This window comes from Gemmobacter caeruleus, from assembly GCF_008271655.1.
Classification (GTDB): Bacteria; Pseudomonadota; Alphaproteobacteria; order Rhodobacterales; family Rhodobacteraceae; genus Gemmobacter; species Gemmobacter caeruleus.
This window is the reverse complement of record NZ_VKKX01000022.1, coordinates 1-54,498: the sequence shown is the minus strand read 5'-3', so window position 1 is coordinate 54,498 and position 54,498 is coordinate 1. Positions and strand designations below refer to the sequence as shown.

General features: G+C 68.1%; 54 protein-coding genes, 1 tRNA gene and 1 pseudogene (1 of these 56 only partly in view). 38 read left to right on the top strand and 18 right to left on the bottom strand.

All coding sequences use genetic code 11. From position 1 onward, the window contains the following. The 6 genes in view from FOA17_RS07210 to FOA17_RS07185 are tightly spaced (at most 51 nt apart) and all read left to right on the top strand, a layout consistent with a single transcriptional unit that may run on beyond the window. Positions 1-76 carry the end of a DUF4169 family protein gene (locus tag FOA17_RS07210; protein WP_149140803.1) on the top strand. The gene continues 131 nt to the left of window position 1, outside the view, so only the last 76 of its 207 coding nucleotides appear in the window; the start codon falls outside the window, past its left edge; it ends in the stop codon at positions 74-76. Beyond that, positions 73-306 (top strand): ribbon-helix-helix domain-containing protein, encoded by a 234-nt coding sequence (locus FOA17_RS07205; RefSeq protein ID WP_149140802.1) that lies wholly within the window; start codon positions 73-75, stop codon positions 304-306. Before FOA17_RS07210 ends, FOA17_RS07205 begins: the two co-directional genes overlap by 4 nt. Positions 307-357: 51 nt before the next feature. Beyond that, positions 358-1,806 (top strand): cryptochrome/photolyase family protein, encoded by a 1,449-nt coding sequence (locus tag FOA17_RS07200; RefSeq protein ID WP_149140801.1) that lies wholly within the window; start codon positions 358-360, stop codon positions 1,804-1,806. Between the two features lie 47 nt (positions 1,807-1,853). Further along, positions 1,854-3,053: an SAM-dependent methyltransferase gene (locus tag FOA17_RS07195; RefSeq protein ID WP_149140800.1), complete on the top strand. Its 1,200-nt coding sequence runs from the start codon at positions 1,854-1,856 to the stop codon at positions 3,051-3,053. A 28-nt stretch (positions 3,054-3,081) separates the two neighbouring features. Further along, on the top strand, positions 3,082-3,522 hold the full coding sequence (locus FOA17_RS07190) for a TrgA family protein (protein ID WP_149140799.1): 441 nt from the start codon (positions 3,082-3,084) through the stop codon (positions 3,520-3,522). After that, complete coding sequence (locus FOA17_RS07185) at positions 3,519-4,622, top strand: NUDIX domain-containing protein (protein WP_149140798.1); 1,104 nt, start codon at positions 3,519-3,521, stop codon at positions 4,620-4,622. Before FOA17_RS07190 ends, FOA17_RS07185 begins: the two co-directional genes overlap by 4 nt. Here the strand turns inward: FOA17_RS07185 and FOA17_RS07180 are convergent. Then, positions 4,619-5,575: a LysR family transcriptional regulator gene (locus tag FOA17_RS07180; RefSeq protein ID WP_149140797.1), complete on the bottom strand. Its 957-nt coding sequence runs from the start codon at positions 5,573-5,575 to the stop codon at positions 4,619-4,621. The two genes, FOA17_RS07185 and FOA17_RS07180, sit on opposite strands and share 4 nt — an antisense overlap. 97 nt (positions 5,576-5,672) lie before the next feature. On the opposite strand from FOA17_RS07180, the gene FOA17_RS07175 reads away from it, so the two are divergent. The 9 genes from FOA17_RS07175 to FOA17_RS07135 all read left to right on the top strand — a co-directional run bounded on the left by FOA17_RS07175 (position 5,673) and on the right by FOA17_RS07135 (position 13,965). Next, on the top strand, positions 5,673-7,004 hold the full coding sequence (locus FOA17_RS07175; RefSeq protein WP_149140796.1) for an aminotransferase family protein: 1,332 nt from the start codon (positions 5,673-5,675) through the stop codon (positions 7,002-7,004). A gap of 12 nt (positions 7,005-7,016) precedes the next feature. Further along, positions 7,017-7,931, top strand: coding sequence for a 3,5-dioxohexanoate:acetyl-CoA acetone transferase (gene kce, locus FOA17_RS07170; protein WP_149140795.1), 915 nt, complete (start codon positions 7,017-7,019; stop codon positions 7,929-7,931). After that, a complete protein-coding gene (locus FOA17_RS07165; protein WP_149140794.1) occupies positions 7,931-8,392 on the top strand; it encodes a GNAT family N-acetyltransferase in 462 nt (153 codons plus the stop codon). Before kce ends, FOA17_RS07165 begins: the two co-directional genes overlap by 1 nt. Then, on the top strand, positions 8,389-9,402 hold the full coding sequence (locus FOA17_RS07160; protein WP_149140793.1) for a histone deacetylase family protein: 1,014 nt from the start codon (positions 8,389-8,391) through the stop codon (positions 9,400-9,402). The genes FOA17_RS07165 and FOA17_RS07160 overlap by 4 nt, the downstream gene beginning before the upstream one ends. A gap of 273 nt (positions 9,403-9,675) precedes the next feature. Further along, positions 9,676-10,572: an RNA polymerase sigma factor RpoH gene (gene rpoH / locus FOA17_RS07155; protein WP_149140792.1), complete on the top strand. Its 897-nt coding sequence runs from the start codon at positions 9,676-9,678 to the stop codon at positions 10,570-10,572. 261 nt (positions 10,573-10,833) lie between these two features. Next, positions 10,834-11,550 carry a phosphatidylserine decarboxylase gene (locus tag FOA17_RS07150; protein WP_149140791.1) on the top strand — a complete coding sequence of 239 codons (717 nt, stop codon included), beginning with the start codon at positions 10,834-10,836 and terminating at the stop codon, positions 11,548-11,550. 3 nt (positions 11,551-11,553) lie between these two features. Continuing rightward, on the top strand, positions 11,554-12,306 hold the full coding sequence (locus FOA17_RS07145) for a CDP-alcohol phosphatidyltransferase family protein (protein WP_149140790.1): 753 nt from the start codon (positions 11,554-11,556) through the stop codon (positions 12,304-12,306). Continuing rightward, positions 12,296-12,913 carry a class I SAM-dependent methyltransferase gene (locus FOA17_RS07140; RefSeq protein WP_149140789.1) on the top strand — a complete coding sequence of 206 codons (618 nt, stop codon included), beginning with the start codon at positions 12,296-12,298 and terminating at the stop codon, positions 12,911-12,913. Before FOA17_RS07145 ends, FOA17_RS07140 begins: the two co-directional genes overlap by 11 nt. A 71-nt stretch (positions 12,914-12,984) precedes the next feature. Next, the gene (locus FOA17_RS07135) at positions 12,985-13,965 is read left to right on the top strand and encodes a Gfo/Idh/MocA family protein (RefSeq protein WP_149140788.1); all 981 of its coding nucleotides are present in this window, start codon (positions 12,985-12,987) and stop codon (positions 13,963-13,965) included. Between the two features lie 200 nt (positions 13,966-14,165). Here FOA17_RS07135 and FOA17_RS07130 read toward each other — a convergent pair whose 3' ends face one another. Continuing rightward, the gene (locus FOA17_RS07130; protein ID WP_149140787.1) at positions 14,166-15,128 is read right to left on the bottom strand and encodes an NADPH:quinone oxidoreductase family protein; all 963 of its coding nucleotides are present in this window, start codon (positions 15,126-15,128) and stop codon (positions 14,166-14,168) included. Positions 15,129-15,438: 310 nt separating this feature from the next. Here FOA17_RS07130 and FOA17_RS07125 point away from each other — a divergent pair, with 310 nt between their 5' ends. From FOA17_RS07125 to FOA17_RS07110, 4 genes are all read left to right on the top strand, one after another. Continuing rightward, positions 15,439-15,801, top strand: a complete 363-nt coding sequence (locus tag FOA17_RS07125) for a helix-turn-helix domain-containing protein (RefSeq protein WP_149140786.1) — start codon at positions 15,439-15,441, stop codon at positions 15,799-15,801. A 101-nt stretch (positions 15,802-15,902) separates the two neighbouring features. Continuing rightward, entirely contained in the window at positions 15,903-16,703 is an 801-nt protein-coding gene (gene hisN, locus FOA17_RS07120) for a histidinol-phosphatase (RefSeq protein WP_149140785.1), read from the top strand. Positions 16,704-16,861: 158 nt separating this feature from the next. After that, positions 16,862-18,214, top strand: a complete 1,353-nt coding sequence (locus FOA17_RS07115) for an 8-oxoguanine deaminase (RefSeq protein ID WP_149140784.1) — start codon at positions 16,862-16,864, stop codon at positions 18,212-18,214. Between the two features lie 65 nt (positions 18,215-18,279). Then, positions 18,280-18,597 (top strand): hypothetical protein, encoded by a 318-nt coding sequence (locus FOA17_RS07110; RefSeq protein WP_149140783.1) that lies wholly within the window; start codon positions 18,280-18,282, stop codon positions 18,595-18,597. A 100-nt stretch (positions 18,598-18,697) separates the two neighbouring features. Here the strand turns inward: FOA17_RS07110 and FOA17_RS07105 are convergent, their stop codons facing one another. Genes FOA17_RS07105 through FOA17_RS07095 form a run of 3 tightly spaced genes read right to left on the bottom strand, consistent with a single transcriptional unit; the run spans position 18,698 to position 21,848 of the window. After that, entirely contained in the window at positions 18,698-19,948 is a 1,251-nt protein-coding gene (locus tag FOA17_RS07105; RefSeq protein ID WP_149140782.1) for an NAD(P)/FAD-dependent oxidoreductase, read from the bottom strand. A gap of 26 nt (positions 19,949-19,974) precedes the next feature. Then, positions 19,975-20,898: a 4-hydroxyproline epimerase gene (locus FOA17_RS07100; protein ID WP_149140781.1), complete on the bottom strand. Its 924-nt coding sequence runs from the start codon at positions 20,896-20,898 to the stop codon at positions 19,975-19,977. Next, positions 20,889-21,848: a dihydrodipicolinate synthase family protein gene (locus FOA17_RS07095; protein WP_149140780.1), complete on the bottom strand. Its 960-nt coding sequence runs from the start codon at positions 21,846-21,848 to the stop codon at positions 20,889-20,891. The genes FOA17_RS07100 and FOA17_RS07095 overlap by 10 nt, the downstream gene beginning before the upstream one ends. A gap of 166 nt (positions 21,849-22,014) precedes the next feature. On the opposite strand from FOA17_RS07095, the gene FOA17_RS07090 reads away from it, so the two are divergent. Next, positions 22,015-22,662 carry a helix-turn-helix domain-containing protein gene (locus FOA17_RS07090; protein ID WP_238991759.1) on the top strand — a complete coding sequence of 216 codons (648 nt, stop codon included), beginning with the start codon at positions 22,015-22,017 and terminating at the stop codon, positions 22,660-22,662. 27 nt (positions 22,663-22,689) lie between these two features. Then, positions 22,690-23,727: an Ldh family oxidoreductase gene (locus FOA17_RS07085; protein ID WP_149140778.1), complete on the top strand. Its 1,038-nt coding sequence runs from the start codon at positions 22,690-22,692 to the stop codon at positions 23,725-23,727. A gap of 4 nt (positions 23,728-23,731) precedes the next feature. Here the strand turns inward: FOA17_RS07085 and FOA17_RS07080 are convergent, their stop codons facing one another. Together FOA17_RS07080 and FOA17_RS07075 are read right to left on the bottom strand one after the other, a co-directional pair. Then, positions 23,732-24,652, bottom strand: coding sequence for a MurR/RpiR family transcriptional regulator (locus tag FOA17_RS07080; protein WP_149140777.1), 921 nt, complete (start codon positions 24,650-24,652; stop codon positions 23,732-23,734). Next, positions 24,609-25,628: a C45 family autoproteolytic acyltransferase/hydrolase gene (locus FOA17_RS07075; protein WP_149140776.1), complete on the bottom strand. Its 1,020-nt coding sequence runs from the start codon at positions 25,626-25,628 to the stop codon at positions 24,609-24,611. The genes FOA17_RS07080 and FOA17_RS07075 overlap by 44 nt, the downstream gene beginning before the upstream one ends. Positions 25,629-25,748: 120 nt before the next feature. Between FOA17_RS07075 and FOA17_RS07070 the strand changes: the two genes are divergently transcribed. Continuing rightward, positions 25,749-27,077: an aspartate aminotransferase family protein gene (locus FOA17_RS07070; protein WP_149140775.1), complete on the top strand. Its 1,329-nt coding sequence runs from the start codon at positions 25,749-25,751 to the stop codon at positions 27,075-27,077. Next, on the top strand, positions 27,074-27,883 hold the full coding sequence (locus FOA17_RS07065; RefSeq protein ID WP_420841688.1) for a beta-keto acid cleavage family enzyme: 810 nt from the start codon (positions 27,074-27,076) through the stop codon (positions 27,881-27,883). Before FOA17_RS07070 ends, FOA17_RS07065 begins: the two co-directional genes overlap by 4 nt. 74 nt (positions 27,884-27,957) lie before the next feature. Here the strand turns inward: FOA17_RS07065 and guaD are convergent, their stop codons facing one another. After that, positions 27,958-29,235, bottom strand: coding sequence for a guanine deaminase (guaD, locus tag FOA17_RS07060; RefSeq protein WP_149140774.1), 1,278 nt, complete (start codon positions 29,233-29,235; stop codon positions 27,958-27,960). A 122-nt stretch (positions 29,236-29,357) separates the two neighbouring features. Here guaD and mgtE point away from each other — a divergent pair, with 122 nt between their 5' ends. Both mgtE and FOA17_RS07050 read left to right on the top strand, forming a co-directional pair. Beyond that, positions 29,358-30,734 carry a magnesium transporter gene (gene mgtE / locus FOA17_RS07055; RefSeq protein ID WP_149140773.1) on the top strand — a complete coding sequence of 459 codons (1,377 nt, stop codon included), beginning with the start codon at positions 29,358-29,360 and terminating at the stop codon, positions 30,732-30,734. After that, positions 30,734-31,285 (top strand): 5-formyltetrahydrofolate cyclo-ligase, encoded by a 552-nt coding sequence (locus tag FOA17_RS07050; RefSeq protein ID WP_149140772.1) that lies wholly within the window; start codon positions 30,734-30,736, stop codon positions 31,283-31,285. The genes mgtE and FOA17_RS07050 overlap by 1 nt, the downstream gene beginning before the upstream one ends. Positions 31,286-31,388: 103 nt before the next feature. On the opposite strand, the gene FOA17_RS07045 is transcribed toward FOA17_RS07050, so the two are convergent. From FOA17_RS07045 to cobS, 3 genes are all read right to left on the bottom strand, one after another. Continuing rightward, entirely contained in the window at positions 31,389-33,185 is a 1,797-nt protein-coding gene (locus tag FOA17_RS07045) for an aminopeptidase P family protein (protein WP_149140771.1), read from the bottom strand. Positions 33,186-33,263: 78 nt separating this feature from the next. Continuing rightward, on the bottom strand, positions 33,264-35,135 hold the full coding sequence (cobT, locus tag FOA17_RS07040; protein ID WP_149140770.1) for a cobaltochelatase subunit CobT: 1,872 nt from the start codon (positions 35,133-35,135) through the stop codon (positions 33,264-33,266). A gap of 191 nt (positions 35,136-35,326) precedes the next feature. After that, positions 35,327-36,313 (bottom strand): cobaltochelatase subunit CobS, encoded by a 987-nt coding sequence (gene cobS, locus FOA17_RS07035; protein WP_149140769.1) that lies wholly within the window; start codon positions 36,311-36,313, stop codon positions 35,327-35,329. Positions 36,314-36,487: 174 nt separating this feature from the next. On the opposite strand from cobS, the gene FOA17_RS07030 reads away from it, so the two are divergent. From FOA17_RS07030 to FOA17_RS07020, 3 genes are all read left to right on the top strand, one after another. After that, the gene (locus FOA17_RS07030) at positions 36,488-36,910 is read left to right on the top strand and encodes a hypothetical protein (RefSeq protein ID WP_149140768.1); all 423 of its coding nucleotides are present in this window, start codon (positions 36,488-36,490) and stop codon (positions 36,908-36,910) included. An 88-nt stretch (positions 36,911-36,998) separates the two neighbouring features. Continuing rightward, on the top strand, positions 36,999-37,802 hold the full coding sequence (locus tag FOA17_RS07025; RefSeq protein ID WP_149140767.1) for a hypothetical protein: 804 nt from the start codon (positions 36,999-37,001) through the stop codon (positions 37,800-37,802). Beyond that, the gene (locus tag FOA17_RS07020) at positions 37,799-39,472 is read left to right on the top strand and encodes a glycosyltransferase family 4 protein (protein WP_162528192.1); all 1,674 of its coding nucleotides are present in this window, start codon (positions 37,799-37,801) and stop codon (positions 39,470-39,472) included. Before FOA17_RS07025 ends, FOA17_RS07020 begins: the two co-directional genes overlap by 4 nt. A gap of 19 nt (positions 39,473-39,491) precedes the next feature. Here FOA17_RS07020 and FOA17_RS07015 read toward each other — a convergent pair whose 3' ends face one another. Further along, positions 39,492-40,121, bottom strand: coding sequence for a J domain-containing protein (locus FOA17_RS07015; protein WP_149140765.1), 630 nt, complete (start codon positions 40,119-40,121; stop codon positions 39,492-39,494). Positions 40,122-40,192: 71 nt separating this feature from the next. Between FOA17_RS07015 and FOA17_RS07010 the strand changes: the two genes are divergently transcribed. After that, positions 40,193-40,444 (top strand): BolA family protein, encoded by a 252-nt coding sequence (locus FOA17_RS07010; RefSeq protein WP_149140764.1) that lies wholly within the window; start codon positions 40,193-40,195, stop codon positions 40,442-40,444. A 112-nt stretch (positions 40,445-40,556) separates the two neighbouring features. Here the strand turns inward: FOA17_RS07010 and FOA17_RS07005 are convergent, their stop codons facing one another. After that, positions 40,557-42,713, bottom strand: coding sequence for a malate synthase G (locus FOA17_RS07005; RefSeq protein WP_149140763.1), 2,157 nt, complete (start codon positions 42,711-42,713; stop codon positions 40,557-40,559). A 181-nt stretch (positions 42,714-42,894) separates the two neighbouring features. Between FOA17_RS07005 and FOA17_RS07000 the strand changes: the two genes are divergently transcribed. Genes FOA17_RS07000 through FOA17_RS06990 form a run of 3 tightly spaced genes read left to right on the top strand, consistent with a single transcriptional unit; the run spans position 42,895 to position 44,181 of the window. Beyond that, the gene (locus FOA17_RS07000; RefSeq protein WP_149140762.1) at positions 42,895-43,254 is read left to right on the top strand and encodes an ArsR/SmtB family transcription factor; all 360 of its coding nucleotides are present in this window, start codon (positions 42,895-42,897) and stop codon (positions 43,252-43,254) included. Further along, a complete protein-coding gene (locus FOA17_RS06995) occupies positions 43,226-43,708 on the top strand; it encodes an SRPBCC family protein (protein ID WP_149140761.1) in 483 nt (160 codons plus the stop codon). Before FOA17_RS07000 ends, FOA17_RS06995 begins: the two co-directional genes overlap by 29 nt. Next, the gene (locus FOA17_RS06990) at positions 43,705-44,181 is read left to right on the top strand and encodes an SRPBCC domain-containing protein (RefSeq protein WP_149140760.1); all 477 of its coding nucleotides are present in this window, start codon (positions 43,705-43,707) and stop codon (positions 44,179-44,181) included. The genes FOA17_RS06995 and FOA17_RS06990 overlap by 4 nt, the downstream gene beginning before the upstream one ends. Here the strand turns inward: FOA17_RS06990 and FOA17_RS06985 are convergent. After that, positions 44,160-45,512 (bottom strand): FAD-binding domain-containing protein, encoded by a 1,353-nt coding sequence (locus FOA17_RS06985; RefSeq protein WP_149140759.1) that lies wholly within the window; start codon positions 45,510-45,512, stop codon positions 44,160-44,162. The two genes, FOA17_RS06990 and FOA17_RS06985, sit on opposite strands and share 22 nt — an antisense overlap. Positions 45,513-45,670: 158 nt before the next feature. On the opposite strand from FOA17_RS06985, the gene hflK reads away from it, so the two are divergent. Together hflK and hflC are read left to right on the top strand one after the other, a co-directional pair. Then, positions 45,671-46,840, top strand: a complete 1,170-nt coding sequence (gene hflK, locus FOA17_RS06980) for an FtsH protease activity modulator HflK (RefSeq protein WP_149140758.1) — start codon at positions 45,671-45,673, stop codon at positions 46,838-46,840. A gap of 1 nt (position 46,841) precedes the next feature. Continuing rightward, entirely contained in the window at positions 46,842-47,720 is an 879-nt protein-coding gene (gene hflC / locus FOA17_RS06975; RefSeq protein WP_149140757.1) for a protease modulator HflC, read from the top strand. 74 nt (positions 47,721-47,794) lie between these two features. On the opposite strand, the gene clpX is transcribed toward hflC, so the two are convergent. After that, entirely contained in the window at positions 47,795-49,060 is a 1,266-nt protein-coding gene (gene clpX, locus FOA17_RS06970; RefSeq protein WP_149141415.1) for an ATP-dependent Clp protease ATP-binding subunit ClpX, read from the bottom strand. A gap of 115 nt (positions 49,061-49,175) precedes the next feature. Further along, entirely contained in the window at positions 49,176-49,811 is a 636-nt protein-coding gene (locus FOA17_RS06965) for an ATP-dependent Clp protease proteolytic subunit (protein WP_149140756.1), read from the bottom strand. A 195-nt stretch (positions 49,812-50,006) separates the two neighbouring features. On the opposite strand from FOA17_RS06965, the gene FOA17_RS06960 reads away from it, so the two are divergent. Further along, the gene (locus FOA17_RS06960) at positions 50,007-50,594 is read left to right on the top strand and encodes a CAP domain-containing protein (RefSeq protein ID WP_162528191.1); all 588 of its coding nucleotides are present in this window, start codon (positions 50,007-50,009) and stop codon (positions 50,592-50,594) included. A 14-nt stretch (positions 50,595-50,608) separates the two neighbouring features. Here FOA17_RS06960 and FOA17_RS06955 read toward each other — a convergent pair whose 3' ends face one another. After that, positions 50,609-51,907, bottom strand: coding sequence for an ATP-binding protein (locus FOA17_RS06955; protein WP_149140754.1), 1,299 nt, complete (start codon positions 51,905-51,907; stop codon positions 50,609-50,611). A 46-nt stretch (positions 51,908-51,953) separates the two neighbouring features. Between FOA17_RS06955 and FOA17_RS06950 the strand changes: the two genes are divergently transcribed. The 3 genes from FOA17_RS06950 to FOA17_RS06940 all read left to right on the top strand — a co-directional run bounded on the left by FOA17_RS06950 (position 51,954) and on the right by FOA17_RS06940 (position 54,317). After that, positions 51,954-52,856, top strand: coding sequence for an MBL fold metallo-hydrolase (locus tag FOA17_RS06950; protein WP_238991758.1), 903 nt, complete (start codon positions 51,954-51,956; stop codon positions 52,854-52,856). A 64-nt stretch (positions 52,857-52,920) separates the two neighbouring features. Next, positions 52,921-52,995: transfer RNA gene (locus FOA17_RS06945), tRNA-Asn, on the top strand. A 242-nt stretch (positions 52,996-53,237) separates the two neighbouring features. Further along, positions 53,238-54,317: an HNH endonuclease gene (locus tag FOA17_RS06940; RefSeq protein WP_149140753.1), complete on the top strand. Its 1,080-nt coding sequence runs from the start codon at positions 53,238-53,240 to the stop codon at positions 54,315-54,317. 10 nt (positions 54,318-54,327) lie between these two features. Here FOA17_RS06940 and FOA17_RS06935 read toward each other — a convergent pair. Beyond that, positions 54,328-54,498: pseudogene (locus tag FOA17_RS06935) on the bottom strand (IS3 family transposase); the annotation flags it as partial.

Genomic DNA, 54,498 nt, shown 5'->3' with positions numbered 1-54,498 from the left:
CGACAAGGCGGCCCGCGACCATGCCGGCCATCTTCGTTCCGGCGGCCCCGCCGAGGACGAGGATGACGGCGCATGAGCGGCCGGCCGGTCAAACGCTCGCTCACCCTCAGCGGGCACCGCACCTCGGTCTCGCTGGAGGATGAATTCTGGCAGGCCTTCCGCGACATGGCGCAGGCGCGCGGGCTGGGCCTGAACGAACTGGCAGTGGAAATCGACGCTGCGCGCGGGGCTGATTGCGGCCTGGCGACGGCGATCCGGCTGGCGGTTCTGCGGCACTATCAGGCGGCCCTTGCGGCAAGGGATTGATCCGGCTGGCGTTTCGGCGCGTAGTAGGGGAATGACCTGACCGGAGCCACCATGCCGCCCCCTTCTGCCGATGCCCCACTGATCCTGTGGTTCCGCCGCGACCTGCGCCTGTCGGATCATCCGATGCTGACGGCGGCGGTGGCGACGGGGCGGCCGCTGATCCCGGTCTTTCTGCTCGATCCTGAAACCGAAGCCATTGGCGCGGCGGCGAAATGGCGGCTTGGGCTGTCACTGGCCGATCTTTCGGCGCGGCTGGCGGCGCGGGGGGCGCGGCTGATCCTGCGGCGCGGCCCGGCGCTGGCGGTGCTGGAGGCGCTGATCGCCGAAACCGGCGCGGCGGGGGTGATGTGGTCGCGCGGCTATGACGGCGCGGGCCGCGCCCGCGACAGCGCGGTCAAGGCGGCGCTGCGGGCGCGGGGCCTGATCGCCGACAGCCATCCGGGGTTTCTGTTGCACGAGCCCTGGACGGTGCAGACCGGGCAGGGCGGCTATTACCGCGTCTATACCCCCTATTGGAACGCGGTGAAGGATCGCCCCGTGGCCGCCGCGCTGCCCGCCCCCCATGCCTGGCCCGCACCGGCAGAATGGCCCGGCTCGGACCGGCTGGAGGACTGGCACCTGGGGGCCGCGATGCGGCGTGGCGCGGCGGTCTGCCTGACCTGGCAGCGCGTGGGCGAGGCGGCGGCGCAAGACCGGCTGGCGGCATTCCTCGCCGACAAGATAGGGCCCTATCGCGAGGCCCGCGACTTTCCCGCCCGTGACGCGACCTCGGGCCTGTCGGAGAACCTGACCTATGGCGAGATCTCGCCCCGCCAGATCTGGCATGCGGGCTTTCGCGCCATGCAGGAAGGGGCGGGCGGCGCGCAACATTTCCTCAAGGAACTGGTCTGGCGCGAATTTGCCTGGCATCTGATGTTCCATGTGCCAAACCTCGCGCGCGACAACTGGCGCCCCGAATGGGACGGCTTTCCCTGGCGCGGCGACAACGAGGATGCCGAGGCCTGGCGGCGTGGCCAGACGGGCGAACCCCTTGTCGATGCCGCGCTGCGCGAGATGTATGTGACCGGCACCATGCACAACCGCGCCCGGATGGTGGCGGCCAGCTACCTGACCAAGCATCTGCTGACCGACTGGCGGGTCGGGCTGGCCTGGTTCGCCGATTGCCTGACCGACTGGGATCCGGCCGCCAATGCGATGGGGTGGCAATGGGTGGCGGGGTCCGGGCCGGATGCGGCGCCCTATTTCCGCATCTTCAACCCGGCCGGTCAGGCCGAAAAGTTCGACCCCGGCGCGCAGTATCGCCGCCGCTTCGTGGCCGAACTCTCGGCCGCGCCGGGCGAGACGGCGCAATCCTGGTTCCGGGCGGTGCCGCGGGCCTGGGGGCTTGATCCCCGGGCGCCCTATCCGGCGCCGCGGATCGGGCTGGCGGCGGGGCGGGCGCGGGCACTGGATGCCTATGCCGGGCTGAAGGCCGACACCCCGCGCGAAGGGCTTGAGTGAAACCGGCCGATCGGCAAACATGGGCCACGCCGAAGGAAGGGGGGGCCATGAGCCTGGAGGATGCGCCGGACCTGCCCCGCTACCTTGCGCAGGTGCTGAAGGTGGCGGGCGGGCTGCAATCGGGGCGGCTGGAGATCGTGCTGCCCGACGGGCGGCGGTTCCGCGCCCAGGGCGCGGCGCCCGGTCCGGCTGCCGAACTGCATCTGCGCGCCCCCGATGTGCTGGCCCGGCTGATCCGCGAGGGCGAACTGGGCTTTTGCGACGCCTATCTGGACGGCGACTGGGATACGCCCGACCTGCAAGCCCTGATGGATCTGGTGCAGGCGCCCGGCAATGACGCGGTGAATGACGGCTTTCCCGGCATGGGCCTGCTGCGCGCCTATGAACGGCTGCGCCACTGGCTGCGCGGCAATTCCCGCCGGCAGGCGCCGCGCAACATCGCCTATCACTATGATCTGGGCAATGAATTCTACCGCCTGTGGCTGGATGCCACGATGACCTATTCCTCGGCGCTGTTTCACAGCGGACAGGAAAGCCTGGAGGCCGCGCAAGAGGCCAAATATGCCTCGTTGCTGCATCAGATGGGGGCGCGGCCAGGCGATCACCTGCTGGAAATCGGCTGCGGCTGGGGGGGCTTTGCCGAATATGCGGCGCGGCGGGGGATGCGGCTGACCTGCCTGACGCTGTCGCGCGAACAGCGCGCCTTTGCGCAGGCGCGGCTGGCGGCGGCGGGGCTGGCCGACCGGGTGGAACTGCGATTGCAGGATTACCGCGATACGGACGGCCTTTATGACGGCATCGCCTCCATCGAGATGTTCGAGGCCGTGGGCGAGAAATACTGGCCCGCCTATTTCACCGCCCTGCATGATCGGCTCCGGCACGGCCGCAATGCCACGCTGCAAATCATCACCGTGCCCGATCGCCGCTTTGCGCAGTATCGGCGCAATGTGGATTTCATCCAGAAATACATCTTTCCCGGCGGGATGCTGCCCTCGCCCGGGGCGCTGCGGGCGCAGATCGGGCGGGCGGGGCTGGTGCTGCGCGGCTCGGTCGAATTCGGCGAAAGCTACAGCCTGACCCTGCGCCGCTGGCACGAACGCTTCAACGCCCATTGGCCCGAAGTGGCGGCGCTTGGCTTTGATGCGCGGTTCCGGCGCATGTGGAATTTCTATCTGACCTCTTGCGCCGGGGCATTTCACGGCGGAAACTGCGACGTGACGCAGGTAACGGTGACGCGCCCCGGATGAAGGGCCGCGCAGCAGGGGTAGGGACATCATGCCGACAGCCGGAAAACTCGCAGGGGCGATCCTGTTCGCCGTGCTGGCCTATGTTCTGGCGGTGAATTACCGCGCGGAACTGCCGCTCGATTATGTGCCGAACGCCTTTTACATCTGGTGCGTGGTGATCGGGCTGCTGTGCGGCTGGCGGGTGATGGGCACGCGCGCCGGTCTGCCCGCGCGGGAGGCACCCAGTTCGGGCATCCTCACGGTGGTCATCACTGTGCTGGTGGCGGTGCTGTTCTTTTCCACGCAGGAAATGCTGCGCCGCTCGGCCAACAAGCTTTACAAGGGCCCGCTGGAGGCCGTGGTCGGCATCTTCGAGATCGCGGCGCATTACATCGGCATGATGGCGACGCCCGCCTTCTTTGGCACGATGATGCTGGGCGGGGTCGCCTGCGGCATGCTGGCGGGGATGGTAGGGCGGCGCTGGCCGTGACCGACCTGTTCTTTTACGGCACGCTTTGCCATCTGCCGCTTCTGGAAACCGTGCTGGGCCGCGCGGTTCAGGTCGAACCGGCGATCCTGCCCGATCATGAGGTGCGCTGGTCGGCCGATGGCCCCTGGCCGGTGATCCGCCCCGCGGCGGGGCAGGTGGCGACGGGCCTGCGCCTTGCCGGGGCAGGGGCCGAGGACATGGCCCGGCTTGACTATTACGAGGGCGGCTTTGGCTATCGCACGCAGCCTCTGACCGTGGCGGGGCGCCCCGCGCTGGTCTGGCTGCCGCCCGAAGGCGCGGCGGTCGCCGGTCCCTGGCACCTGGCCGACTGGGTGCGCGACTGGGGCGCGATTGCCACTGCGACGGCAGGCGATGTCATGGCGCTGATGGGGCAGCGCCCGCCGGCCGAGGTGGTGCGGCGTTACCCGTTGATGCTGGTGCGCGGCGCGAGCCGCGTGCGCGCCGCCGCCGCGGCGCCGACCACGCTGCGCCATGCCGCCCGGCCCGGCGATGTGGTGATCGACCGGATGGAACAGCCGCATGCCCGGTTCTTTGCCATCGAATCCTACGATCTGTCGCATCGCCGCTTTGACGGCGGGATGAGCCCGCGCATCAACCGCGAGGTCTTTGTCTCCGGCGATGCGGTGACGGTGCTGCCCTATGATCCCGTCCGCGACCGGGTGCTGCTGATCGAACAGTTCCGCGCCGGGCCGATGGGGCGGGGCGATCCGCAGCCCTGGCTGCTGGAGGCGATTGCCGGCCGGGTGGATCCGGACGAGACCCCCGAACAGGCCGCGCGCCGCGAGGCGGTGGAGGAGGCGGGCCTGCATCTGGGCGCGCTGGAGCCGGTGGCCGGCTATTACCCGACCCCGGGGGCAAAAAGCGAATATCTTTATTCCTATGTCGCGCTGTGCGATCTGCCCGATGATTGCGCCGGGGTGTTTGGCGTCGCGGGCGAGGCCGAGGATATTCGCGGCCATCTGATCGGCTTTGACCGGCTGATGGAGCTGGTCGCCAGCGGCGAGGTCGCCAATGCGCCGCTTCTGGTGACAGCGCTGTGGTTGCAGCGCGAACGCGCGCGGCTGCGGGGCGCCGCCTAGGGGCCGTAGACCCGGCTTTCCGCCGGCTCTGCCGCCAGGGCCGCGTCGAGGATCGCCAGAAAGGCCGCCTCGGCCCGGTTCCGCCGCGCGCGCGGATTGCGCAAGAGATGCACGTCGATTGCCGGCGGGTCATCCAGCGGCGGCAGGCGCCACAGCCGCCCGGCGGCCACATCCTCGGCCACGACATGCAGGGGCAGCGGCCCGATGCCCAGCCCCGCGACGATCATCCGGCGCACCTCCTCCAGATGGCTGGACTGCCCGACCGGCCCGACCAGCCCCGCGCGCTGGCGCAAGGCGGTGACGGCGGCCAGCGCATCGCCCATCCGGTCGGTCTGAAAGCTGACGGCGGCCTGCCCGCGCAGATCGGCCAGCCGCAGCCCCTGCCGCCCGAACAGCGGATGCGGCGGGCCGCAGAAGAACCCGAAGAATTCACGATAGAAAACCTGGGCTTGCAGGCCGGGGCTCGCCTCATGCAGCAGGCAGATCGCCAGGCTGGCCCGCCCCTCGGCCAGCCGCGTCAGCGCCGCGCGTGACGGCATGATCTCGATCGCAAGCCGCGCCTTGGGGTGGCTTTGATGAAAACGCCGCAGCGCCTCGTCCAGCAGGGGCGAGACGACATGCGAGGTCAGCGCCAGCGTCACCTCGCCCGCCACCTCGCCTGCGGCTTCGGCCATGGCCTCGGCGGCGCGCAGCACCGCACCCTGCACCCGCTCGGCCTCGGCGCGCAGGGCGATGCCTTCGGGCGTCAGCGCGAAATGCCCGGCGCCCCGGTCGATCAGCCGATGCCCGACCCGATCCTCCAGCCGCTTCAACGCCTGACTGACCGAAGGCTGCTTCAGCCCCAGCCTCTCGCCGGCGCGTGTGACCGACCCGGCCTCGGCCAGCGCGAGAAAGACCCGCAGCAGGTTCCAGTCCAGATCACGGGCGAGTTTTTCGGCGGGGCTGAGGCGCATGGCATTCACTATATCAATGCCATGGATTTGAACAATCCATTTGAAGAATGCAGAACCTTGCCCCATCCTGCCCTCCGACCCCTGCCCGGAGACCGCGATGAGCCATCTTTTCTACCTTTCCACCGCCGCGCGCCCCGTGCTGGACCGCGCCGAGGGGATCTATATGTGGGATCGCTCGGGGCGGCGCTTCATCGACGGGTCGTCGGGCGCGATGGTCAGCAATATCGGCCATTCCAACCCCGCCGTGCTGGCCGCGATGCGGGCGCAGATGGACAAATCGACCTTCGGCTATCGCCTGCATTTCGAAACCGAACCGGGCGAACAACTGGCCGCCAAGGTCGCCGCCCTCAGCCCCGCGGGAATGGAAAAGGTGTTCTTCGTCTCCGGCGGGTCCGAGGCGGTGGAAAGCGCGATGAAGCTCGCGCGGCAATATGCGGTGGTGACGGGGCAGGCAAGCCGCTGGAAGGTGATTTCGCGCTTTCCCTCCTATCACGGCTGCACGCTGGGGGCGCTGTCGGTGACGGGCTATGACCCGCTGGTCGATCCCTTCCGCCCGATGATGGTGGAGATGCCGAAAATCCCCGCGCCGCGCGCCTATCTCGACGGGCTGGACGCTGACGACCCCGCCACCGGCGCGCATTATGCCGCCATGCTGGAGGCGCGCATTCTGGCCGAGGGGCCGGAGACGGTGCTGGCCTTCATCCACGAACCCGTGGGCGGCGCCTCGACCGGCGCGCTGGTGCCACCGGCCGGCTATATGCAGGAGGTGCGCGCGATCTGTGACAAATACGGCGTCCTGCTGATCCATGACGAGGTGATGAGCGGCGGCGGCCGCGTCGGCGCCTTCCTTGGTGGTGATCTTTGGGGCGTGGTGCCGGACATCATTGCGATTTCAAAGGGTTTTGGCGCGGGCTATGTGCCGCTTGGCGCGATGATCGCGCAGGAACATATCGTGCAGGCAGTGCAGGATGCAGGCGGGTTCCTGCATGGCCATACCTATGCCGGCAATCCGCTGGCCTGCACCGCCGGTCTGGCCGTGCTGACCGAGATCGAGCGTCAGGGCATGATGGCCAATGCCCGCCATGTCGGGGCACTGCTGAAGACGCGGCTTTCGGCGCTGATGCAGCGCTATGGCTTCATCGGTGATGTGCGGGGCGAGGGGCTGCTTTTGGCTTTTGAGTTCGTTTCCAATCGCGAAACAATGGCGCCGCTGCCGCGCGAGATGAAGGCTTTCGACGATCTGGTCGAACGCGCCTATGCCGAGGGACTGATCATCTATTCCCGCCGCACCCGGGGCGGCTATGAGGGCGATCATTTCCTTGTCTGCCCGCCGATGATCACCACCGAAGCCCAGGTGGACGAGATCATGGAGAAACTGACACGCGCGCTCGATGGTTTCGCCGATGCCCATGCCCGGGCGCTGGCATAAGGGGGAGCTGGCATGAAGATCGTCATCTCCTGCGCCATCACCGGCTCCATCCACACGCCCAGCATGTCGCCCTACCTGCCGTTCCGGGCCGAGGAAATCGCGACGCAGGCCATCGACGCGGCCAGGGCAGGCGCGGCGATCCTGCACCTGCATGCCCGCGACCCCGAAACCGGGCGCCCCTCTGCCGACCCGGCGCATTGGCGGGGCTTTCTGCCCATGATTTCAAACGCCTGCGATGCCGTTCTCAACATGACCACCGGCGGGTCGGCGGTCATGACCCTGGATCAACGGCTGGAGGCACCGCTGGCTTTCGCGCCAGAAATGTGCAGCCTCAACATGGGCACGATGAACTTTGCGCTTTATCCGATGGCCGCGAAACCCCGCGACTGGCGGTTCGACTGGGAGGAGCCCTTCCTGCGCAATTCCGACGATCTGGTGTTCAAGAACACCCCGCGCGACATCGAGGGCGTGCTGCAACGCATGGGCCGCGACCGCGGCGCGCGGTTCGAGTTCGAATGCTATGACGTGAGCCACCTCACCATGCTGCGCCATTTCGTCGATCGCGGGCTGGTCACCGGCCCGATCTTCCTGCAATTCGTCATGGGTGTGCTGGGCGGCATCCCGGCAGAGCCGGAGCATCTGATCCACCTGCACCAGACCGCGCAGCGATTGTTTCCGAAATTCGAATGGTCGGTTCTGGCGGCGGGGCGGCGGCAGATGGAATTCGCCGCCATCGCGGCGGCCATGGGCGGCCATGTCCGCGTCGGGCTGGAAGATAACCTCTACCTCGCGAAAGGCGTTCTGGCGAAATCCAACGCCGAACAGGTGGAAAAGCTGCGCGGCATCGTCGAGGCCCTGGGCCGCACGGTCGCCACCCCGGCGGAGGCGCGCGCGCTTCTCGGCCTCAAGGGCCGGGTGGCGTTCTGATGCGGCTGCGTCTGGCCATCCCGGGTGAGGGGGCGCGCGTCAATGCCGCGCTGGCGGCGTTGTCGGCCGATATGGGCGACCGCCACCGCGCCAGCGATGTGCTGATCGAAACCGCGCTGTTCGGCCCCGATGTGGCCCTGTACGCGCTGCTGGCCGAGGACGGCCCGGCCCTGCACGGCGTCGCGATCTTTTCGCCGCAGGTTTCCACCTATCGCGGCGCGGTCGGGGTCTATGTCTCGGATATCTGGGTGGATGCGGCGGCGCGGGGGCAGGGCCTTGGCGCCCGCCTGCTGGCCGGAGTGCGCGACGAGGCCGCGCGCCGCTGGGGGCCGGGCTTCCTGCGCCTTGCCGTCTATGATGACAACGCGCGCGCCCGGGCCTTTTACGACCGCCTCGGTTTCCACCCCAAACCCGACGAGATCTGGCTGACGCTGGAAGGCGCGGCCCTGGAGGCATTATGAAGGCATTTCTCGACCCCCGTCAGGCCGGGCATGACCCGCAGATGTTCATGGCCAATGGCACCCGCCTGCCGAACCCGGAAAAGCCCGAACGCATCGCGGTGTTGCAGGCCGGGGCCGAGGCCGCGGGCGCAGTCTTTGCCCCCCCGCGCGATTTCGGCATGGGGCCGCTGGCGGCGGTGCATACGGCCGAATACCTTGCCTTCCTGCAAACCATCCACCCGCGCTGGAAACGCATCGAAGGCGCGGCGGATGAGGTGATCCCCAATATCCACCCCGACCGCCGCAGCGCCAATTACCCCAAATCCGCCGTCGGCCAGGCGGGCTGGCATCAGGCCGATACCGCCTGCCCGATCGCCGCCGGCACATGGGAGGCCGCCTATTGGTCGGCCCAGACCGCGCTCACCGCCGCCGAATGCGTGCTGGCCGGCGCGCCGGCCTATGCGCTGTGCCGCCCACCGGGGCATCATGCCTTTGCCGATCTGGCGGGGGGCTTCTGTTTCCTCAACAATGCCGGTATCGCTGCCGAATGGCTGCGGGGGCAGAGGCTGCGCCCGGCGATCCTTGATGTGGATGTGCATCACGGCAATGGCACGCAGGGCATGTTCTACCACCGCCGCGACGTGCTGACCGTCAGCCTCCATGCCGACCCCGACCGCTTCTACCCGTTCTTCTGGGGCGCCGCACAGGAACGCGGCACGGGCGAGGGGCTGGGCTACAACCTCAATCTCCCCCTGCCACGCGGCACCGGCGATGCCGATTATCGCGCCGCCCTCGCCACTGCACTGGCCCGCGTCCGGGCCTTCGGGGCCGATGTCATCGTGATCGCCCTCGGCCTCGACGCGCATGAGGACGACCCGTTTCAGGGCCTGAAGCTGACCACCCAAGGCTTTACCCGCATCGCCGAAGACATCGCCGCCACCGGCCTGCGGCTGCTGGTGGTGCAGGAGGGCGGCTATCTGCAACCGGAACTGGGCGCAAACCTCACGGCCTTTCTCAACGGGCTGGGCTGACCTTCATCTGTTCCCAAATATCCTCGGGGGGTGCGGGGGGCGAAGCGCCCCCGCGGCGCCTGCGGGCCGGGCGCGCCGGATGTTACCGCGAACACACGCTTGCGTGACCGGACCGTCACAATCCTCGACAGCGCGACGGAGCTACCCCACATCTGCGTGAAACCGGCATGCGCCCGCCTGCGTTGTCTTGCACAAGGGCCGCTGCTGACCTAGATTTTCCAGTCCCGCGGCGGGGGTCACATCCGTCCGGTGCGCGCGAAAGGGAGTGAGTGAATGTCGAGCTATGCCAATCTTCCCGCCCCCAGCCCCGAACAGGGGCTGAACCGCTATATGCAGGAAATCCGCAAGTTTCCCCTGCTGGAGCCGGAAGAGGAATACATGCTGGCCAAGGCCTGGGTCGATCATCAGGATCCCAAGGCCGCGCACCGGCTGGTCACCTCGCATCTGCGGCTGGCGGCCAAGATCGCCATGGGCTATCGCGGCTATGGCCTGCCGCAGGCCGAGGTGATTTCCGAGGCCAATGTCGGGCTGATGCAGGCGGTCAAGCGGTTCGACCCCGAAAAGGGCTTTCGCCTTGCGACCTATGCGATGTGGTGGATCCGCGCCAGCATCCAGGAATATATCCTGCGATCCTGGAGCCTGGTGAAGCTGGGCACCACCTCGGCGCAGAAAAAGCTGTTCTTCAACCTGCGCAAGGCCAAGGCCAAGGTCGGCGCGCTGGAGGAGGGCGACCTGCGCCCTGAAAACGTCGCCCAGATCGCCCGCGACCTGTCGGTCAGCGAGGATGAGGTCATCGCGATGAACCGGCGCCTGTCGGGGTCGGATGCCTCGCTCAATGCCACGGTCGGCGGCGATGGCGAGGGCAGCACCCAATGGCAGGACTGGCTGGAGGACGAAGACAGCGATCAGGCCGGCGCCTATGCCGAGCGCGACGAGCTGGAGGCCCGGCGCGCGCTGCTTGCCCAGGCCATGAGCGTGCTGAACGACCGCGAAAAGGACATCCTGGTGCAGCGCCGCCTCAGCGACGAGCCGGTGACGCTGGAGGATCTGTCGGAAAGCTACGGCGTCAGCCGCGAGCGTATCCGCCAGATCGAGGTTCGCGCCTTTGAAAAGCTTCAGGCGAAGATGACCGAACTCGCGCGTGGCAAGGGCATGTTGGCCGGCGTCTGACCGGCGTAAGGTTGGGGCGTTTTTCAGGGGCGGTCTGCCATGGTTTTGGCGGGCCGCCCCTTTCCCTTGCGGAAAGTCGCCTCTGCGTTGAAGATGTGATTGCGAATCCCTTTACACGGCGTCGCTTATTCCAGACAAAGCGTCGTATTCCGTCCGATTCCGGGCGGGTCCGCATCGGGCGGGGCCGGGCTGTCGCGCAGACGTTGATCCCCGGTGCCATGGGCAGTAGCAAGGGCGCAAACGGATCAAGGACGAATGACAATGACCCAGCCCACCGATGCGCATCTGTCGATGCTCGATACCTTCATCAAGCCGATGCACCCCGAAGGCTACAACTTCGTCGGCATCTTTGCCGCGATCACGCTGGTCCTGTTCTGGATCTGGGCGCCGCTGGGCTGGATCGGCGCCGGCCTCACGGTCTGGTGCTACTATTTCTTCCGCGACCCCAAGCGCGCCGTGCCGCAGGGCGAGGGGCTGATGATCTCGCCGGCCGATGGCACGGTGTCGCTGATCGAACGCGCCGCCCCGCCGCCGGAACTGGGCATGGGGTCCGATCCGCTGCTGCGGGTCTCGGTCTTCATGTCGGTGTTCAACTGCCATGTGAACCGCGCCCCGATCGCCGGGCGGCTGGTCAAGATGGCCTATCGCCCGGGCAAGTTCCTCAATGCCTCGCTCGACAAGGCGTCCGAGGATAACGAGCGCAATTCGCTGTGTCTGGAACTGGCCGACGGGCGGCAGATCGCCGTGGTGCAGATCGCCGGTCTGGTCGCGCGGCGCATCGTGCCCTTCATCTCCGAAGGCGAGACACTCAAGACCGGGCAGCGCTTTGGCCTGATCCGCTTTGGCAGCCGCGTCGATGTCTACCTGCCCGAAGGCGTCGTGCCGCTGGTCACGCTGGGCCAGACCTGCGTCGCCGGCGAGACGGTGATCGCGGAACTGGGGCGCGACCTGCCGCAGCGCTTTGCGAAGATGGTGTAAGCGATGGAAGGCCCGCGTCCGCGCCGCATGTCCATCATCGGGCTTTTGCCCAACATGCTGACGGTCGGCGCACTCTGCGCCGGGGTGACGGCGATCCGTTTCGCGATGGAGGCCCGGTTCGGCGCGGCGCTGCTGCTGATCTTTTTCGCCGCCGTGATGGACGGGCTGGATGGCCGGCTTGCCCGGCTCTTGCGCAGCGAAAGCCAGATCGGCGCCGAACTCGACAGCCTGTGCGATTTCGTCAATTTCGGCGTGGCGCCGGGGCTGATCCTGTGGATGTGGGCGCTGCAAGACATGAAGGCGGCGGGCTGGATCGCGGTGCTGATCTATGTCGTCTCCTGCCTGCTGCGGCTGGCGCGGTTCAATGTCGGCCATCGCGCCATTGACGCGACGGCCGAAAAGGCGGGCTTTCAGGGCGTGCCCTCGCCGGCGGGGGCGATGCTGGCTTTCCTTCCGATGTTCATGGCCTTTGCCTGGGGCACCGGCGCGCTGCATGGTGGCCTGGTCGCGGTCTGGATGGCTGCGGTCGGGGCGCTGATGATCGGCCGCTTCCACACGCCGTCCTTCAAGAAGCTGACCTTCGAGGCGCAATATGTGCGCTTTGTCGTGGTGGGCTTTGCCGCGCTGCTCGCGGCGCTGCTGGCCTATCCCTGGGCCACGCTCGTCGTTCTGGACCTGATCTATGTCGGCATCATCGGGGTAAGTCTGCTCCGCGGTGCCACCAAACCGCGCAAGGAGCCGCCGGATGGAGCTTGAGGCCGTCGCCAAATCCTATGCCCGCTGGGCGCCGGTCTATGACCGGACCTTCGGGGCCGTGACCCATGCCGGGCGACGCCGGGCGGTCGGCTTTGCCAATGCCGTGGGGGGCAGCGCGCTGGAGGTGGGCGTGGGAACCGGCCTCGCACTGCCGTTCTATGCGGCGCATATGCAGGTGACGGGCATCGACTTTTCCGAAGACATGCTGGCCAAGGCGCGCCAGAAGGTTGCCGAACAGGGCCTGTCGCATGTCAGCGCCCTGCGCCAGATGGATGCCCGCGATCTCGACTTTCCCGATGCCAGCTTTGACACGGTCTGTGCCATGCACATCCTGTCGGTGGTGCCCGAACCCGAGCGCGTGATGGCCGAAATGGCCCGCGTCTGCAAACCCGGCGGGCATGTGCTGGTGGTCAACCATTTCGCGGCCGAGGGCAGCGGCATCATGGCCCGGCTTGAACGCGCGGCCGCGCCCCTGTCGGACCTGCTGGGCTGGCACAGCGATTTCGCCCGCGCGACCGTTCTGGGCGATGCGCGGTTGCAACTGGTCGAGGAAGACGGCCTGCCGCCCCTCGGCATGATGACCTATCTGCGCCTGCGTCGCCGTTAGCGCCAACATCCGCCATTGCCCCCGCCGCCCCCCCGGGCTAGCCTGCCGCGCAACGGCAGATGGGGGGCATCATGACACTACGCTGGGGCATTCTGGGGGCCGCGCAATTCGCGCTCAACCACATGGGGCCGGCGATCCATGCCGCGCGCGGGGCGGAACTGGTGGCGCTGGCGACCTCCAGCCCGGAAAAGGCCGCGCCCTTTGCCGCCTTCGCCCCCGGCCTGCGCCTGCATGACAGCTATGAGGCGCTGCTAGCCGATCCGGCGGTCGATGCGGTCTATATTCCGCTGCCGAACACGCTGCATCTCGACTGGTCGCTGAAGGCGATCGCGGCGGGCAAACATGTGCTGACCGAAAAGCCGATGACCATGCAGGCCGCGGAATTCGACGCCCTGATCGCCGCCCGCGATGCCTCGGGCCGGCTGGTGGCCGAGGCCTATATGATCGTGCATCACCCGCAATGGCAAAAGGCCCGCGCCCTGATCGCCGAGGGCGCGATCGGGCGGCTGGAACATGTGGACACCGCCTTCAGCTATGACAATCGCACCCAACCGGGCAATATCCGCAACCGCCCCGAAACCGGCGGCGGGGGAATTCGCGATATCGGCGTCTATACCTATGGATCGGTGCGCTTTGCCGCGCAGGCAGAGCCGGTCACGCTCCAGTCCCGCATCCGGTTTGAAGGGGGCGTCGATACTTTCGCCCAGGTCACGGGCGAGATGGAGGGCCCGCAGGGCCGTTTCACCTATTCCGCCATCACCTCGATGCGGCTGTTTCCGCGGCAAGAGGTGGTGTTCCAGGGCACAAAGGGCCTGATCCGACTGACCGCGCCCTTCAATGCGGGACTGTTCGGCGAGGCGCAGGTCGAACTGCACCGCGGCGGGGGCCAGTCGGAACTGTTCCGCTATCCCGGCGTGAACCAGTATATGCGCCAGGTCGAGGCCTTCGGGCGCAGCGTGGCAGAGGGGCTGGCCTATGACTGCCCGCTGGAATTCTCGCGCGGGACACAGGCGATGATCGACCGCGTCTTTGCCGGCGCGACCGAAATCTGATCGCCGCACGCGGCCCCGGCCGCGCAGGGGGGCTGTCTGCCCCCCACGGCCCTTCGGGCCTCCCCCCGAGGATATTTTTGAACAGATGACGGGGGCAGAAGCGCGTCTTGGCCTTCATCTGTTCAAAAATATCCTCAGGGGGTGAATGGCCGTGAGGCCAGAGGGGGCGCGAGCGCCCCCTTGACCCGCGCGGGGCTGGTTCAGCCCATCGTCACGACGATCTTGCCGGTGGAGCGGCGCGCGCGCAGGGTTTCCAGCGCCTCTTCGACACGGTCGAGCGGGAAACGCGCGCCGATATGGGGGTGCAGGCTGCCTTCGGCGATCCAGCCGGCCAGAGTTTGCAGGCTGGCGGTCAGCACCTCGGGGCGGAAGGTCAGGTAGCCGCCCCAGTAGAGGCCCATCACGCTGAGATTCTTGACCAGCAGCAGGTTCGCGGGCACTTGCGGCACCTCGCCGCCGGCAAAGCCGATGGCGAGCAGCCGGCCCTCGGGGCGGGTGGCGCGCAGGGCTTCCATGAAGGCGGGGCCGCCGACGCTGTCATAGACCACGTCCACCCCGCCAAGCATCTTGAGCTGCCCGCGCAGGTCGGGGTTTTCGCTGTCGATCAGGTGATCCGCGCCGGCGGCCCGCGCGATGGCAAGCTTGTCGGCGCCCCGGGTCGAGGCGATGACCGTCGCCCCCATGCGTTTGCCGATCTCCACCGCGGTCAGCCCGACGCCGCCTGCCGCGCCGGTGACGAACAGGGTCTCGCCCGGTTGCAGCCGCGCCTTGTGGTCCAGCGCCAGATGCGAGGTGCCATAGGCGATCTGGAAAGCGGCGGCGGTGTCGAAGTCCATGGCCGGGGGCAGGGGGAGGCAGCGCGTCGCGGGCACATTCGCCTCGGGCGCGAGGCCGCCCTGGCCGGTAAAGGCCGCGACCCGGTCGCCGGGGGCGAGGCCACTGACCCCGGGGCCAAGCGCCGTGACCGTGCCCGACAGTTCCATCCCCAGGGTGAAGGGGGGCGTGGGGCGTTCCTGGTAGCGCCCTTCGATCATCAGCAGATCGGCGAAATTCAGCCCGCAGGCCGCGACGCGCAGGCGCACCTCGCCCGGGCCCGGCGGCGGCAGGTCGAGGGTCTGGAAGGCGGGGGCCGCCCCGGGGGCGGAAAGCTGATAGGCGCGCAAGGGCCACTCCGTTCTGGCGGGCGGGCCGCTCGGGCCGGCCGATTCTGCGTATCTGACAGGCTCTGCGCCCGGGGGTTGCAGAAATTCTGCGTCAGATTGTGCTTGCCCCTAGCATTTTCTTTTGTTCAGATCACGGAAATATGGCAGAAATTTCGTGTTGTTATTCGTTCGTATAGTTGCCCTGTCCAAAAAGACAGGTTTTTTGATCAAGGCGAACGTGGGAAAGAGGAGAAACCCGGCCTGGCCTTACATCTTGAGGCTGCGTGAGCCGGTCCCCGGGCAGCCGGGCGGTTTGAAAGGGAGTTACGAGATGAAGCACCCGGTCGATGCGCATGTGGGTAAACGGATCCGGCATCGTCGCTGGATGGTCGGCATGACGCAGCAACAGCTTGCGGACAGTGTCGGGATCAAGTTCCAGCAGATCCAGAAATACGAGACCGGCATGAACCGGGTGTCCGCGTCCCGCCTGTGGGATATCGCGGAGACGCTGGGCGTCGGCATCGCCTTCTTCTTCGAGGGCATCGACGACAGCCGCGAAGCCGCCGGTCCGGTCGAGGGGGATATCCTCGCCGACAAGGAAGCGCTGGAGCTGGTGCGGTCCTATTACGCGATCCCCGAGGCGCAGCGCCGCCGGCTGTTCGATCTGGCCCGCGTGCTGAGCGACGCCGCCTGACGCGGAAAGCGGCGCCTTGTCCGGCCCGGCCGGGATTGGGCCGGGTTGACCTGCCGGGCGCCGGGCGCTAGCCCTTTGGCGACAGGGTCAGGAGGGCTGGGATGACGCGCTATTCCGATGCGGTGCAACGCGAATTGATCGAGGTGGCACATGCGCTGGCCGATACCGCGCGTGAGGCCACCTTGCAGCATTTCCGCAGCCGCGACCTGACTGCCGAAAACAAGGAAGCGCAGCGCTTTGATCCGGTCACCGTGGCCGATCGCCTGTCGGAGCAGCGGATGCGCGCGATTCTGGCCGAACGCCGCCCGCAGGATGGCATCCTGGGCGAGGAGATGGGCGCCTTGGCCGGGCAATCCGGCCTGACCTGGGTGCTGGATCCGATCGACGGCACGCGGTCCTATCTGTGTGGCACGCCCACCTGGGGCGTGTTGATTTCGGTCGCGGATGAGACCGGGCCGATCTATGGCCTGATCGACCAGCCCTATATCGGCGAACGCTTCGAGGGCGGCTTTGGCCGCGCCACGATGCAGGGGCCGCATTGGGCGCGTGGCTTGCAGGTGCGGCCCGCCCGCCCGCTGGCCGAGGCGATCCTGATGTCCACCTTCCCCGAGGTCGGCACGCCCGAGGAAGGCGCCGCCTTTCAGCGCCTGTCGCGGCAATGCCGGCTGACGCGCTATGGCACCGATTGCTATGCCTATGCCCTGCTGGCCGCGGGCCATATCGACCTGGTGGTCGAGGCGGGCTTGCAGGCCTATGACGTGCAGGCGCCGATCGCGGTGATCGAGGCGGCGGGCGGCATTGTCACCGACTGGCAGGGGCGCCCGGCGCATCAGGGCGGGCGCGTGGTCGCGGCCAGCTGCGCCGAACTGCATGCGCAGGCGCTGGCCGCCCTGGCGGGCTGAGCGCGCCCGTCGCATTTGCCGAATTTCCCGGCAGAGGGGGCTTGGCGCGACCAGGGCCACCGGCATAGATTGGGCGCGACGCGGCGAGTCCTTCCCCCTTCTGTCGCGCGTCCGCTGACGGCACCGAAGGGGCGTTTTCATGGCGCAAGGGGACTCGCATGTTGGCCGATTCGACCGAAATCCTGATCCGCAGGGCGGATGTGGTTGTCACCATGGATGGCACGCGGCGCGAGATCGCGGGCGGCGATGTGCTGATCCGGGGCGGCACGATTGCCGCCGTGGGGCAGGGGCTGACTACCCGCGGGCAGGTGATCGAGGCTGCGGGCTGCGTGGTGACGCCCGGCCTGGTGAACACCCATCACCATCTGTACCAGACGCTGACCCGGGTCGTGCCGGGCGGGCAGGATGCGCTGCTGTTCGGCTGGCTTCGCACGCTTTACCCGATCTGGGCGCGCTTCGGCCCGGAGGAGATGTTCGTCTCGGCCCAGGTCGGACTGGCCGAACTGGCGCTGTCGGGCTGCACGCTGACCTCGGATCACCTCTATCTTTATCCCAATGGCGGGCGGCTGGATGACACGATCGCCGCCGCGCGCGAGGTGGGCCTGCGTTTCCACCCGACGCGCGGCGCGATGAGCATTGGCGAAAGCGCGGGCGGCCTGCCGCCCGACAGTCTGGTCGAACGCGAGGCCGCCATCCTGGAGGACAGTATCCGCGTCGTCGATGCCTTTCACGACCCGGCCGAGGGGGCGATGGTGCGCGTGGGTCTGGCCCCGTGTTCGCCATTTTCCGTCAGCCGCGACCTGATGCGCGAGGCGGCGCTTCTGGCGCGCGACAAGGGGGTGATGCTGCACACCCATCTGGCGGAAAATGACGAGGATGTCGCCTATAGCCTGGCGCAATTCGGCTGCCGTCCCGGCCAATATGCCGAGGATCTGGGCTGGACCGGCCCCGATGTCTGGCATGCGCATTGCGTCAAGCTGGACGGGGCGGAGATCGGGCTGTTTGCCCGCAGCGCGACCGGGGTAGCGCATTGCCCCTGTTCCAATTGCCGGCTGGGCAGCGGCATCGCGCCGGTGCGGGCGATGCGCGATGCCGGGGTCAAGGTGGGGCTGGGGGTCGATGGCTCTGCCTCCAATGACGCGGGCAATCTGGTGACCGAGGCGCGGCAGGCGCTTTTGTTGCAGCGTGTGGCGCGCGGCGCCGATGCGATGAGCGCGCGCGAAGCGCTGGAGATCGCCACGCTGGGCGGGGCGCAGGTGCTGGGACGCGGCGATTGCGGCGCCCTGACCCCCGGCAAGCGCGCCGATCTGGCGATCTGGGACATGCGCGGGATCGAGGCGGCCGGGGCCTGGGATCCGGTCGCCGCGCTGATGCTTTGCGGCCCGACCCGGGTGCGCGATCTGTTCGTGGATGGACGGCCGGTGGTGCGCGACGGGCGGATGGTCACGCTTGATCTGCCGCGGGTGATCGAACGCCAGGGCGCGCTGGCGCGGCGGCTGGCGGGGCTGTGATGCCGGGCGGTGCTTGTCTCGCCGCGCGGGCTGGGGCATGACAGCACAAAGAGAGGGATCCTGCCATGAGCCACGATTACAAAGCCCAGAAGGCCGAAACCTTTGAGAGTTTCGAGGCCTTCGCCGCCGAGGCGCCGGGCACCGCCACCGTCACCTATCAGTTCTACCCCGAGGATGTGGAGGCCGATTGGGCCGGGGTGCAGAAGGCGCTGGAGGCGCGGGGCTTTCGCACCCGCCGCGATGACGAGGATGAATTGCTGGATGCCGAGATCGGCCCGCTGAAGATCAGCGCCGAGGTGATCTGGCAGCACGAAAAGATCGCGACCGAGATCGCGCTGAAATTCGACTTTGTCCCCGATGGCTGGGGGCTCTTGGAAGACTGATCCCGGCCTTGGCGCCTGTGGCGGGCGCCGGAGGGGTTTTGCACCCCTCCGGACCTCCCCGCAGGATATTTTTGAACAGATGAAGGACAGGCGGACGGTGTCAGAACCGCCCGGGATCGAAGGCGGCAAGCGGGATGGCGGGGGCGCGGCGCGCGACCAGAGCCGCGACGAGTTCGGCGGTGCTGGCCGATTGGGTCAGGCCCAGATGGCCATGGCCGAAGGCATAGATCACCCGATCGGCTCCCGGTGCCCGGGCGATGACCGGCAGGCTGTCGGGCAGCGAGGGGCGGAAGCCCATCCATTGCGTGCCGCCCTCGGTATCGAGGCCGGGCAGGAAGGCGGCGGCCTTGCGCAGGAGGTGATCGGCGCGGCGGTAATTCGGCGGCAGGTCGAGGCCGCCCAGTTCGACCGCGCCGCCGATGCGCAGCCCTTCGCCGATGCGGCTGACGACGAAGCCGTGATCGCTGAAGGTGAGATGGGTGCGCAGGTCGAAGCGGGTGGTCGCGAAGGTGGTGTTGTAGCCGCGTTCGGTTTCCAGCGGGATGCGGTCGCCCAGCATGCGGGCGAGGCGATGTGACCAGGCGCCGGCCGCCACGACGACCTGCGCCGCCCGCGATGTGCCGGTATTGGTGGTAACGGTGACACCTTCAGCATCCGGGGTCAGGGCGCGGATCTCGGCGATCTCGATCATGCCGCCGGCGGCGGTGAAGGCGCGGGCCAGATGTTCGGCCCAGCGGGCGGGATCGACGGTGTTCATCCAGGCGGGGGTAAAGCCGGCATGGGTGAAACGCGGGCTGAGGCCGGGCTGGATCTCGGCGATGGCGCCGGGGCTTTCCAGCAGGTCGAAGGCGATGCCGTGGCGGCGGCGCAGATCCCAGGCGGGCCGGGCGGCATCGAGGCGGGCCTGGCCTTCATAGACCTGCAACTGCCCCTCGCGCCGCATCAGTGCTTCGCCGCCCACGCGGGGGATCAGCCGTTCAAGCGCCTGTCGCGACAGGGTCATCAGGCTGGCCTGTGCGCTGACTGCCGCGGCGTGGCGCGCGGGCCGGGTGGCGCGGGCAAAGCGCAGCATCCAGGGCAGGATTTGCAGCGCATAGGCCGGGCGCAGCGCCAGCGGGCCCAGCGGATCGAGCAGCCATTTCGGCGCCTTGCGCAGGATGCCGGGGGTGGCGAGCGGCTCCACCTCGCTGAAGGCAAAGGCGCCGGCATTCCCGCGCGAGGTTTCGGCGGCGATGCCCTTGCGGTCGATCAGGCGCACCCGGTGGCCTTCGGTCTGCAAGGCCAGCGCGGTGGTCACCCCGATGATGCCCGCGCCGATCACGAGGATGTCTGAAGGGGTCGGGTCGGTCATGGCGGGCCTCGGGCTGGGTCAGGGGGCTAGAGCGGGATGCCCGCGCGGAACGGGTCGTCGGGTTGAAAGATCAGCCGCGTCTCGGCCATGACCCAGGCGCTGCCGGTGATCCGGGGGATGACGCCGCCGGTTGGCCCCGGCTGCCAGGAAAGCCTGTAGGTGCTGCCGATCACGCTTTCCTGCACGATCTCGGCGCCCGCGGCCAATTGCCCCTCGGCGGCGAGGCAGGCCAGCCGCGCCGAACAGCCGGTGCCGCAGGGCGAGCGGTCATAGCAATCATCCGGGCAGAGCACAAAGTTGCGGCTATGCCCCTCGGGCGTCAGGGCGGGGCCGTAGAGGATGACGTGATCGACCGGCGGGCCGTCGATGCCTTTTGCGTGCAGCGCGTCGCGCAGGGCGATGGCGAGGTTGGTCAGTTGCGGGATCTGTGCCCTTGTCACCGCGATCGGGCTGGGATCGACGAGGAAGAACACATTGCCGCCATAGGCGATGTCGCCGGTGACCGGGCCGATCCCTGCCACCTCGACCGTGATCTGGCGGTGCAGGCGGCGGCTTTCGACATTGGTCACCGTCACGCGCGCTGCGTCATGCAGATCGACGGTGACCACGCCGGCCGGCGTTTCGATCCGGTGCTGGCCGGGGCCGATGCGCCCCAGATGCGCCAGCGTGACGGCGAGGCCGATCGTGCCATGGCCGCACATGCCCAGCACGGCCCCGGCATCGAAATAGATCACGCCGGTCACGCAGCCTGGATCGACCGGTTTCACCAGCAAGGCGCAGACCATCGCCGTCTGGCCGCGCGGCTCTTGCGTGACGGCGTTGCAGAAATCGCGATGGTCGCGCGCCAGCCGCGCCGCGCGGGCAGAGAGCGGCCCGTCGCCCAGATCGGGGCCACCGTCGAGGATGACCCGGGTCGGTTCGCCCCCGGTATGGCTGTCGATCACATGCATTCGGCGATGACCCCGCCCTGTTGCGACCAGGCCGCGAACCAGCGGTTGAACTGGTGGAACTGCGCCGTGCAGAACCCCGCCTGCGACGGCGACAGCGCGTCGGTTTCGTTGAAATGGAGCGCATAGGCCGGCTCGCCCTTCAGCACCATCAGATGCTTGAAATACAGCACCAGATCGACGCCTTCGTCGAATTTCGCCAGCACCGAAAAGGCCTCGGCCAGTTCGCGGGCGCGCAGATCGGCCTCGGGGCAGCCCGCCGCCGCGCGGCGGCACAGCGCCACCTGCAACAGCGCCACTTCGGGAAAGATCGTGCCGATGCCGGTGATCGTGCCGACCGCGCCGCATTTGACAAAGCCGTGATGCACCTCGGTATCGACACCCACCATCAGGATCACGTCATCCTCTTGCGAGGTGATGTGTTCGGCGGCGTAGCTGAGATCGGCCTTGCCGCCGAATTCCTTGAAACCGACAAGGTTCCTGTGTTCGGCGCGCAGGGCAAAGAACAGGTCGGCCCGGGTGGCAAAGCCGTAATGCGGGCTGTTGTAGATGATCGCGGGCACATCCGGCGCGGCGGCGAGGATGGCCTTGAAATGGTTGCGCTGCGCCGCGACCGACTGGCCGCGCGACAGCACGCGCGGGATCACCATCAGGCCGGCCGCGCCCATCTGTTGCGCATGCTCGGCATGGGCGACCGCCGATCGGGTATTGATCGCGCCGGTGCCGACGACGACCGGCACCCCGGCGCCGATCAGCCGCGCCACGCCCTCCATCCGCTGCGCATCGGACAAGAGCGGCCAGTCCCCGCAGGAACCGCAATAGACCACGCCCGACATGCCGGCCTGCATCATCTCTTGCCCCTTGCGCACCAGGGCGTCGAAATCGGGCTGGCGGTCGGGGGTGCAGGGGGTCAGCAGCGCGGGGATCGTGCTGTGAAAGACATTGCTGGTCATGGGGCTTCCCTCTGAATGGTGCGGTTCGCGCCGGGCATGGCGGTTCGGGCCGTGAAACGGCCGGGTTCGGGGCATTTGCGGATGATTGACGGTTGCCAGTCTTGCCTCCGCCGTGAAACTATGCTTAAACGATCATGATTGGTAAAAAAAGAAAAATATGACGCGAATGGAAAAATCTTCTGACGAGGCCCCCGAGCCCGGGCAGGATGGATGGGAGGCCGAGCGGCTGCAATTGCGGTCGGACCTCGGCAGCCGGATGAAGGCGGTGCGCCAGGCCTGCGGCCTGACGCTTGAGGCGGCGGCGCAGCGCAGCGGGCTTGCGCTTTCGACCATCCACAAGATCGAGAATGGCCGCGTCTCGCCCAGCTATGAAAACCTGGTCCGCATCGCCCGCGCCTATGACATCGGCATGGAGCGGCTGTTTTCCTCGGATCACGACGCGCATCAGACGACGCGGATGACGGTGACCAAGGCCGGGCAGGGCCGCAAGGTGCGCTCCAAGAACTTTGAATACGAGGTTCTGTGCAATGCCCTGGCCGAGAAAAAGATCATCCCGCTGGTGACCCGTGTCGAAAAACGCCCGCCCATGCGCCCCGACGAGCTGGAGGCACATGACGGCGAAGAAACGCTGTTCGTGCTGTCGGGCCGGATCGAGCTGGTGGTGGAGCATTACCAACCGGTCGTGCTGGAACCCGGCGATTGCGCCTATTTCGACAGCACGCTGAAACATGGCCTGCGCGCGCTGGACGATGACGAGGCGCGCATTTTCTGGGCCTGCACCTATATCGACGTGGACCGGCAGGCGCAGCCCTGACCCCCCGATGCAAGGAGACTGCCGCGCATGACGCCCCCCGAACCCATTTCCTGCGACGCATTGCTGGCGCGGGTCGAGACCATCTTTCGCCGCGCGGGGCTGCGCCCGGAAAGCGCGCGTTCGGTGGCCGCCGTCATCGTCGCGGGCGAGCGGGACAATTGCAAATCCCACGGGCTCTATCGGCTGGAGGGATGCCTGAAGGTGATCGCGGCGGGCCGGGTGGCGCCCGGGGCGGTGCCGGCGATCCACGATGGCGGCCGGGCGGTGATCGAGGTCGATGCGGGCGGCGGCTTTGCCAACCCGGCCTTCGACGCGGCGCGCGATCTGCTGGCCGCCCGCGCGCGGGAAACCGGCCTTGCCGCGCTGGTGATCCGCGATTGCCTGCATTTCTCGGCGCTCTGGCATGATGTGGAGGCGCTGGCGGGGCAGGGTCTGGCCGCGCTTTCCATGTGCCCGAGCTATGCCTTTGTCGCCCCCGCCGGCGGCAAGGCGCCGCTTTTGGGCACCAATCCGCTGGCCTTTGGCTGGCCGCGCCCGGGGCCCCATCCCTATGTATTCGACTTTGCGACCAGCGTCGCCGCGCGGGGCGAGATCGAGCTGCATCGCCGTGCCGGCAAACCGATCCCCGAAGGTTGGGCCGTGGATGGCGACGGCCAGCCCACCACCGACCCGCAAACCGCGCTGGCGGGCGCGATGCTTACCTTTGGCGGGCATAAGGGATCGGCCATCTCGACCATGATCGAACTGCTGGCCGGCGCCATGCTGGGCGAATTCATGAGCAGGGAGGCGCTGGAATTCATGGGGGGCGGCGATCTCTTGCCGCGTCATGGCGCCCTGGTGCTGGCGCTCGATCCGCAGGTCTTTGCCGCCCGCAGCGGCCGCGACCCGATCGCCGAGGGCGAGCGGCTGCTGACCGCCTTCGGCGCGCAGGGCGCGCGCCTGCCGTCAGAGCGTCGCTTTGCCGCGCGGGATCGGGCGCTGCGCGACGGCATCGCCCTGAGCGCCGACGAACTGGCCCGGCTGGAACGGTTCGAGGCCGAAGGGCTGGCCGCCGTCAGCGCCTGACGGGTCAGCCGGTCTCGACCCCCAGCCGGGCAATCAGCGCCTCGCGGTCGCGCAGGGCCGCGCGCGCGGCCTCGGGGCGGGCGGCGGCGCAGGCATTGATCAGGCATTCCGTCGCCACGACAAAGGCGCCGATGCTGTTGGACAGAAAGCTGGTCTCATGCCCGACCAGCAGCACCGCCTGCGCGCTTTGCGCCAGCGGCGCATTGGTGTGATCGGTGATCGCCAGTGTCGCAAGACCGCGCCGCCGCGCCTCGGCCGCGACGGCCACCACCTGCGCCGAATAGGGCGCGCAGCTGGCGGAGATCAGCAGCCCGTCCTCGCCCAGCATGGCCAGCCCCTCGGCCATGCCCAGCCCGTCGGCATCCAGCAGCGCGACATCGCGCCGGATCATCCGCAGCCCGTAGACCAGAAAACTGGCGACCGCATGGAACTGGCGGATGCCATGGACCAGCACGCGCGGCGCGGCCATGATCATCGCGGCCATCGCCTCGAACCGCGCCTCGTCCAGGCTTTCGATAAAGCGGTCGATCAGGGCCTGATTTTCATGGCAAAGCTGCGCGGCGCGGGCGCGGGGTGAACTGTCGCCGTCAAGCGCCGCCCGGGCCTGCCGCGAATAGAACGCCCCCGGCGCCGTCAACGAGGCCGAAAGCAGCACATGTTGTAGTGCCGGAAAACCCGCATAGCCCAGCGATGTGGCGAGGCGCGTGAGCGTCGAGGGATGCACCTCCAGCCGCGCGGCCAGGCTGGTGATCGACAGCAGCGCCGGATCGCCCACCATATCCAGCAGCCGCGCCAGCGCGGCGCCGGCCTTGGCGCCCAGCCGCACCCCCGCCTCGCCCCGCGCGATGCCAAGCGCAAGCGCCCGCAGCCCGTCCAGACTGTCAGGCGGTGCCGCGATGGCGGGCGGGTCCGGCGGCGCGGTCATGAATGCTCCAGTCGATCTGCGGGCCCGCCAGCCGGATCACGGCGGTGGCGAGCGTGTTTTCCTCATCGGGATCATCGGGCGCATCGCGCCGGATGGGAAGCCCCGCCCCGCCGTCATCGCGCAGGATCGTCAGCGGATCGGCGCCCCGCGCTAGCAGCGCCGCGCCGCGTTCCTGCCGGTCGCGCGACGAGGCGGTGACGATCTGCGCCCGCAGGCCGCCGGGCAGGTGCAGCGCGTGATTGGCATGCAGCGCGGGGCGGGTGATCTCTTGCACCGAACACCCGCCGCCGCCGAATTCCACCGACAGAATCCGCGGATCGCCGCGCTGCATCAGGCCAAAGTGAAACCCGCCCGACGGCGCGTCGCGCAGCAGGTCAAGCGCCTCGGTCAGGCTGGCGCAACCCAGCACCGCCCGGCCCAGCACCATGCGCGGAATGCCCGGCGCGATGCCGGTCAGGCGCAGGTTGTTGACCGTCTGCACCAACCCCGCCGCCGTAAAGGCAAAGGTATGGCCGGGGATCGAGCCGGGATAGCAGAAGGCATGCAGCGCCGGTGCGTCTTCGGGCTGGATCTCGGCGATGAAACAGGCATCACGCAGGCAGGGCAGCCCGTCTTCGTTATGCGCCAGCACCGGCTCTGGCCCCGGCAGCAGCACGGTGGTGCAGCCGTCAGGCACCGAGGCCAGCAGATCGCCCCGGCAATTCCAGGCAAAGACCTGCATCAGCGGCAGGCCCAGCCCTTCGGCCAGACCGGCGATCTCGGCCCAGATGCGGGGAAAGCGGGCCTGGGTGGCGGCGGCCATCGCGGCGACGCGGGCAGAATGGCAGGGCGCATTGACCTGCGACCAGAGCGGATGCCGCCGCAGATGCGCCGCCACCGCCGCCGCCCCGCGCCGGCCAAGCGCAAGGCCGGTCTGATGCGCATCACCCGCCACGCCCAGCCAGCCCAGACCCGGCGCTGTCCTGTCTTGCGGCATGGCGCCCCCTTCTGTTTGATGCAATCAATGCAAAATGAATTGCACGATATGGCAAGTGATGCAATTAATCTTGCGTTTCTTTCGGGCGCAGAAGCCCCGAATCCAGAGGAGGCGCCCGCCATGCCTGGCCATGTTTTCGGACGTTCGACCCGTGGTTCCCTGCCCGAAGCGGTGCGCGGCGAGGGTTGCTATCTGATCGACGCGGCCGGCAAGCGCTATCTTGACGGCTCGGGCGGGGCGGCGGTGTCCTGTCTGGGCCATTCCGACCCCGATATCCGCGCGGCGCTGCATGACCAGATCGACCGTCTGGCCTTTGCCCATACCGGCTTTTTCACCTCGGGCCCGGCCGAGGCCCTGGCCGACCGGCTTGTCGCCCATGCCCCGGCGGGAATCGACCGGGTCTATCTCGTCTCGGGCGGGTCCGAGGCAGTGGAGGCGGCGATCAAGCTCGCGCGGCAATATTTTACCGAGATCGGCCAGCCCGGCCGGCACCGTGTCATCGCGCGGCGGCAAAGCTATCACGGCAATACGCTGGGCGCGCTGGCGGCGGGCGGCAATGCCTGGCGGCGCGCGCAATTCGCGCCGCTTCTGGTGGAAACCACCCATATCGCGCCCTGCTATGAATATCGCGACCGCCTGCCCGGCGAGACGGCGGCGGAATACGGCCTGCGCGCCGCCGATGCGCTGGAGACCGAGATCCTGCGCCTCGGCCCCGAAACCGTCATGGCCTTCATCGCCGAGCCGGTGGTCGGTGCGACATTGGGCGCGGTGCCGGCGGTGCCCGGCTATCTGCGCCGCATCCGCGAGATCTGCGACCGCTACGGGGTGCTGCTGATCCTGGACGAGGTGATGTGCGGCATGGGGCGCACCGGCCATCTGTTCGCCTGCGCCGAGGATGGCGTGGCCCCCGACATGATCACCATCGCCAAGGGTCTGGGGGCGGGATACCAGCCGATCGGGGCGCTGCTGGCCTCGGGGGCGATCTATGCGGCGATCGCGGGCGGGTCGGGGTTTTTCCAGCATGGCCATACCTATATGGGCCACCCCGTCGCGGCGGCGGGGGCGGGCGCGGTGCTGGCGGCCATTCTGGACCGTGGCCTGCTGGCGCGGGTGCAGGCGCAGGGCGCGCGGCTGGATGCGGCGCTGCGCGCGGCCTTTGGCCAGCACCCCCATATCGGCGACATTCGCGGCCGTGGCTTGTTTCGCGGCCTCGAACTGGTGGCCGACCGCGAGACGAAGGCGCCCTTCGATCCGGCGCGCAAACTGCATGCCGAGGTGAAGGCGCGTGCCTTCGAGGCCGGGCTGATCTGTTATCCGATGGGGGGCACGCTGGACGGGCAGCGCGGCGATCACATCCTGCTGGCGCCGCCCTTCATCATCAAGGATGCCCAGATCGACGAGCTAATCGACAAGCTGGGTCGCGCGCTGCGTGGGGCACTTGGGGCATGACCTTGCCCGACCTGCCCAGGATCATGGTCGCCCCGAATGGCGCGCGGCGCGGCAAGGCGGATCATCCGGCCCTGCCGGTCACCATCCCCGAAATCGTGGCCTGCGCCGCCGCCTGCTTTGCGGCAGGGGCAGGGGGCATTCATGCCCATGTGCGGGACGCGGCCGGGCAGCATGTGCTGGATGCCGGGCTTTACGCCGAATTGCAGGCCGAACTGGCGCGGGTCGTGCCGGCGATGGCGGTGCAGATCACGACCGAATCCGTGGGCCGCTATGACCCCGCCGCGCAGCGCGCGCTGGTCAGGGCGCTGCGCCCGGCCATGGTTTCGGTCGCGCTGCGCGAAATCACGCAAGAGCCTGATACCCGGTTGACCCGCGCCTTCTTTCACGATTGCGCCGAGGCGGGCGTGGCGGTGCAGCATATCCTTTATGCGCCGCAAGAGGTGGACCACCTGGCCGCGCTGCTTGCGGCGGGCACGATCCCGGCGGGCCGTGTGCAGATCCTGCATGTGCTGGGCGCCTATGCCAGTGGCGATTCCGCCACCCCCGCCGATCTGGCACCGCGGCTGGCGCGGCAGCGCGCGGCGGGACTGTCCGCCGATTGGGCAGTCTGCGCCTTTGGCCCGGCCGAAACCGCCTGTCTGCTGGCGGCCTGCCGTGCCGGGGGCAAGGCGCGGATCGGTTTCGAGAACAGCCTGTGGATGCAGGATGGCCGCCGCGCCCCATCCAACGCGGCACGGGTGGCGGAACTGGCGGGGCTACTGGCCGCCGGCGAGCAGGGTTCGCCGGTATCCGGTGGTCGGTCCTGACGATAGTCGCCCGCGTCCGGTCAAGGGGGCTGAAGCGGGGCGATCCACCCCTTGATCCTGCCGCGCCGTCGCGCTCAGCCGGCGGGCTGGCCCGCGATCCAGACCGCGTGGATGGCGCGGTCGTCGCCCATCATGATCGTGGGAAACAGCGCCTCCCACAGGGTTTCGGCGCGGGCGCTGGCCTGGGCGATGGCGGGTGTGGAGGCGAGGTCGATCACCACCAGATCGGCCTCCATCCCCGGGGCGATATTGCCGATCAGGTGATCGGCATGCAGGCTTTGCGCCGAACCCAGCGTCGCCAGCCACCACAATTCGGCGGGATGCAGCGGCCGGCCCCGCAGCTGGCCCACCTCATAGGCGGCGGCCATGGTGCGCAGCATCGAAAACGACGACCCGCCCCCGGTATCGGTGGCCAGCCCGATCCGCTGCCCCGCCGCCTTCAGCCCGCCCATGTCGAACAGGCCCGACCCGATGAAGGTGTTGGAGGTCGGGCAATGGATCAGGCTTGCATCCACCTCGCGCAGGCGGTCCTTCTCGCGCGGCTCCAGATGGATCGCATGGCCATAAAGCCCGCCGCGCCCCAGCAGACCGAACTGTTCATAGGTATCTAGATAGTCGCGCGCCTGCGGGAACAGGCCCTTGACCCAGGCGATTTCGTCGGTCTGTTCGCTCAGATGCGTCTGCATCAGACAGGACGGGTTCGCCGCCCAGAGCGCGCCAAGCGCCTCCAGCTGTTCGGGGGTCGAGGTGGGCGAAAAGCGCGGCGTGATCACATAGGAAAGCCTGTCCACCCCATGCCATTTCGCCAGAAGCGCCGCGCTGTCGTCATGGGCCGATTGCGCCGTGTCGCGCAGCCCCTCGGGGGCGTTGCGGTCCATGCAGGTCTTGCCGGTCCAGATCCGCTGCCCCCGCGCCTGCGCCGCCGCCATCAGCGCATCGACCGAGGCCGGGTGAATCGTCGCATAGGAACAGACCGAGGTCGTGCCCTGCGCCCGCGTCAGATCCAGATAGCGCGCGGCGATGGTCGCGGCATAGGCGGGGTCGGCAAAGCGCATCTCCTCGGGGAAGGTATAGGTGTTCAGCCAGTCGATCAGCCGCTTGCCCCAGCTCGCGATGATGGCGGTCTGCGGGTAATGCACATGCGCGTCGATGAACCCGGCCGAGATCAGCCGCCCGCCGTAATCGGTGACGCGGGCCTGCGGATGGGCGCGGCGCAGCGCCTCGGCCGTGCCGGTCGCCACGATGCGGCCCTCTGCGATCACCACCGCCTCGTCCAGCCGCGCGGCCTCGGGGCCGGCCGTGAACGGATCGGCGGTGAAAGACAGCACCCGGCCCAGCAGAAGATCGGTCATCGGCATTCCCCTTGCAAACCCGCAGAGACTATCCTTCTGGCAGCGATCCGTAAATTTCCCGCTTCACCCTGTTTCTTTGAAACTGCTTCGCATAAGGTCGCCGCAATCGGTTCGGAGGCGGAATGAGCGAAACCCAGGCAGCGTTGGAGCAGGAGGAGGAGGCGCTCGACCCCCGCCGGGTCGCGTCGATTCTGGAGGCGGTGGAGGCCGGAGACGGCGCGCGCCTGCGCGAACTGGCCGAACCGCTGCACGCTGCCGACATCGCCGACCTGCTGGAACAGATCGGCCCGGCCGAGCGACGCGATTTCCTGGCGCTCTATGCGCGCGAGATCGACGGCGACATCCTGTCGGAAATCGACGAATCGATCCGCGAGGAGGTGATCGAGGCCCTGCCGCAGGATGTGGTGGCCGAGGCCGTGCGCGAGCTGGACACCGACGATGTGGTGGACATTCTCGAGGATCTGGAGGCGCCGCAGCAGGAGCGCATCCTTGACGCGCTGGAGGATGCCGACCGCGTCGCCGTCGAACGCGCGCTGAGCTACCCGGAATATTCCGCCGGCCGTCTGATGCAGCGCGAGGTGGTGGTTGCGCCCGAACACTGGACGGTGGGCGAAACAATCGACTTCCTGCGCGGTGCCGATCATCTGCCCGACCAGTTCTATCATGTGATCCTGATCGACCCGCGCATGCGCCCCAAGGGCTATGTCACGCTGGGGCGGCTGTTGTCCTCGCGCCGGGCGATCCAGTTGCGCGACATCGTCGAAGACAGCTTTCGCACGGTCGAGGCGACCGACGAGGAATCCGATGTCGCCTATATCTTCAACCAGTATCACCTGATTTCCTGCCCGGTGGTGGATGAGAACGGCCGCCTTGTCGGCGTCATCACCATTGATGACGCGATGAACGTGCTGGACGAGGAACATGAGGAAGACATGCTGCGCCTCGCCGGCGTGGGCGATGAAAGCTCCATTTCCGACGGGGTGGTCGATACGGTGAAGGGGCGGCTGCCCTGGCTGCTGGTCAACCTCGTCACCGCCAATCTGGCGGCCTTCGTCATCTCGTTGTTCGAGGGCACGATTTCCGCGCTGGTGGCGCTGGCGGCGCTGATGCCCATCGTCGCCTCGATGGGCGGCAATGCGGGGACGCAATCGCTCACCGTGGCGGTGCGGGCGCTGGCCACCCGCGACCTGACCGAACAGAACGCCCTGCGCGTGGTGCGCCGCGAGGCGGGGGTGGGGCTGATCAACGGCGTGGTCTTCGCGCTGATCATGGGCGCCGTGGGCTGGGGCCTGTTCGGCATGCCCTTGCTGGGGGCGGTGCTGGGCGCCGCGCTGATCGTCAATCTGCTGATCGCGGCGCTGGCGGGCGTCGTGGTGCCGCTTTTGCTCGACCGGATGGGATTTGATCCGGCATTGTCCTCGGGCACATTCGTTACGACCATGACGGATGTCTTCGGCTTCTTCGCCTTTCTCGGCCTCGCGACGGTGGTGCTTCTGTGATGACGATCCATGACGAAAAGGCGGCGGCGCGCAAGGCGGCCTTCGTGGCGCGCAAGGCGGCCTTCGACCGGGGGCAGGGGCAGGCGGCGGCGATCCTCGCCGATCTGATCGCCCCGCAAGGCGCCCGCCCGCTGGCCGGCTACATGGCCATGCGGACCGAGATCGACCCGCAAGAGGCGATGGCCGCCCATCCCGGCCCGGTCTGCGTGCCGGTGATCCAGGGCGCGGGTCTGCCGCTGAAATTCCGCGAATGGACCCCGGGCTGCGCCCTGATCGACGGCGCCTTCGGCGCCCGCATCCCGGCCGAAGGCGCCTGGATCGAGCCCGAGATCGTGATCGTGCCGCTGGTCGCCTGGGATCGGCGCGGCTACCGGCTGGGCTATGGCGGCGGCTTCTACGACCGCACGCTTGAAGGGCTGCGCGCCCGCCGCCCCACGCTCGCCATCGGCTTTGCCTTCACCGCGCAGGAACTGCCCGAAGTGCCGATCGAGGCGGTGGATCAGCGGCTTGACGCCATCGTCACCGAAACCGGCGTCCTGCACTTCGCCTGACGCCGCCCTTTCATCTGTTTTCAAATATCCTCGGGGGTGAATGGGCCGCCAGGCCCAGAGGGGGCGCGAGCGCCCCCTTGATCCGGCACCGCTTGCGCGGCTGTCACAGCGGCGCGCAGGCCGCCCGCAACCAGTCCAGAACCGCGCCCTCGACCCGCTGCCCGATCTTCGCCAGAACCTCGGCGTGATAGGCATCGAGCCAGGCCCGCTCGCCCGGCGCCAGTTGCGCGAGGTCGATCAGCCGCCGGTCAAAGGGCACGAAGGTCAGGGTCTCGAACCGGAATTGCGGCCGGTTGTCGCCCAGGGGCGGCGCCTCCTCGACCACGATCAGGTTCTCCAGCCGGATGCCAAAGGCGCCCGGCCGGTAATAGCCCGGCTCGTTCGACAGGATCATCCCCGCCCGCAGCGGCACCTCCGACAGCCGTGACAGGCGCTGCGGCCCCTCATGCACCGACAGGAAGGCGCCGACACCATGCCCTGTGCCGTGATCGTAATCCTGCCCCGCCATCCACAAGGCCGCCCGCGCCAGCGCATCCAGATCGCGCCCCGCCACCCCGCGCGGAAAGCGCAGCCGGCTGATGGCCACCAATCCCTGCAAGACCCGGGTATAGCAGGCGCGCTCCTCCGCCCCCGCCGGGCCGATCGGCATGGTGCGGGTGATGTCGGTCGTGCCGTCCTGATATTGCGCCCCGCTATCCACCAGCAGCAATTCGCCCGGCCTGACGGCGCGGTCGGTCGCCTCGGTCACGCGGTAATGGATGATCGCCCCATTCGGCCCCGCGCCGCTGATCGTGTCAAAGCTGATATCATGCAGCGCATTGGTCTCGCGGCGAAACCCCTCCAGCGCCCGGACCACCGCGATCTCGGTCAACCCGCCCTGCGGTGCGGTCTCGTCCAGCCAATGCAGAAAGCGCACGACCGCCGCCCCGTCGCGCAGATGCGCCGCGCGGGTGCCCGCGATTTCGGCCGCGTTCTTGCAGGCCTTGGGCATCCGGCAGGGATCGTCGCCCCAGACCATCGCGACGCCCGCCTCCTCCAGCTCCTGCGCGATGGCCAGCGGCGCGCTGGTGCGGTCCACCCGCACCGGGCCGGTCAGCGAATGCAGCGCCGGCACCAGGGCCGAAGGCGGGCGCAGCGTCACATGCGCCCCAAGATGCGCGCGCACCGCCTCGTCAAACTTGGCGGGATCGGCATAAAGCGTGACCCGCGCATCGTCATGCAGAATGGCGAAACCATGCAGCACCGGGTTGCGCGGCACATCCGCACCCCGGATGTTCAGCAGCCAGCAGATCGAATCCGGCAGCGTGATCACCGCGGCCTTCTGCCCCGCGGCGCGCAATTCCGCAGCCAGCCGGTCGCGCTTTTCCAGACTGGTCGCCCCGGCCAGCGCATCGGGATGGACAAAAGCCCGCCCCAGCGGCGGCGCCGGCTGATCGGGCCAGATCGCGTCGATCATGTTGGGGCAGGGGCGCAGCGTCACCGCGCTGCCCGTCAGATCCGCCTCCAGCCGCGCGATCTCCTCCGCGCTGTGCAGCCAGGGGTCAAAGCCCAGCTCCCCCGCCGCCAGATGCGCGCTGATCCAGGGCCCGGGCAGCGTCTCGGGCCAGTCCACCGGCGCAAAGGCCGCCAGATCGACCTGCTCGCGCAGCTGGATCCGGTAGCGCCCATCGACAAAGACCCCCGCCACCGCCGGCAAGACCACCGCAAACCCGGCCGAGCCGGTAAAGCCGGTAAGCCAAGCCAGACGCTCGTCCCGCGGCGCGACATATTCGCCCTGATGCGCATCGGCGCGCGGCACCAGAAACCCCGCCAGGCCCTCGGCCGCCAGCCGCGCCCGCAGCGCCGTCAGCCGTGCCGCACCCTGCGACGGATCGGATGTGGTGGTGAATGTCTGAAACACCGCAACCCCTTCATCTGTTCAAAAATATCCTCAGGGGGTGAATGGGCCGACAGGCCCAGAGGGGGCGCGAGCGCCCCCTTACCCCGCCTTCCGCATCAGCCCCCGGGCCCGCTTGCGCGGATCGGATTCGAACAGGCTCGCCAGTTGCTCGGTCATCGCGCCCGCCAGCTGTTCGACATCGGTAATGGTCACCGCGCGCTGGTAATAGCGCGTCACGTCATGGCCGATGCCGATGGCGATCAGCTCCACCATCTTGCGCTTTTCGACCATGGCGATCACGTCGCGCAGGTGCTTTTCCAGATAATTCGCGGGGTTGACCGACAGCGTGCTGTCATCGACCGGCGCACCATCCGAAATCACCATCAGGATCTTGCGCGCCTCTTTCCGCGCCGCCATCCGCCGATGCGCCCATTCCAGCGCCTCGCCGTCGATGTTTTCCTTCAGCAGACCTTCCTTCATCATCAGACCCAGATTGGGCCGCGCCCGGCGCCAGGGCGCATCGGCGCCCTTGTAGATGATGTGACGCAGGTCATTCAGCCGCCCGGGCTGCTGCGGCCGCCCCGAGGCGAGCCAACGCTCGCGGCTCTGACCGCCCTTCCAGGCGCGGGTGGTGAAGCCGAGGATTTCCACCTTCACATTGCACCGCTCCAGCGTGCGCGCCAGCACATCGGCACAGATCGCCGCGATCGAGATCGGCCGCCCGCGCATCGACCCGGAATTGTCCAGAAGCAGCGTCACGCAGGTATCGCGGAACTCGGTATCCTTTTCCTGCTTGAAGGACAGCGGCGTGGTCGGATTTGCCACGACCCGCGCCAGGCGTCCCGCATCCAGCGTGCCTTCTTCCAGATCGAACAGCCAGGACCGGTTCTGTTGCGCCTGAAGCCGGCGCTGCAACTTGTTCGCCAAGCGGCTGACCGCGCCTTTCAGCGGCTCAAGCTGCTGGTCGAGATAGGCGCGCAGGCGTTCCAGCTCGGCCGGCTCCGCCAGGTCTTCGGCGCGAATTTCCTCATCGAAATCCGTGGTGTAAACGGAGTAATTCGGATCGGCATCGGAATAGGGCGCGGGCGGGGGCGGCTCCAGCGGGGCTTCGCCCTCGGGCAGCTCGGCCTCCTCCGACTGCTCCATGTCGGCATCGTCCTGCATGGAGACCTGAGCCTCGCTCTGGTCCTGGCTCTGATCCTGGCTGCGCTCGGGATCGGCCTCGGCCTCCTCGTCCTGCTCCGACTGCTCCTCGCCCTGGCTGTCGGGGTTCTCGTCGGCCTCGGCCTGATCCTCGGCCTCCTGATCCTCGTCCTCGGCATCCGGGTCGTCGCCCAGCTGATCGCCATAGCCCAGATCGGCGATCACCTTGCGCGCCAGCCGCGCGAAGGCGGCCTGATCGGCCAGCGTCTCGTCCAGATCGCCCAGCGAACCGCCCGCCTGCTGCTCGATGAAACCGCGCCAGAGGTTCATCACATTCTCGGCCGCGCGCGGCAGCGGCTGGCCGGTCGCCAGATGCCGCACCAGATAGCCCGCCGCCACCGGCAAAGGCGCGTCGCTGGCCTGGGTGATCTGACCATAACCCTTGCGCTCGGCCTCCTGGCCCAGCTTGTGCGCGATATTGACCGCGGTGCCCGGCATGGCCCGGGCGCCAAGCGCCTCGGCGCGGGCGGTCTCCATCGCCTCATAGATCTCGCGTGCGAGGCCGCCGGGTGGGGCATATTTCGCCGCCAGCGCATCGTCATGATGGCGCCGGCGCAAGGCCAGCGCATCGGCGGTGCCGCGCGCCATCATCACCTCGTCGCGGGTCATGCGGCGGCTGACCTGCGGCAGACGCACCCCGTCGGCGGTCATGCCGGCCGGATCGACCGAATAGGTGACCGTCATCTCCGGGTCGTCGGCCATGGTCTTGGTGGCCTCGGCCAGGGCCTTCTTGAACGGATCGGCGGGGTTGTCGGTGGGCTTTGTCATCGCTCGCGCGCTCCGGGTCTCGTGGTGCGCCCCCCGACAAGGGCGGGGGGCTGTCTGCCCCCCGCACCCCCCGAGGATATTTTCAAACAGATGAAAGGGGCGCGGATCGCCGGGTCTTCATCTGTTTCCAAATATCCTCAGGGGGGTGAGGCCGCAGGCCGAGGGGGGCGCGAGCGCCCCCCTGCGACGGTTCACTTCATCGCCATCGAGGCGGCGCTTTCCGGCAGTTCCTCACCAAAGCAGCGCTGATAGAATTCGGCGACGGTCTGGCGTTCCAGCTCGTCGCATTTGTTCAGGAAGGACAGGCGGAACGCATAGCCCACATTGCGGAAGATCTCGGCGTTCTGGGCCCAGTTCAGCACGGTGCGCGGCGACATGACGGTCGAAAGGTCACCATTCATGAAGGCGGTGCGGGTCAGGTCGGCGACGGTGACCATCTGGTTGATGATCTTGCGGCCCTTCTCGGTGTTGTAATGCGCGTTCTTGGCCAGCACGATGGCGGCTTCGGCATCATGCGACAGGTAGTTCAGCGTGGCGACCAGGCTCCAGCGGTCCATCTGCGCCTGGTTGATCTGCTGCACGCCATGGTAAAGCCCGGTCGTGTCGCCCAGGCCCACGGTATTGGCGGTGGCGAACAGGCGGAAATAGGGGTGGGGCGTGATGACCTCGTTCTGGTCGAGCAGCGTCAGCTTGCCGTCATGTTCCAGCACGCGCTGGATCACGAACATCACATCGGCGCGGCCGGCATCGTATTCGTCGAAGACGATGGCGACGGGGTTGCGGAGCGCCCAGGGCAGGATGCCTTCGTGGAACTTGGTGACCTGCTTGCCGTCCTCAAGCTTGATCGCGTCCTTGCCGATCAGGTCGATCCGGCTGATATGGCTGTCGAGGTTCACCCGCACGCAGGGCCAGTTCAGCCGCGCGGCGACCTGTTCGATATGGGTCGATTTGCCGGTGCCGTGATAGCCCTGGATCATCACCCGGCGGTTATAGGCAAACCCCGCAAGGATCGCGAGCGTGGTGTCGGGGTCGAACTTGTAGGTCGGGTCGATCTCGGGCACGCGGTCGCCCCGTTCGGCAAAGCCCTTGACCTTCATGTCGCTGTCGATGCCGAACACATCGCGCACGGAGATTTCTTCGCTGGGTTTTGCAATCTGGTCGAGCATTGGGTCCGCCATGGCCTGAGGCGCCCGAAAACCGGGCGCAGTCTGTCTTGGGTTTTGTGGAGCATATCGCGGGGGCCTGCAAGGGGCAGGGCTGTATTGGTCACAATTGCCGCCTGCGGATTTTCTGCACGATTGCCGCGCGTCGGTTGCACGCGCGGCGGGGCAGGCTTGCCCCTGCATTCAGGCATGACAGGGGCGAGAGCGATGAAGATGTGGGAACGGGCGATGGCGGCGGCGATGACCGGGGCGATCGGGGGCGGCTGTCTGCTGATCCCCGGGGCGGGCTTGCGCGAGATCCTGCCCTTTGCGGTGATCGGCGCCGGGCTGGCCGGGGCGGGGCTGGCGGCGGGTTTTGGCCGCGCCGGGCGCCGGGGCTGGGCCTTCGCGGGGCTGGCGGCGGTTGCGGCGACGCTGCTGGGCGGCGGTCTGGCCGGGGCGCTGGTGCAACTGGCCGGGCGTGGCGGGCCGGGCGATCTGCTGGAGGGGGTGATGATGGGCGCGGTCATGGGCGGCGCGCTGGTGCTGGCCTCGCCCTTCGGCGTCCTGTTCTGGTGTGGCGGCTTTGCCGGGCTGCATCTGTGGCGGCGCCAATCCGCGCGGCTTGGTTGAAAGTCATGGACCTGCTGCGCGGGCTTCACTAGGCTTGGCCGCAAAGGGCGGCGTCAGTTCGCCCGGGTGCAGTGACGAGGGCCGAGCGATGACATCCCCCCCTGACGATCTGACCGCGCGCGTCGCGGCGGATCTGGCGCAGATCCTGTCCGGCCCGCCCGAGGCGCCCCGGCTGGCACGGGCGCTGCGGCTGCTGGCGAAATGGCGCGCGGGCATGCTGGAGCAGGTGGCCGCGCGGCAGGGTCCGCCGGAACTGGTGGCCGGGCCGTTCCGGGGCATGGCCTATCCGGTCCGCGCCAGCGAAGGGGCGCGTCTGCCGCGCATGCTGGGCGTCTATGAGGCAAGCCTCGCCCCGGTGATCGAACAGATCGTGGCGCGGGCCTATCCGCTGGTTGTCGATATCGGCGCGGCCGAGGGCTATTATGCCGTCGGGCTGGCGCGGCGCATGCCGCAGGCGCGGGTGCTGGCGCGCGATGGCGATGCGCGGGCGCGGCGGCGCTGCGCCCTGCTGGCCGAGGCGAATGGCGTGGCCGCGCGGGTCGAGATCGGCGGGGTGATGACCCATGCCGATCTGGATGCGCTGCCCGCGGGCGAGACCGTGATCATCTGCGATATCGAGGGCGCCGAGGCCGAGCTGCTGGACCCCGCCCGCGCGCCGGGTCTTGCCGGTGCCGATCTGCTGGTCGAGGTGCATGAGGGGATGCGGCCCGGCACGCTGGACCTGCTGAAGGCGCGTTTCGCGCCAAGCCATGACATCCGCGAGATCGGCCGCAAGCTGGATGACAGCGCGCTGACCGGCTGGATGGAACGGCTCGACGATCTCGACCGGCTGCTGCTTTTGTGGGAATGGCGGTCCTCGCCGACCCCCTGGCTCTGGATGACCCGCAAATGAACGCCCCCGTCGATCCGGCCCGCAATGCGGGCATCTATTTCGCCGCCGATGGCTATGACCCCGCCGCCAAGGGCATCAACGGGCGGCGCGTGGCGGGCGAGAGCTTTCTGCGCGGCTATCTGCACCATGCCGATGTGGCGGAATTCGTGTCGTTGACCCCGCGCAAGGCGGATCAGGACCAGTTCGACCGCATCGCCGCCGAGGAACGGCCGGGGATGCCGCATCGGGGCGTGCCGCTGCGGTCGATGCCAAGGATGGCGCCGGTCGGCACGCTTTATTACCCCAGCCCGAATTTCGCCGCCGAATGCTGGCGGCGCGCGCCCATGGGGGCGGCGGCCTGGTCGATCTGTGGCATCACCCACACGACCGCGACCAAGGGGGTGATGCAGGGCTTTTTCGACATGCGCATGGCGCCGCAGGCGGAATGGGATGCGGTGATCTGCACCTCGCGCGCGGTGCTGGCCTCGGTGCTGCATCAGTTCGACCTGATCGAGGATCATCTGCGCGACCGCTTTGGCGCCCGGATCCCGCCGCGCCCGCAATTGCCGGTGATCCCGCTGGGGGTGGATACGGCCGCCTTTGCCCCCGATGCCGCCGCCGGTGCAGCGCTGCGCAAGCGGCTGGGGCTGGGGGCGGGGGATGTGCTGTTCACCACCATCGCCCGGCTGACGCCCTATGAAAAGTTCGATCCGCTGCCGCTTTATATCGCGCTGGCGCGGGCGCAGGCGCAACTGCCCAAGGGCACGCGGCTGCATCTGGCGCTGTGCGGCATCTATCGCGACGACTATTCCCGCGACGTGTTTGAAGAGGGCGCGGCAGGGCTGATGCCGGGCATCGGCTTTCACGTTCTGGACGGTGCCGATGCGGCCGAGCGGCGGGCGGTGCTGTCGGGGGCGGACGTCTTTGTCTTTCCCATCGACAATATCCAGGAAACCTTTGGCCTTGCCCCGATCGAGGCGATGGCGGCGGGCCTGCCGGTGCTGGTCTCGGATTGGGACGGGATGCGCGATACGGTGACGCCCGAGGTCGGCATCCGGGTGCCGACGCGCAGCCTTGGCCCCGACCACGCCGCCGATGAGGGCTTTCGCCACCTGACCGGGATCGACACCTATCCACAATATTGCGCGCTGACCTCGGCCATGACCGAGATCGAGATGCCGGCGCTGGTCGCGGCCATCGTGGCGCTGGCGCGCGACCCGGCGCTGCGCCGGCGGATGGGGGCGGCGGGGCAGGCGCGGGCGCGGGCCTTGTATGACTGGGCGCAGGTGGTGCCGCGGATGCAGGATCTGTGGCAGGAACTGGCGCTGCGCCGGTCTGCCGCCGCAGGGCGCGCCGCACCGATGCCGCGCGCCACCCTGCCGGTGGGCCCGTCGCCCTTTGGCCTGTTCGGCGCCTGGCCCAGCACGCAGGGCGGCTTTGCCGGGCAGCGCTTTGTGGCCGAGACATCAGCGACAGATGTGGCGGGGGCGCTGGCCCTGCGCGACTATCTGCGCGGGGGCCGCCAGACCGAACGCAGCGAATCCTTTGCCCAGGTCGCGGCCGCGATCGGGGCCAAGGGGGCGGCGGGGGCGGGGCGCGACGATCTGGCCGCCGCGCTGAAACTGCCGCCCGCGCAGATCGACCGGCTGCTGATCTGGCTGCTGAAATACGGCTTCATTCGCCGGATGTGACCGGCATGCGGCGCTGGCCTCAATCGCGGAAATAGCGGCTTTCGCGGATCTGGTCCCAGGCCCAGACGACCTCTTGCAGCCTGGCCTCGTCATCGCGGTTGCCGCCGTTCATGTCGGGATGCAGATCCTTGACCAGGCTCTTGTATTGCTTGCGGATCTCGCTGCGCGTCCAGGTGTCGCGCGCATCGAGGATTTCCAGCGCCTTGCGCTCGGTCGAGGGCAGCTTGCGGGTGGCCGTGTTGACGGGCTTGCCGGGGTTCTGCGTGGCCTTTTCGCCCAGCAGGCCCATCGGATCCTCGACCCCCAGCCGCGCCCAGGCATTGCCGTCATCCTTGCGGCTGAAGGGCTTGGTCTCGCGTTCCCAGACCCGGGCCTTGTCGAGGAATTTCTGGAATTCCTCATCCGAGGTGCCGTTGAAGAAATTCCATTTCAGGTTGTATTCGCGGACGTGATCCTTGCAGAACCAGAAGAATTCATCCAGCAGATCGGGCGATTTGGGCGCGCGATACAGGCCGTCGGCCTCGCAGCCCGGAAATTCGCACCGCTTCTGCGAGGTCTCGAACGCGCCCGACATGCCCCGGCGGCCGGTCTTGCGGCGCTTCTTGTCAGAGGAGACGCGGAGGTCGAATTCGAACGGGGGTTTCTGCATGGTGGGCCTTTCCGACTCGGGGCGCCAAGTTTAGGTCATTCGGCGGCAACGGAAAGGGGGCTGGCGAAAAAATGACGGTGAGCGAGGAGATCAGGGCGCGGCTGAGCGCGGCCTTCCGGGTGGAGCGGCTGGAGATCCGTGACGACAGCGAAAAGCATCGCGGCCATGGCGGCTGGCGCGAAGGCGGCGAGACGCATTTCCAGGTGGTGATCCGGGCGCCGGAACTGGCCGCGATGAACCGGGTGGCGCGGCATCGCGCGGTGCATGCGGCGCTTGGCGATCTGACCACGCGCATTCACGCGCTGGCGCTGGATATCGGCTGAGTTTTCGGCAGAGGGGGGCGGGCGCGGCCCCGGCGCGGTGGTCGGGCCGGGCGCGCACGGAGGCGGTGGACGCCTCCGGCGGGAGTATTTGGGCAAGAAGCAAAGGGGCCGGTCAGCGCGCCTTGGCCTGAAGCCTGCGGGCATGCAGCACGGGTTCGGTATAGCCCGAGGGTTGCCGCGTGCCTTGCAGCACCAGATCGCAGGCGGCCTGGAAGGCGGGGCCGTCAAAGCCCGGGGCCATGGCGCGATAGGCGGGGTCGCCTGCGTTCTGGCGATCGACCACGGCGGCCATCTTGCGCAGGGCGGCGATGACCTGCGGTTCCGAGACGACGCCGTGATGCAGCCAGTTCGCCAGTGCCTGACTGGAGATGCGGCAGGTGGCGCGATCTTCCATCAGGCCGATATCGTGGATGTCGGGCACCTTGGAACAGCCGACGCCCTGATCGACCCAGCGGACGACATAGCCGAGGATGCCCTGGGCGTTGTTCTCGATCTCGGCCGCGATTTCGGTGTCGGACCAGTTCACCCCCTGGGCCACCGGCAGGGTGAGCAGGTCGCGCAGGCTGCCGCGCGGGCCGCCGGCGGCGATGTCGGCCTGGCGGGCCAGCACATCGACCTGGTGGTAATGCGTGGCATGCAGCGTGGCCGCCGTGGGCGAGGGCACCCAGGCGCAATTGGCCCCCGCCCTGGGATGGGCGATCTTCTGGTCCAGCATCGCGGCCATCAGGTCGGGCGCGGCCCACATGCCCTTGCCGATCTGCGCCCGTCCGCGCAGGCCACAGGCAAGGCCGATATCGACATTGCGGTCCTCATAGCTCTTGATCCAGGCGGCGTTCTTCATGTCGCCCTTGCGGATCATCGGGCCGGCTTCCATCGAGGTATGGATCTCGTCGCCGGTGCGGTCGAGGAAGCCGGTATTGATGAAGGCCACCCGCGATTTCGCGGCGCGGATACATTCCTTGAGATTGACGCTGGTGCGGCGTTCCTCGTCCATGATGCCGAGCTTTACGGTGTTGCGCGGCAGGCCCAGCACCTCTTCGACGCTGTCGAAGATTTCGAGGGCGAAGGCGACCTCTTCGGGGCCGTGCATCTTGGGCTTTACCACATAGACCGAGCCGGCGACGGAGTTGCGCGGGCCATCGGATTTGCGCAGGTCGTGCATCGCGCAGAGCGTGGTCACGAAGGCATCCATCAGCCCTTCGCCGATCTCGCGGCCCTCGGGGTCGAGAATGGCGGGGTTGGTCATCAGGTGGCCCACATTGCGCACCAGCATCAGCGCGCGTCCCTTGAGGCTTGCAGGCTGGCCGTCGCGGCCGGTGAAGGCGAGATCGGGGGCGAGGGCGCGGGTGAAGGTATGGCCGCCCTTGGTGACGGATTCGGTCAGCGTGCCCTGCATCAGGCCCAGCCAGTTGGCATAGGCGACCACCTTGTCCTCGGCATCCACCGCGGCGACGCTGTCTTCGCAATCCATGATGGCGGAAAGCGCGCTTTCCAGCCGCAGATCGGCGATATGGGCGGGATCGGCGGCGCCGATCGGGGTGCGGGCGTCGATCTGAACTTCGATATGCAAGCCGTTGTTTTGCAGGATCAATGCCGTGGGCGCCGCCGCATCGCCGCGATGACCGGCGAGGCGGTCGGGGTCTTGCAGGCCGGTGTCGCCCTGATCGGTCTTCACGATCAGCCGGCCGCCTTCGATGCGGAAGCCGCGCGCGGCGCGCCAGCCGGCCCCGGTCAGCGGCACCGCCTTGTCCAGAAAATCGCGGCCCCAGTCGATCACGCGCTGGCCGCGGGCCGGGTCATAGCCGCCGGCCGCGGGCAGATCGCCCAGGGCATCCGTGCCATAAAGTGCGTCGTAAAGGCTGCCCCAGCGGGCATTGGCGGCATTGAGCGCATAGCGCGCATTCATCACCGGCACCACCAGTTGCGGGCCGGGAAGGGTGGCGATTTCCGGGTCCACGCCGCTGGTTTCGGCGCTGAAATCCGGGCCTTCGGGCAGAAGATAGCCGATCTCGCGCAGGAAGCCTTCATAGGCATCGGCGTCAAAGGGCTGGCCGCGCCGGGCCTTGTGCCAGCCGTCGATTGACGCTTGCAGCGCTGCACGTTTTTCCAGCAGGGCGCGGTTCTTCGGCCCATGCGTCGCGACGGCACTGGCCAGACCCTGCCAGAACCGATCGGGCGTGACGCCGCTGCCCGGCAGGGCGCGGGTTTCGACAAACTCCACCAGCCGCGCATCGACTTGAAGCCCCTGTCTGGCGATCCGTTCGGCCATGGCCATTCTCCTGTCTGTGTCGCGGGCGAGGATGCGGGAAAGCCGGGCGCGGCGCAACAAATCCGGGCGCCAGATTTGCAATATCCGCAAGAAAACACCTTGCGGATTTTCGTGAATATAAAGCTTAGCCGTAATGCTAAGTTTGTGTTGCCGAGTGGGCGCGTGCGTGGCAGTATGGGTCATGTCGCTGCATGATCCCGATCTGTCGCTGATCTTTCAGGCGCTGGCCGACCCGACGCGGCGGGCCATGCTGGCGCGTCTGCTGGAGGGGCCGGCGCCGGTGGGGGCGCTGGCGGGGCCGACCGGCCTCGCGCTGCCGACGGTGATGCGGCATCTGGGTGTGATGGAGGCGGCCGGGCTGATCGAAACCCGGAAAGAGGGGCGCAGCCGGTTCTGCCGCCTGCGGGCGGAAACCTTGCGCGCGACCGAGGGCTGGCTGGCCGGGCAGCGCGCGCTGTGGGAGGCGCGCACCGACCGGCTGGAGGCGCTCGCACTGGCATTGGAGGCCGAGGATGCTGTTCGACCCGGCTACGGATCTTGAGATCACGCGCCTGATGCGGGCCAGCCCCGACCAGATCTGGCGTTGCTGGACCGACCCTGCGCTTTTCGCGCAATGGTGGGCGCCAAGGCCGGTCGTCACCCGCGATGTGGTGATCGACCTGCGGCCCGGCGGGCGCTTTGCATCGGTCATGGATGTGCCCGACCATGGCGAAATGCGCGGCGAGGGGTGTTTTCTGGATGTGGAACGCGGGCGCCGCATCGTCTGGACCGACATGATGGAGGCGGGCTGGCGGCCTGCCCGGACCGAGATTTTCGGCTTTACCGCCATCGTCACCCTGACGCCTGAGGCCGGCGGCACCCGTTATGTGGCGCGCGCCATGCACCGCACGCGCGAGGTGGCGGCGCGGCATGAGGCGATGGGTTTCCATGATGGCTGGGGCACGGTCGCGGCACAGCTGGAGGATCTGGCCGCCGGGCTTGCGGTGGCGCCATGACCGCAGACCGCCAGATCCGCTTGCAGCGCGATATCGCGGCCCGGCCTGAAACGGTCTGGCGCTGTTTTGCCGACCCCGCGTTGCTGCCGCGCTGGTTCGGCCCCGAGGGCTATCGGTGCGACACGCGCGAGATCCGCACCGGTGAGGGCGGGATCTGGCGTTTTGACATGATCGGGCCCGATGGCCGGGTCTGGCCGAACCGGCACCGCTATTTCGGGGTGATCGAGGGCGTTCGGCTGGAATACTGGCTTGATGGCGACGACGATGCCGAGGCGCCGATTCATGCGCTGGTGGAACTGGAGCCGGTCGCGGCGGGCACGCGGGTCACCATGACGATGACCTTTCCCACGGCGGCGGCCTGTGCCGGGGCGCGCGATTTTGGCGCGGCCGAACTGGGCCAGACCACACTGGCCAAGCTGGCCCGGCTGGCCGAGGGCGACCTGCCTGCCGATCACAGGTCAAGGCAAAGCTGACCGGGTATCGGGCGCGGCGGCGCGCGGCGCAGGCCGGACGCGGGCGGCGGGCGTTCCTGGCGCCGCGCCGTGGCTGGATCGACCAGCGGTTCCGGGTAGCGCCGCCCCAGCAGCCGCGCGGCGCCGGGCCAGCGCCAGGGTTGATGCAGGTCTGCATCCGGCAGGGCGGCGAGTTCGGGCAGCCAACGCCGGGTGAAGGCGCCGCCAGGGTCGCGGCGCAGCCCCTCGGCCGTCGGGTCGGGAAAGGCGCCGGGGCGGGCGCGCAGCCGCGACACCTCATGCCACAGGATTGCCGGGTCGTGATCGGTGCAAAGCCGCGCCAGCACCAGCCCGACCGCCCGGGCCTCCAGCCCCAGGATCCGCGTTGCCGCCTGAAACACCCAGCCGCGCCCCCGCGCATCCAGCCAGCCGGTCGCGCGCAGGCTGCGCAGGCAGGCATCCAGAAAGGGCAGGCCGGTTTCGCCCGCGGCCAGCGCGGCCAGCCGCAGGGCCGGGGCATCGGCGCTGTCCTCGGCGGCGGGAGGCAGACGCGCGGGGCCATCCTGCGCGATGGCGCGGGCATGCAGCCCGGTTTCCAGCCGCCGGAACCCGGCCTGCCAGGCGGCGCGGGCCGGCGGCGCCAGCCCCTCGGGCGGGGCAAGTCGTGCCAGATCGGCCGGGCCGAGGCTGCCCCAGGCCAGATGCGGCGACAGGCGCGCGGCGGCGCGATCGGTCACCGCCAGCGGCGCCCCGGCGGGCAGCGGCAGGGCCAGCCGCTGCCGGGCCAGCCCCTCCAGCAGCAGTTCGGCGGCGCGGCGGCCACCGGCCTGGCGATGCGGGCAAGGATCGTCGGGCAAGCCAAGCGCGCGGGCGGCCGGCAGGCTGCCCGGCTCCACCCCGGCGACAGGGCGCAAGGCGGGCGGCTGCGGCGCCTCGATCAGCGCCGATGCGGCAGAGGGCGGCAGGGCCTGGGCCGGCAGGCAGGTCCAGCGCAACCCGCAGCCTGCGGCCCAGGCGGCGATCTGGCGGTCGCGGCTGGCCGCCCAGCCCGCGCCCCCCTCGGCCTGACAGACGATCTCGGTCACCGCATGGGCGCGCACCAGCCGTTCCAGCACCGGCTGCGCCTCGCCCAGCCGCACCACCAGCGGCAGGCCAAGCGTCGCCAGATCCTCGCGCAGATCGGCCAGACATTCGGCGACAAAACCCCAGTGCCGGGCGGATCGGTCCGCCTGCCGCCATTCCGAGGGCTGGGCGATGAACACTGGCAAGACCCGCCCGCGCCCCGCCGCGAGGGTCAGCGCGGGCTGGTCGGTCACCCGCAGATCACGCCTGAGCCAGACAAGAACATTCATGGAACATTTGATGCCCTGCGCGAAGGGATTCGTAAAGGGGGCGCGTGGCCCGGACCGACGCCGCGCTGCGGCAAGGCCGTGCGACGCTGCGTTTCGCCCTTGATTTCCGCGCGGAAATGACCAGTTAGCTGGATGGGATAACAGCAAGGGAAAAGTCGATGTCGAACGGAGGACCGTGGGGCGGCGGCGGGGATGACCGCGATGGCCGCAATGACGGGCGGGGCAATGACGGACGCGGCGACGGGCGCGGCCCGCGCCGGCCCGGAAACGAAGGTCCGCAGATCCCCGAGATCGACGAGATCGTGAAAAAGGGGCAGGAGCAACTGCGTGTGCTGATGGGCGGCAAGTCCCGTCAGGGCGGCGGTGGCGGCAACGGGCGCGGGCCTTCGGGCGCAGGCCCGATCCTGACGCCGCAGGGCATTGCACTTGGCGGTCTGGCGCTGGTCGCGCTCTGGTCCTGGATGTCGTTCTACACGGTCAAGCCCGAGGAACGCTCGGTCGAGCTGATGCTGGGCAAGTTTGCCGATATCGGCCAGCCCGGTCTGAACTTTGCCCCCTGGCCGCTGGTGACCTATGAAAAGGTCGCCGTGACCAGCCAGCGCACCACCGATGTCGGCACCGGGCGCAATGGTGATGGCGATAGCGGGCTGATGCTGACCCGCGACCAGAACATCGTGGACGTGGCCTTCCAGGTGGTCTGGAACGTCAAGAACCCCGAGGATTTCCTGTTCAACCTGGCCGATCCGGCCGATACGGTGCGGGCGGTTTCGGCCTCGGCCATGCGCGACATCATCGCGCGGTCCGAACTGATTCCGGTGCTGAACACCGGCCGGGCCAGCATTGCCGCCGATCTTCAGGCCAATGTGCAGGAAACGCTGGACGAATATAACGCCGGCATCCAGATCGTGCGCGTGAACTTTGACCGCGCCGACCCGCCGCGCGAAGTGTCGGATGCCTTCCGCGAGGTGCAGGCCGCCCAGCAGGAACGCGACCGGCTGGAGAAAGAGGCCGATGCCTATTCCAACCGCGTGACCGCCGGCGCCCGGGGCGAGGCCGCGCGCCTGCTGGAGGATGCCGAGGCCTATCGCGCCCGCGTGGTGAATGACGCGCAGGGCGAGGCCAGCCGCTTCCTGGCGGTTTACGGCGAATATGTGAAGGCGCCCGAGGTGACGCGCCAGCGCATGTATCTGGAAACCATGGAAAATGTTCTGGGCCGCATGAACAAGGTCATTCTGGATGGCGTGTCAGAGGGGCAGGGCGGCGTGGTGCCCTATCTGCCGCTGAACGAATTGTCACGCCCGCAACAGCCGCAACAGGGAGGGAACTGAGATGGCCCGCATCCATTACGTCCTTCCGGCGCTGTTCGCGCTTGGCGCCTTGGCGCTGTCGTCGGTGTTCATCGTCGATGAACGCGAAAAGGTGCTGGTGCTGCAATTCGGTCAGGTAAAGCAGGAAATCACCGAACCGGGGCTGGGCTTCAAATTGCCGCTCATCCAGGATGTCGTGCGCTATGAGGACCGCATTCTGGGCCTGCAATCGCAATCGCTTGAGGTCACGCTGCGCGACAACCGCCGCCTGATCGTCGATGCCTTTGCGCGCTGGCGCATCACCGACGCGGTCAGCTTCCGCGAGGCCGTGGGCGCCGGCGGCATCGATTCCGCGCAATCGCGGCTGGACCCGATCATCAGCGCCGCCATGCGGCAGGTGCTGGGCTCGGTGAATTCCAACGCCGTGCTGTCGGAAGACCGCACCGGGCTGATGAATGCGATCCGCGATATCGCGCGCAAACAGTCCGAAAGCCTCGGGGTCGAGGTGATCGACGTGCGCCTGACCCGCACCGATCTGCCCGAGCAGAACCTTGCCGCGACCTATGCCCGGATGCGGGCAGAGCGGGAACGCGAGGCGGCGGACGAGATCGCGCGCGGTAACGAGGCCGCCAGCCGCGTCAAGGCCTCGGCCGATCGGGCGGTGGTCGTGACCACCTCGGACGCGCGCCGTCAGGCCGAAGTGATCCGCGGTGAGGCCGATGCCAGCCGCAACGCGATCTATGCCGAGGCCTTTGGCAAAGACCCGGAATTCTTTGCCTTTACCCGGTCGCTGACCGCCTATGAACGTGCGCTGCGCGAAGGCAACAGCTCCATCGTGCTAAAACCCGACAGCGATTTCTTCAGCTATCTGAACACGCCGAACGGCAAGCCCGCGCAATAAGCGCGGGCGACCCCGGCAAAAGACAAAGGCGGGCCAGTGGCCCGCCTTTTTTCATGGCACGGGGGGCAGGGGGATCAGCCCGCCGCTGCCGGTTCCTTTTTCTTGGGCTCGGTATGCACCAGCAGCGGCTTGCTGCCGGTATTCACCGCCTCGTCATTCACCACGACCTCGGACACGTCGCCCATGCCGGGCAGTTCGAACATGGTGTCGAGCAGGATGTCTTCCATGATCGAGCGCAGCCCGCGCGCGCCGGTCTTGCGCTTGATCGCGCGCTTGGCGATCGAGGTCAGCGCCTCGGGGGTGAAGGTCAGCTTCACATCCTCGATCTCGAACAGGCGCTGATACTGCTTGACCAGCGCGTTCTTCGGTTCGGTCAGGATGGTGACCAGCGCCGCCTCGTCCAGATCGGTGAGGGTGGCGATGACCGGCAGACGGCCGACAAATTCCGGGATCAGCCCGAATTTCAGCAGGTCTTCCGGCTCCAGCTCCTTGAACAGCTCGCCCACACTGCGCTCGTCCGGGCCTTGCACCGCGGCGCCAAAGCCCATGGCGGTGCCCTTGTTGCGCTGCGCGATGATACGCTCCAGCCCGGCAAAGGCGCCGCCGCAGATGAACAGGATGTTCGTCGTGTCCACTTGCAGGAATTCCTGCTGCGGATGCTTGCGCCCGCCCTGCGGCGGCACGGAGGCCACGGTGCCCTCCATGATTTTCAGAAGCGCCTGCTGCACGCCCTCGCCCGACACGTCGCGGGTGATCGAGGGGTTGTCGGACTTGCGGGTGATCTTGTCGACCTCGTCGATATAGACGATGCCGCGTTGCGCCCGTTCGACGTTGTATTCGCTGGCCTGGAGCAGCTTGAGGATGATGTTCTCCACATCCTCGCCCACATAACCGGCCTCGGTCAGCGTGGTGGCATCGGCCATGGTGAAGGGCACATCCAGAATCCGCGCCAGCGTCTGCGCCAGCAGGGTCTTGCCGCAGCCGGTGGGGCCGATCAGCAGGATGTTCGATTTCGCCAGCTCGATATCCTGTTTCGAGGAATGGTTGAGCCGCTTGTAATGGTTATGCACCGCCACCGACAGCACGCGCTTGGCATGCATCTGGCCGATCACATAATCATCCAGCACCTTGCAGATCTCGCGCGGGGTGGGCACGCCATCGGCGCTTTTCAGGCCGGTGGTCTTGGTCTCCTCGCGGATGATGTCCATGCACAGCTCGACGCATTCGTCACAGATGAACACGGTGGGGCCTGCAATCAGCTTGCGCACCTCATGCTGGCTCTTGCCGCAGAACGAGCAATAGAGGGTGTTCTTGCTGTCGCTGCCGGAATTCGTCGCCATTGTCATCCTCTGCCGAGCGCGCCATGGGGGCGCAATTTCAAAAGTCTAGGCCAAGCCTGTGACCTTCACAATCCCGAAACGCCCCCGGCGGGATCACACCGCCGGGGGCGCAAGATCACTTGTCCTCGCTGCCGTCGGCCTTGCCGCGGCTTTCCAGGATGGCGTCGATCAGGCCCCAGTCGCGCGCCTGTTCGGCCGACATGAAGTTGTCACGCTCCAGCGCGGCCTCGACCGTTTCGTAATCGTTGCCGGTATGCTTGACATAGATCTCGTTCAGGCGCCGCTTGAGCTTTTCGGTCTCGCGCGCGTGGATCATGATGTCGGTTGCCTGGCCCTGATAGCCGCCCGAGGGCTGGTGGACCATGACGCGGCTGTTGGGCAGCGAGAAACGCATCCCCTTTTCGCCCGCCGTCAGGAGCAGCGACCCCATCGAGGCGGCTTGCCCCACGACCAGGGTCGAAACCTTGGGCCGGATATATTGCATCGTGTCATAGATCGACAGGCCCGAGGTCACGACACCGCCGGGGCTGTTGATATACATCGAGATTTCCTTGTTCGGATTCTCGGCCTCCAGGAACAGCAGCTGCGCGCAGATCAGCGACGACATGCCGTCATGGACCGGGCCCGACAGGAAGATGATCCGCTCCTTCAGCAGGCGGGAATAGATGTCATAGGCCCGCTCGCCGCGGCTGGTCTGTTCGACCACCATGGGCACCAGGGTGTTCATGTAGAATTCGACCGGGTCTTTCATGTCGCGCCTGCCTGTTGCTTTCGTTTCAGCCATACCTTCGAGGTCTTACCCGAGTCTTAGTGTCGCGCGCCGGGGGCTGCAAGGGCATGCGGTGGCGCGATGCGCAACTGTCTGCCGCGCGGGCTCTCGCGGGGGTTGCGGTTTTGGCGGGCTGGTGTAGCTCTGATCCGCAGGGCTGTGTGGGGATTGCGGAACATGACGGGCAAGGGGATCGGGGCGATCGGGGCCGTGGGGCCATGGGTTCTGGCGGTGGTGCTGTCGGGCTGCATCGTGATACCGCTGCCCGAAAGCGCGGTCGGCAAGGTGCCTTTCGCGATTCCGCTCCGGCTGGGGGGCGGTCCGGCGACCGCCCCGGCGGGGCCGGTGCCCGCGCCGCGCTGTGCCCCCGCCGCCGGGACCGAGCGCTTTGCCGCCGCCACGCTGGCCGCCGCCAACCGCCAGCGCGCGGCACAGGGGCTGGGGCCGCTGCGGCGGGTGGCGCGGCTGGATGTGGCGGCGCAGGATCAGGCCTGCGACATTGCCGCGCGCCAGAAGGTCGGCCATCGCGGCCCTGACGGGCGCGGCCTGACGCGGCGCGTGGGCGATGCCGGCTATGGCTGGTCCTTCGTGGCCGAGAATACCGGTCTTGGCGACCAGCCCGAGCGCGCCTTCGATCTGTGGATGGCCTCGCCCGGGCATCGCGCCAATCTGTTGAACCCGCGGGTGACCGAGGCCGGGTTCGGCCTTGCCCTGGCCAGCGGCGGGCAGGCGGGCTGGGGCATGGTGGTGGCCGCGCCGCGCTGACGGCCCGCGCGCCCTCAGCGCGCGAGCGCGAGTTCCGCCCGCAACCCGCCCAGCGTCTCGCTCTCGCCCAGCCGCAGGGCGCCGCCATGGCTGCGCGCAATATCGGCCGCGATCGACAGGCCCAGCCCCACGCCGCCGCCCTTGTTGGGGTCGCGCGCACCATCGAGCCGCGCAAAGGGCTGCACCGCCTCGTCGCGCCGCTCCATCGGGATGCCTGGCCCGTCATCCTCAACCACGATCCGCACCGAACGGTCGCCATCCAGCAGCGTGACCCGCGTCCGGTTGCCAAAGCGGTTGGCGTTGTTGAGCAGGTTCTGCAAGGCCCGCGTCACCGCCTGCGGCCGCAGCCGCAGCCGCACCACCATGGCGCCCTGCAATTCCACCCGCTGCCCGGCGCGGGCGGCATTTTCCACCAGCCGCGCGACCAGGGCGGCGAGATCGGTCTCCTCCGGCTCCTCGGTGGCGTCGCCCCGCGCGAAGGCGAGGAATTCATCCACCAGCCGCTCCATATCCGCCACGTCGCCCAGAAGCGCCTGCGTCTCCTCATCCTCGGGCAGCATCGACAGGCCCAGCTTCAGCCGCGTCAGCGGCGTGCGCAGATCGTGGCTGACCCCCGACAGCATCCGCGTCCGGCTTTCAAGCGCGCGTTCGATCCGTGCCCGCATGTCCAGAAACGCCGCCCCCGCCGCCCGCACCTCGGTCGCGCCGCGCGGGCGATAGGGCATGTGCTGGCCCTTGCCAAAGGCCTCGGCCACCTCGGCCAGCTTGCGGATCGGCGCCACCTGATTGCGCAGGAACAGATAGGATATCAGCGTCATCAGCACCGATGTCGCGATCATCAGCACCAAAAGCTGATGCGGATTGGTGGCCGACATGCGCCGCCGGTCGATCGTCACGCGCAGGATCTCGTCGCCCTCGCGGAAATCGGCGCGCACCAGATTGTCGGCCGCCGTCAGATCGGCCCCCAGAAAGCCCGGCACCCCGAGGCGCAGCGTCTCGGCCACGACCCGGCCCGACAGGTCGAGCCAGTCGCGCGTGACCCCGGTCATCGGCGCGCTTTCGGGGGCAAGCCCCAGACCCAGCCCCTGCGCCACCGCCGCCGCCCCCGCCACATCGCCCGCGCCGCGCCGGCCCAGCACATAACGGATCTCGTCCGTCACCGTGCCGGTCATCTGCTGGGTCACCCGCTCGAAATGCCGCTGGATGAAGGCTATGGACACGACAAGCTGGATCGTGACGATGGGCACGACCAGAATGAGCAAGGCCCGGCCGTATAATCCGCGGGGCAGGATGTTCTTGACACGAAACGCCATGGCGCAGTCTATCCCGGCCCCGCCGCCGACGAAAGAGGAGAACGGGATGCAGCCAGGTATCGTCAGCCACCCCGAACCCGGCCTGCGTGTCGTGCTGGCGCCCAACCCCTCGCCCATGACACAAGAGGGCACGCGCACACATCTGCTGGGCGAGGGGGCGGTGGCGGTGATCGACCCCGGCCCCGACGATCCGCGCCATCTGGCGGCGATTCTCGCCGCGCTCAACCCGGGCGAAACCGTCAGCCATATCCTCGTGACCCATGCCCATCTGGACCATTCGCCGCTTGCTGCCGGGCTGCGGGCCGCGACCGGGGCGCCGGTGCTGGCCTTTGGCGATGCGCGCGCCGGCCTGTCGCCGCGCGTGGCCGCGCTGGCCGGGGCAGGGGGCGGCGAGGGGCTGGATCTCGCCTTTCGCCCCGACCGGCTGCTGGCCGATGGCGACCGCATCGCCGGCCCCGGGTGGGAGCTGGAGGCCCTGCACACCCCCGGCCATCTGGGCGGTCATCTGTGCTTTGCCTGGCAGGACCGGCTGTTCACCGGCGATCACGTCATGGGATGGGCGCCCTCGCTGGTGTCGCCGCCCGAGGGCGACATGACCGATTACATGGCCTCGTTGCGCCGGCTGGCGGGGCTGGGGCACCGTATCGGCTATGCCGCGCATGGCGCGACGATCGCGGACCTGCCCGCGCGGATCGGGGCGCTGATCCACCACCGCCTGACGCGAGAGGCCACGATCCTCGCGGCGCTGGCCCGGCCCCTGGGCCTTGCGGGGTTGATGGCGCAGGTCTATGCCGATGTCGCCCCCGAGCTCCACCCCGCCGCACGCCGCAACCTCCTCGCGCATCTCATTGATCTGGAACACAGAAACCTCGTCACCTCCGACAAGGCCCCGCTGCCCGACACCCGCTTCCACCGCCGCGCACCCGCGCCGGAAAAAACTTTCGACTGACCCGAGATTTCTGCGAAACCCCCCTTGCGACCCCTGAAACCCAAAGCTATACACCGCCCCATGTTCCGGCGTAGCTCAGCGGTAGAGCAGTTGACTGTTAATCAATTGGTCGTAGGTTCGATCCCTACCGCCGGAGCCAAAATCTCTCAATAAAATCAGAGATATAGGCAACAGGTCGCTTCAGGCGACCTCTCGCCTTTTGGCAGGACTCATCACGGAGTCATCACCGTGCGCACGATTCAACGTCGCGCGGGATTGCACACGGTGAATGCGTCTCGCTCGGGCTACCTCGCCGCCGCGCCGCCGATTTCCGTTTGAAATTTCGGGCGTTTGCCGAAATCCTGAGAATCCCGCCCCGAGGCGCCGAGCGCAGGAGACCGCATGTCCGAAGTGATGAAAGCCCTGAGAGGCAGCGCCGATCCGTTGGAAAACGATCTCGCCCGGGTTTACGATCACTGGCAGGAGGTCAAGCGCAGCCAAGGCCAGCGGGCGGGCCTCGGGTATGAACCCCGGGACATCAGCGCATTGGGCGCGGTCTCGGTGATTTCCAGCCGGGTCTTGAACGCCTCTGCCGGGTTCGAGGAGATTGACCCGGATCAGAGCTATGAAGCCTTGGTCATCAAATACCCGGAGCGGTTCACCCCGGATGTGATCGCCGCCGCGCAGGAACGGTTGAAGCTCGGGGCGAGCAAGGTGCAGGAGTTCCGGCGGCAGGACATTCAGTTCTTCGTCAAATCCAGCGCAATTGAGCTTTTTGGAGAGCCGGGCGTTCGCCCCACCGCCGAAAGCTGGGTCGGTCGGGATGCAGCCCTGCCCGAGCTTCACAAAGAGAACAGCTATGCCGACGAGATTCTGACCAAAGGCTTCCGGGGCCTCGTGTGGCTGCATGAGCAAGAGAAGAACAGTGAGCGCGGGCGGGGTTTGACGGCCGTGGTCGAGTTCGGCCCCATGCAGCCGGATCGCCGCGCCCGGGTGCTGGACGCGGTATTCTTCGAGCGCCCCGTTGGGAAGGAACTCTTGGAAGCGCACAAGGATGACGAGACGTTCATTGCCAGCATCGGAGCGAGCCGCCACAGCCGGATTTGGCCGATCTCGGATAGCGACGTGGACTCGCTTCTGTCCGCCGTTCGGGAAAAGGCCCACAAAATCGCGCAATACGAGAACCAGAACCCGGACCCGCACGAGCCTCTGAACCTTGAGAAGATCGAAGACGCCACCGCCCTGCGCCAAGTGGTCCTGCGGCGATACCAGAGCGCGTTCCGGCAGGCCCTATTGAGCAAACGGCCGAACCGCTGCGCGATCACCGGGACGAGCGAGCTTTCGGTTCTGGAAGCCGCCCATATCATCCCCTACGCCGAACGGTTTGCCGACCGGGACAAGCCCGAGAACGGCCTTCTTTTGCGGAGCGACATTCACAAGCTCTTTGACGCACTGAACCGCGCCGGGTTTGCCGGAGGCTGATTGATCTTAGTTACGCGGCCATGGCTTCAGTTTCCAGAGCTGCGTAGAAATTGTCCTCTGCTTCTGCGGGCGGGATGTTCCCGATTGGCTCAAGCAGGCGGCGGTTGTTGAACCAGTCGACCCATTCGAGGGTTGCGTATTCGACGGCTTCGAAGCTGCGCCACGGACCACGACGGTGGAT

Excerpts from the sequence above, each read along its gene's own strand:
- FOA17_RS07090 (WP_238991759.1), top strand. The coding sequence starts at position 22,015 with ATGGAAAAATCTTCTGACGAGGCCCCCGAGCCCGGGCAGGATGGATGG.
- FOA17_RS07095 (WP_149140780.1), bottom strand. The coding sequence starts at position 21,848 with ATGACCAGCAATGTCTTTCACAGCACGATCCCCGCGCTGCTGACCCCC.
- guaD (WP_149140774.1), bottom strand. The coding sequence starts at position 29,235 with ATGACCGATCTTCTGCTGGGCCGGGTGCTGTCTTTCACCGCCGATCCG.
- FOA17_RS07180 (WP_149140797.1), bottom strand. The coding sequence starts at position 5,575 with ATGCGCCTCAGCCCCGCCGAAAAACTCGCCCGTGATCTGGACTGGAAC.
- FOA17_RS07020 (WP_162528192.1), top strand. The coding sequence starts at position 37,799 with ATGAACGCCCCCGTCGATCCGGCCCGCAATGCGGGCATCTATTTCGCC.
- mgtE (WP_149140773.1), top strand. The coding sequence starts at position 29,358 with ATGAGCGAAACCCAGGCAGCGTTGGAGCAGGAGGAGGAGGCGCTCGAC.
- FOA17_RS07175 (WP_149140796.1), top strand. The coding sequence starts at position 5,673 with ATGAGCCATCTTTTCTACCTTTCCACCGCCGCGCGCCCCGTGCTGGAC.
- clpX (WP_149141415.1), bottom strand. The coding sequence starts at position 49,060 with ATGGCGACGAATTCCGGCAGCGACAGCAAGAACACCCTCTATTGCTCG.
- FOA17_RS07010 (WP_149140764.1), top strand. The coding sequence starts at position 40,193 with ATGACGGTGAGCGAGGAGATCAGGGCGCGGCTGAGCGCGGCCTTCCGG.
- FOA17_RS07050 (WP_149140772.1), top strand. The coding sequence starts at position 30,734 with ATGACGATCCATGACGAAAAGGCGGCGGCGCGCAAGGCGGCCTTCGTG.
- FOA17_RS07160 (WP_149140793.1), top strand. The coding sequence starts at position 8,389 with ATGAAGGCATTTCTCGACCCCCGTCAGGCCGGGCATGACCCGCAGATG.
- FOA17_RS06950 (WP_238991758.1), top strand. The coding sequence starts at position 51,954 with ATGCAGCCAGGTATCGTCAGCCACCCCGAACCCGGCCTGCGTGTCGTG.
- FOA17_RS06940 (WP_149140753.1), top strand. The coding sequence starts at position 53,238 with ATGTCCGAAGTGATGAAAGCCCTGAGAGGCAGCGCCGATCCGTTGGAA.
- rpoH (WP_149140792.1), top strand. The coding sequence starts at position 9,676 with ATGTCGAGCTATGCCAATCTTCCCGCCCCCAGCCCCGAACAGGGGCTG.
- FOA17_RS07015 (WP_149140765.1), bottom strand. The coding sequence starts at position 40,121 with ATGCAGAAACCCCCGTTCGAATTCGACCTCCGCGTCTCCTCTGACAAG.
- FOA17_RS07085 (WP_149140778.1), top strand. The coding sequence starts at position 22,690 with ATGACGCCCCCCGAACCCATTTCCTGCGACGCATTGCTGGCGCGGGTC.
- cobT (WP_149140770.1), bottom strand. The coding sequence starts at position 35,135 with ATGACAAAGCCCACCGACAACCCCGCCGATCCGTTCAAGAAGGCCCTG.
- FOA17_RS07070 (WP_149140775.1), top strand. The coding sequence starts at position 25,749 with ATGCCTGGCCATGTTTTCGGACGTTCGACCCGTGGTTCCCTGCCCGAA.
- FOA17_RS06960 (WP_162528191.1), top strand. The coding sequence starts at position 50,007 with ATGACGGGCAAGGGGATCGGGGCGATCGGGGCCGTGGGGCCATGGGTT.
- kce (WP_149140795.1), top strand. The coding sequence starts at position 7,017 with ATGAAGATCGTCATCTCCTGCGCCATCACCGGCTCCATCCACACGCCC.
- FOA17_RS06955 (WP_149140754.1), bottom strand. The coding sequence starts at position 51,907 with ATGGCGTTTCGTGTCAAGAACATCCTGCCCCGCGGATTATACGGCCGG.
- FOA17_RS07100 (WP_149140781.1), bottom strand. The coding sequence starts at position 20,898 with ATGCATGTGATCGACAGCCATACCGGGGGCGAACCGACCCGGGTCATC.
- FOA17_RS07150 (WP_149140791.1), top strand. The coding sequence starts at position 10,834 with ATGACCCAGCCCACCGATGCGCATCTGTCGATGCTCGATACCTTCATC.
- FOA17_RS07075 (WP_149140776.1), bottom strand. The coding sequence starts at position 25,628 with ATGCCGCAAGACAGGACAGCGCCGGGTCTGGGCTGGCTGGGCGTGGCG.
- FOA17_RS07005 (WP_149140763.1), bottom strand. The coding sequence starts at position 42,713 with ATGGCCGAACGGATCGCCAGACAGGGGCTTCAAGTCGATGCGCGGCTG.
- FOA17_RS07030 (WP_149140768.1), top strand. The coding sequence starts at position 36,488 with ATGACAGGGGCGAGAGCGATGAAGATGTGGGAACGGGCGATGGCGGCG.
- FOA17_RS07145 (WP_149140790.1), top strand. The coding sequence starts at position 11,554 with ATGGAAGGCCCGCGTCCGCGCCGCATGTCCATCATCGGGCTTTTGCCC.
- hflC (WP_149140757.1), top strand. The coding sequence starts at position 46,842 with ATGGCCCGCATCCATTACGTCCTTCCGGCGCTGTTCGCGCTTGGCGCC.
- FOA17_RS07110 (WP_149140783.1), top strand. The coding sequence starts at position 18,280 with ATGAGCCACGATTACAAAGCCCAGAAGGCCGAAACCTTTGAGAGTTTC.
- FOA17_RS07190 (WP_149140799.1), top strand. The coding sequence starts at position 3,082 with ATGCCGACAGCCGGAAAACTCGCAGGGGCGATCCTGTTCGCCGTGCTG.
- FOA17_RS06995 (WP_149140761.1), top strand. The coding sequence starts at position 43,226 with ATGCTGTTCGACCCGGCTACGGATCTTGAGATCACGCGCCTGATGCGG.
- hisN (WP_149140785.1), top strand. The coding sequence starts at position 15,903 with ATGACGCGCTATTCCGATGCGGTGCAACGCGAATTGATCGAGGTGGCA.
- FOA17_RS07080 (WP_149140777.1), bottom strand. The coding sequence starts at position 24,652 with ATGACCGCGCCGCCGGACCCGCCCGCCATCGCGGCACCGCCTGACAGT.
- FOA17_RS07125 (WP_149140786.1), top strand. The coding sequence starts at position 15,439 with ATGAAGCACCCGGTCGATGCGCATGTGGGTAAACGGATCCGGCATCGT.
- FOA17_RS07140 (WP_149140789.1), top strand. The coding sequence starts at position 12,296 with ATGGAGCTTGAGGCCGTCGCCAAATCCTATGCCCGCTGGGCGCCGGTC.
- FOA17_RS07135 (WP_149140788.1), top strand. The coding sequence starts at position 12,985 with ATGACACTACGCTGGGGCATTCTGGGGGCCGCGCAATTCGCGCTCAAC.
- FOA17_RS06965 (WP_149140756.1), bottom strand. The coding sequence starts at position 49,811 with ATGAAAGACCCGGTCGAATTCTACATGAACACCCTGGTGCCCATGGTG.
- FOA17_RS07000 (WP_149140762.1), top strand. The coding sequence starts at position 42,895 with ATGTCGCTGCATGATCCCGATCTGTCGCTGATCTTTCAGGCGCTGGCC.
- FOA17_RS07195 (WP_149140800.1), top strand. The coding sequence starts at position 1,854 with ATGAGCCTGGAGGATGCGCCGGACCTGCCCCGCTACCTTGCGCAGGTG.
- FOA17_RS07165 (WP_149140794.1), top strand. The coding sequence starts at position 7,931 with ATGCGGCTGCGTCTGGCCATCCCGGGTGAGGGGGCGCGCGTCAATGCC.
- FOA17_RS07115 (WP_149140784.1), top strand. The coding sequence starts at position 16,862 with ATGTTGGCCGATTCGACCGAAATCCTGATCCGCAGGGCGGATGTGGTT.
- hflK (WP_149140758.1), top strand. The coding sequence starts at position 45,671 with ATGTCGAACGGAGGACCGTGGGGCGGCGGCGGGGATGACCGCGATGGC.
- FOA17_RS07065 (WP_420841688.1), top strand. The coding sequence starts at position 27,074 with ATGACCTTGCCCGACCTGCCCAGGATCATGGTCGCCCCGAATGGCGCG.
- FOA17_RS07105 (WP_149140782.1), bottom strand. The coding sequence starts at position 19,948 with ATGACCGACCCGACCCCTTCAGACATCCTCGTGATCGGCGCGGGCATC.
- FOA17_RS06985 (WP_149140759.1), bottom strand. The coding sequence starts at position 45,512 with ATGAATGTTCTTGTCTGGCTCAGGCGTGATCTGCGGGTGACCGACCAG.
- FOA17_RS06990 (WP_149140760.1), top strand. The coding sequence starts at position 43,705 with ATGACCGCAGACCGCCAGATCCGCTTGCAGCGCGATATCGCGGCCCGG.
- cobS (WP_149140769.1), bottom strand. The coding sequence starts at position 36,313 with ATGGCGGACCCAATGCTCGACCAGATTGCAAAACCCAGCGAAGAAATC.
- FOA17_RS07200 (WP_149140801.1), top strand. The coding sequence starts at position 358 with ATGCCGCCCCCTTCTGCCGATGCCCCACTGATCCTGTGGTTCCGCCGC.
- FOA17_RS07205 (WP_149140802.1), top strand. The coding sequence starts at position 73 with ATGAGCGGCCGGCCGGTCAAACGCTCGCTCACCCTCAGCGGGCACCGC.
- FOA17_RS07025 (WP_149140767.1), top strand. The coding sequence starts at position 36,999 with ATGACATCCCCCCCTGACGATCTGACCGCGCGCGTCGCGGCGGATCTG.